This window comes from Haloarcula argentinensis DSM 12282, from assembly GCA_000336895.1.
GTDB classification, from domain to species: domain Archaea; phylum Halobacteriota; class Halobacteria; order Halobacteriales; family Haloarculaceae; genus Haloarcula; species Haloarcula argentinensis.
The window spans coordinates 343,572-396,140 of the sequence record AOLX01000005.1; the positions used below are offsets into that span (position 1 = coordinate 343,572).

The 52,569-nt window shown below is 56.7% G+C and carries 43 protein-coding genes; 18 read left to right on the forward strand and 25 right to left on the reverse strand.

Annotated elements, in window-relative coordinates; all coding sequences use genetic code 11:
* Nucleotides 1–308 precede the first annotated feature (308 nt).
* Nucleotides 309–1,151 carry a glycosyltransferase family 2 protein gene (locus C443_RS02210; protein WP_005533385.1) on the forward strand — a complete coding sequence of 281 codons (843 nt, stop codon included), beginning with the start codon at nt 309–311 and terminating at the stop codon, nt 1,149–1,151.
* A 102-nt stretch (nt 1,152–1,253) separates the two neighbouring features.
* Nucleotides 1,254–2,189: a DUF1616 domain-containing protein gene (locus C443_RS02215; RefSeq protein ID WP_005533387.1), complete on the forward strand. Its 936-nt coding sequence runs from the start codon at nt 1,254–1,256 to the stop codon at nt 2,187–2,189.
* Nucleotides 2,190–2,255: 66 nt separating this feature from the next.
* Here C443_RS02215 and C443_RS02220 read toward each other — a convergent pair whose 3' ends face one another.
* Nucleotides 2,256–3,425: a glycosyltransferase gene (locus tag C443_RS02220; protein ID WP_005533389.1), complete on the reverse strand. Its 1,170-nt coding sequence runs from the start codon at nt 3,423–3,425 to the stop codon at nt 2,256–2,258.
* A 265-nt stretch (nt 3,426–3,690) separates the two neighbouring features.
* Between C443_RS02220 and asnB the strand changes: the two genes are divergently transcribed.
* The 7 genes from asnB to C443_RS02255 all read left to right on the forward strand — a co-directional run bounded on the left by asnB (nt 3,691) and on the right by C443_RS02255 (nt 13,886).
* On the forward strand, nt 3,691–5,580 hold the full coding sequence (gene asnB / locus C443_RS02225; protein WP_311241334.1) for an asparagine synthase (glutamine-hydrolyzing): 1,890 nt from the start codon (nt 3,691–3,693) through the stop codon (nt 5,578–5,580).
* 129 nt (nt 5,581–5,709) lie between these two features.
* Nucleotides 5,710–6,900, forward strand: a complete 1,191-nt coding sequence (locus C443_RS02230) for a glycosyltransferase family 4 protein (protein WP_005533391.1) — start codon at nt 5,710–5,712, stop codon at nt 6,898–6,900.
* A gap of 234 nt (nt 6,901–7,134) precedes the next feature.
* Nucleotides 7,135–8,925, forward strand: coding sequence for a hypothetical protein (locus C443_RS02235; RefSeq protein WP_005533393.1), 1,791 nt, complete (start codon nt 7,135–7,137; stop codon nt 8,923–8,925).
* Nucleotides 8,926–8,989: 64 nt separating this feature from the next.
* On the forward strand, nt 8,990–9,946 hold the full coding sequence (locus C443_RS02240) for a glycosyltransferase family 2 protein (protein ID WP_005533395.1): 957 nt from the start codon (nt 8,990–8,992) through the stop codon (nt 9,944–9,946).
* 113 nt (nt 9,947–10,059) lie between these two features.
* Nucleotides 10,060–11,256, forward strand: coding sequence for a sulfatase-like hydrolase/transferase (locus C443_RS02245; RefSeq protein WP_005533397.1), 1,197 nt, complete (start codon nt 10,060–10,062; stop codon nt 11,254–11,256).
* Nucleotides 11,257–11,332: 76 nt separating this feature from the next.
* Nucleotides 11,333–12,514, forward strand: coding sequence for a glycosyltransferase (locus tag C443_RS02250; protein WP_005533398.1), 1,182 nt, complete (start codon nt 11,333–11,335; stop codon nt 12,512–12,514).
* Between the two features lie 70 nt (nt 12,515–12,584).
* Nucleotides 12,585–13,886 carry a hypothetical protein gene (locus C443_RS02255; RefSeq protein WP_005533399.1) on the forward strand — a complete coding sequence of 434 codons (1,302 nt, stop codon included), beginning with the start codon at nt 12,585–12,587 and terminating at the stop codon, nt 13,884–13,886.
* Between the two features lie 45 nt (nt 13,887–13,931).
* Here the strand turns inward: C443_RS02255 and C443_RS02260 are convergent, their stop codons facing one another.
* From C443_RS02260 to C443_RS02280, 5 genes are all read right to left on the reverse strand, one after another.
* Nucleotides 13,932–15,191 (reverse strand): hypothetical protein, encoded by a 1,260-nt coding sequence (locus C443_RS02260; RefSeq protein WP_005533401.1) that lies wholly within the window; start codon nt 15,189–15,191, stop codon nt 13,932–13,934.
* Between the two features lie 12 nt (nt 15,192–15,203).
* Entirely contained in the window at nt 15,204–17,324 is a 2,121-nt protein-coding gene (locus C443_RS02265; protein WP_049943829.1) for a carbohydrate-binding domain-containing protein, read from the reverse strand.
* Between the two features lie 592 nt (nt 17,325–17,916).
* Nucleotides 17,917–18,417, reverse strand: coding sequence for a hypothetical protein (locus C443_RS02270; protein WP_005533403.1), 501 nt, complete (start codon nt 18,415–18,417; stop codon nt 17,917–17,919).
* A 58-nt stretch (nt 18,418–18,475) separates the two neighbouring features.
* Nucleotides 18,476–19,981 carry a lipopolysaccharide biosynthesis protein gene (locus tag C443_RS02275; protein ID WP_005533404.1) on the reverse strand — a complete coding sequence of 502 codons (1,506 nt, stop codon included), beginning with the start codon at nt 19,979–19,981 and terminating at the stop codon, nt 18,476–18,478.
* A gap of 236 nt (nt 19,982–20,217) precedes the next feature.
* The gene (locus C443_RS02280) at nt 20,218–21,354 is read right to left on the reverse strand and encodes a Gfo/Idh/MocA family protein (RefSeq protein WP_049943830.1); all 1,137 of its coding nucleotides are present in this window, start codon (nt 21,352–21,354) and stop codon (nt 20,218–20,220) included.
* Nucleotides 21,355–21,868: 514 nt separating this feature from the next.
* On the opposite strand from C443_RS02280, the gene C443_RS21575 reads away from it, so the two are divergent.
* On the forward strand, nt 21,869–22,042 hold the full coding sequence (locus C443_RS21575; protein ID WP_167321075.1) for a hypothetical protein: 174 nt from the start codon (nt 21,869–21,871) through the stop codon (nt 22,040–22,042).
* 94 nt (nt 22,043–22,136) lie between these two features.
* Here the strand turns inward: C443_RS21575 and C443_RS02285 are convergent, their stop codons facing one another.
* From C443_RS02285 to C443_RS02305, 4 genes are all read right to left on the reverse strand, one after another.
* A complete protein-coding gene (locus C443_RS02285) occupies nt 22,137–22,943 on the reverse strand; it encodes a glycosyltransferase family 2 protein (RefSeq protein WP_005533407.1) in 807 nt (268 codons plus the stop codon).
* Between the two features lie 2,229 nt (nt 22,944–25,172).
* Nucleotides 25,173–25,715: a DUF7344 domain-containing protein gene (locus C443_RS02295; protein WP_049943848.1), complete on the reverse strand. Its 543-nt coding sequence runs from the start codon at nt 25,713–25,715 to the stop codon at nt 25,173–25,175.
* A gap of 750 nt (nt 25,716–26,465) precedes the next feature.
* Nucleotides 26,466–26,729, reverse strand: coding sequence for a HalOD1 output domain-containing protein (locus C443_RS02300; protein ID WP_005533419.1), 264 nt, complete (start codon nt 26,727–26,729; stop codon nt 26,466–26,468).
* Nucleotides 26,730–26,799: 70 nt separating this feature from the next.
* A complete protein-coding gene (locus C443_RS02305; RefSeq protein WP_005533421.1) occupies nt 26,800–29,958 on the reverse strand; it encodes a GAF domain-containing protein in 3,159 nt (1,052 codons plus the stop codon).
* Between the two features lie 547 nt (nt 29,959–30,505).
* Between C443_RS02305 and rdfA the strand changes: the two genes are divergently transcribed.
* The 6 genes from rdfA to C443_RS02335 all read left to right on the forward strand — a co-directional run bounded on the left by rdfA (nt 30,506) and on the right by C443_RS02335 (nt 36,974).
* Nucleotides 30,506–31,153 (forward strand): rod-determining factor RdfA, encoded by a 648-nt coding sequence (gene rdfA / locus C443_RS02310; RefSeq protein WP_005533423.1) that lies wholly within the window; start codon nt 30,506–30,508, stop codon nt 31,151–31,153.
* Nucleotides 31,150–32,940 (forward strand): archaea-specific SMC-related protein, encoded by a 1,791-nt coding sequence (locus C443_RS02315; RefSeq protein ID WP_005533425.1) that lies wholly within the window; start codon nt 31,150–31,152, stop codon nt 32,938–32,940. The genes rdfA and C443_RS02315 overlap by 4 nt, the downstream gene beginning before the upstream one ends.
* Before the next feature lie 157 nt (nt 32,941–33,097).
* On the forward strand, nt 33,098–33,922 hold the full coding sequence (locus C443_RS02320) for a hypothetical protein (protein ID WP_005533428.1): 825 nt from the start codon (nt 33,098–33,100) through the stop codon (nt 33,920–33,922).
* Between the two features lie 407 nt (nt 33,923–34,329).
* Nucleotides 34,330–35,178, forward strand: a complete 849-nt coding sequence (gene nadE / locus C443_RS02325; protein ID WP_049943831.1) for an NAD(+) synthase — start codon at nt 34,330–34,332, stop codon at nt 35,176–35,178.
* A 144-nt stretch (nt 35,179–35,322) separates the two neighbouring features.
* A complete protein-coding gene (locus tag C443_RS02330) occupies nt 35,323–35,520 on the forward strand; it encodes a hypothetical protein (protein ID WP_005533432.1) in 198 nt (65 codons plus the stop codon).
* 119 nt (nt 35,521–35,639) lie between these two features.
* Nucleotides 35,640–36,974, forward strand: a complete 1,335-nt coding sequence (locus C443_RS02335; protein ID WP_005533434.1) for a 5'-deoxyadenosine deaminase — start codon at nt 35,640–35,642, stop codon at nt 36,972–36,974.
* A 28-nt stretch (nt 36,975–37,002) separates the two neighbouring features.
* Here the strand turns inward: C443_RS02335 and phnE are convergent, their stop codons facing one another.
* The 6 genes from phnE to yqeC form a co-directional block, all read right to left on the reverse strand.
* The gene (gene phnE / locus C443_RS02340) at nt 37,003–37,881 is read right to left on the reverse strand and encodes a phosphonate ABC transporter, permease protein PhnE (protein ID WP_049943832.1); all 879 of its coding nucleotides are present in this window, start codon (nt 37,879–37,881) and stop codon (nt 37,003–37,005) included.
* Complete coding sequence (locus tag C443_RS02345; protein ID WP_049943833.1) at nt 37,874–38,695, reverse strand: phosphonate ABC transporter ATP-binding protein; 822 nt, start codon at nt 38,693–38,695, stop codon at nt 37,874–37,876. Before C443_RS02345 ends, phnE begins: the two co-directional genes overlap by 8 nt.
* Nucleotides 38,692–39,567: a phosphate/phosphite/phosphonate ABC transporter substrate-binding protein gene (gene phnD / locus C443_RS02350; RefSeq protein WP_005533440.1), complete on the reverse strand. Its 876-nt coding sequence runs from the start codon at nt 39,565–39,567 to the stop codon at nt 38,692–38,694. The genes C443_RS02345 and phnD overlap by 4 nt, the downstream gene beginning before the upstream one ends.
* Nucleotides 39,568–39,656: 89 nt before the next feature.
* Nucleotides 39,657–40,037, reverse strand: coding sequence for a Rid family detoxifying hydrolase (locus C443_RS02355; RefSeq protein WP_005533442.1), 381 nt, complete (start codon nt 40,035–40,037; stop codon nt 39,657–39,659).
* Nucleotides 40,038–40,069: 32 nt separating this feature from the next.
* Complete coding sequence (locus C443_RS02360; protein ID WP_005533443.1) at nt 40,070–40,687, reverse strand: nucleotidyltransferase family protein; 618 nt, start codon at nt 40,685–40,687, stop codon at nt 40,070–40,072.
* A gap of 42 nt (nt 40,688–40,729) precedes the next feature.
* Nucleotides 40,730–41,515 carry a selenium cofactor biosynthesis protein YqeC gene (gene yqeC, locus C443_RS02365; RefSeq protein WP_005533444.1) on the reverse strand — a complete coding sequence of 262 codons (786 nt, stop codon included), beginning with the start codon at nt 41,513–41,515 and terminating at the stop codon, nt 40,730–40,732.
* Nucleotides 41,516–41,609: 94 nt separating this feature from the next.
* Between yqeC and C443_RS02370 the strand changes: the two genes are divergently transcribed.
* Nucleotides 41,610–41,858, forward strand: coding sequence for a sulfurtransferase TusA family protein (locus tag C443_RS02370; protein ID WP_005533445.1), 249 nt, complete (start codon nt 41,610–41,612; stop codon nt 41,856–41,858).
* Nucleotides 41,859–41,860: 2 nt separating this feature from the next.
* The gene (gene selD / locus C443_RS02375) at nt 41,861–42,901 is read left to right on the forward strand and encodes a selenide, water dikinase SelD (protein ID WP_005533446.1); all 1,041 of its coding nucleotides are present in this window, start codon (nt 41,861–41,863) and stop codon (nt 42,899–42,901) included.
* A 17-nt stretch (nt 42,902–42,918) separates the two neighbouring features.
* Here selD and yqeB read toward each other — a convergent pair whose 3' ends face one another.
* The 9 genes from yqeB to C443_RS02420 form a co-directional block, all read right to left on the reverse strand.
* Nucleotides 42,919–44,499, reverse strand: a complete 1,581-nt coding sequence (gene yqeB, locus C443_RS02380; protein WP_005533447.1) for a selenium-dependent molybdenum cofactor biosynthesis protein YqeB — start codon at nt 44,497–44,499, stop codon at nt 42,919–42,921.
* Nucleotides 44,496–44,741, reverse strand: coding sequence for a hypothetical protein (locus C443_RS02385; RefSeq protein ID WP_005533448.1), 246 nt, complete (start codon nt 44,739–44,741; stop codon nt 44,496–44,498). Before C443_RS02385 ends, yqeB begins: the two co-directional genes overlap by 4 nt.
* 2 nt (nt 44,742–44,743) lie before the next feature.
* Nucleotides 44,744–45,097, reverse strand: coding sequence for a DsrE family protein (locus tag C443_RS02390; RefSeq protein ID WP_005533449.1), 354 nt, complete (start codon nt 45,095–45,097; stop codon nt 44,744–44,746).
* On the reverse strand, nt 45,094–45,465 hold the full coding sequence (locus C443_RS02395) for a DsrE/DsrF/TusD sulfur relay family protein (RefSeq protein ID WP_005533452.1): 372 nt from the start codon (nt 45,463–45,465) through the stop codon (nt 45,094–45,096). The genes C443_RS02390 and C443_RS02395 overlap by 4 nt, the downstream gene beginning before the upstream one ends.
* 103 nt (nt 45,466–45,568) lie before the next feature.
* On the reverse strand, nt 45,569–48,046 hold the full coding sequence (locus tag C443_RS02400) for a xanthine dehydrogenase family protein molybdopterin-binding subunit (protein WP_005533454.1): 2,478 nt from the start codon (nt 48,044–48,046) through the stop codon (nt 45,569–45,571).
* Complete coding sequence (locus C443_RS02405) at nt 48,043–48,612, reverse strand: (2Fe-2S)-binding protein (RefSeq protein ID WP_005533455.1); 570 nt, start codon at nt 48,610–48,612, stop codon at nt 48,043–48,045. The genes C443_RS02400 and C443_RS02405 overlap by 4 nt, the downstream gene beginning before the upstream one ends.
* Before the next feature lie 126 nt (nt 48,613–48,738).
* Entirely contained in the window at nt 48,739–51,189 is a 2,451-nt protein-coding gene (locus tag C443_RS02410; RefSeq protein ID WP_005533458.1) for a xanthine dehydrogenase family protein molybdopterin-binding subunit, read from the reverse strand.
* Nucleotides 51,182–51,760: a (2Fe-2S)-binding protein gene (locus C443_RS02415; protein ID WP_005533460.1), complete on the reverse strand. Its 579-nt coding sequence runs from the start codon at nt 51,758–51,760 to the stop codon at nt 51,182–51,184. Before C443_RS02415 ends, C443_RS02410 begins: the two co-directional genes overlap by 8 nt.
* Nucleotides 51,761–51,969: 209 nt before the next feature.
* The coding region (locus C443_RS02420) for a M20/M25/M40 family metallo-hydrolase (protein ID WP_005533462.1) at nt 51,970–52,569 on the reverse strand (600 nt) is incomplete at its 5' end.

The following is a 52,569-nucleotide window of genomic DNA, read 5'->3' on the forward strand; positions in this document are numbered from 1 at the left end:
TCCGACAGTTCACTGTATATGACTGCTAACCATGGAAAGTAAGGAATAACAATAGATCGATTTGTCCAACATGGCGACAGAGAGGGCCCCCATTGGTGGCCGGTGAGCGGCCCTACGACCTACCATGACTATCACTGAATCAGAGGTTGCTATTGGCGCGTGGGTCTGGCAAGAAGGCCGACCCGGGATGAGTAGCTCTCTTGTCGGTAGCTCTATGCATACCGTACCGGACTCGCTCCAGCAATGCAGTCGTGCTGTACAACTCATAGAAACGAAGCGAGACCACTTACCAACAGGGGGGACATAGAGTGTACAAAGGCTCAACTGTCGGTGTCGTCGTTCCGGCACACAACGAAGAGGGGTTCATTGGTGAAGTCATTGACTCACTTCCGGAGTATGTCGATCAGGTGTTTGTTATCGATGACTGCTCGACAGATGGCACGTGGACCGAGATCAAGGAATACGTGGATGCCGAAGTAAATCAGGCGGGTGTGACCGGTGATTCCGCAGAACAAATAGCGGTCGCCGATGGGGCCGGAACAACGGTTTCTGAAAGCCAGACGTTCCTCGACAAGCGTATCGTTCCGGTTCGTCATCAGACCAACGGCGGTCGCGGGGCCGCCATCCAAACCGGATACGATCTCGCGCTTATGAGTGGCATGGACGCGGTTGCAGTCCTTGATGGCGACGGTCAGATGGATCCGAACATCCTTAATGAAATCCTTGACCCAGTCGTTGAAGGGGAAGCGGATTACGCGAAAGGAAACCGCTTGATATCGCGACGCCACTGTACTCAGATGTCCAACTGGCGGTTTTTCGGGAATGCGCTCCTCACGTTTTTGACAAAGATCGCAAGCGGACACTGGAAAATGCGCGATCCACAGAACGGATACACCGCAATTTCCGCAACGGCGCTCGAACAACTCTCGCTGAACGACCTGTTTAACGATTACGGGTTCCTGAACGATATGCTAATCCACTTAGACGCGAACGGAATGACAGTTCAGGATGTGCCGATGGAGGCATTTTATGGCGACGAGTCAAGCGGAATCAGATACAGTTCGTTCGTTCCGAAACTATCCCTTCTGTTACTTCGTGGGTGCGTCTGGCGGTTACACGAAAAGTACCTCTCTCGAACAGAATCAGAGTAACCACATCTGGCGGGGGTACGTCGCTCTTTGACACCGCAAGCGACATCATCAAAGACGGGTATGCAGTTGTTACTTATTATGCCGTCGGCGTGAGCGGAACATATGGGTAGGTGGTCGGATGCTTTGCCAGCGACTGTCGACTTGCTTGCTGCCGTTGGGTACACCGCAGTTGTGCTCCTCGCAACATTGTCGTCTCTTGACGGAGTTTCCCTCGCGGCCATCGCGCTCCCGTTTCTGCTATTCGTTCCGGGTTATGCCGTGGTCGCGTCGCTGTTTCCGACTCGGAACCCGGAGTACGAGAACCACCGGTTGATCACCACAGAACGGATACTGTACTCAGTTGTGGCAAGTATCTGTTTGGCAATCATCGTCGGAGTCAATCTTGAGTTCACACCGTGGCCGATTCGCCCGACACCAGTCGTCACTACCCTTGCTATCGTAACTGTGGTGGCAGCTGTGATCGCGTGGTATCGGCGTCGCCAAAGGACACCGACGGGCCTCGGTCAACCCTCGATGCCCTTCGGAAACTCGCGGGCCGCCAGCGGAAGTTCCGACGGGGAGGGGATACAGCTAGGGACTATCGTTGTCGGTGTTGCGATCCTCGTCACATTCGCCAGCGTGATGTTGGTCGCGGCCCAGCCACAGCGCGGCGAGGCGTACACAGAATTCGGGCTGCTGACCCAGAATGAGACTGGCGATCTGGAGGCCGGTGGCTATCCGGAACAGATCACGATGGGCGAGTCCGAACAGATGTATTTCACTGTCACCAACCACGAGATGGAGACAACTGAGTACGTCGTCGTTGTGCAGTTGGCCAGAACTGCGCCGACAGGAGAGGTAATAGAACGTACACGTCTCGATAGTTATAACAACCGGACCGCGGCTGGAGACCGCTGGTTGCAGCGTCACACGGTTACGCCGGTACTAGAGGGGGAGCGCTTGCGGTTGACGTATTTGTTGTACAGAGGAAGGCTCCCGGATCAGCCCACAACTGAGAACGCGTACCGTGAGACTCACATCTGGGTCGACATAACGTGAACTGACAACGACAGGAGTCTGGGAGTCGGTTTCAGACTGTTCTGATGGCTAGTCTGCCAGAGCCACTCAGGAGGTGGTGAGCGGCTCGGATCGGTTACCGACACCATCAGCGACCTCCTCCGATGCGAAGTTTTGAATAAACGCTTCGTACTGGTCGATCACGGCCGTCGGAGCGAAATCGTTCGCACGCTCAACCAACACGTCGCTCGGGAGTGAATCGTCGAGCGTCGCCTGTATGGCCGCTGCGAGTCCCTCATCGTCATCGACATCCACGAGTGGGCCGTACTCACCGCCTTTGAGGATTTCCGCCGGGCCACTGGGACAATCGGTCGAGACGACCGGACATCCGCAGGCAAGTGCCTCGATAAGTACGGTCGGCAGTCCCTCGTGGATTGAAGACATTGCGAGGACGTCCGCACCCGCCATGTAGCCGTACGGATTGTCGACAAAACCGGGAAACGAAACCGCGTCGTCGATGCCTAACTCGGTCGCGAGGGTTTCGAGTTCGGTTCGCTTCGACCCGCGACCGACAATTATCGCACGCGTGTCCGGTTGAGCGGCATGGACCCGTTCGAAAGCGCGGAGGAGCGATCCAAAGTTCTTCGCTCTCTCCAGACGTCCGACACCGAGAACAACGTCAAGGTTCGCAGAGTCGATCCAGGGATGGTCCACCGATTCCCTTGCCCGCTCCTGCACCTCATTGACTGGGATCGGGTTGTGGAGAACGGACACCTTCTCACGGTCGACGCCGACGTGTTCTACGACGCTCTCAGCGACACCTTCCGAAACGGCGACGAACTGGTCTGACTGGTGTGCGAGGCGACGCTGCAGCCACTGGACGAGTTTCTCTTTCGGTTCTTCCTGCATCCCGAGTGTGTTGTGGATTGTCGAGATAGTGACCGTATCAGCGCCAGATAGAATCTGCGAAATCATGTGAATGTCGTTAGCATATGTCATTTGTGAGAAAAGTATTTGGGGCGATTGTCGCCGCAGATATCGCACGAGAGCAGGAATGCTCGCACCGATTCCTATCCCCGGTATGCGCTGTGTTCCCAGGTCGACGAGGTTTACACTTCCGGCGACATCGGTCTGGAAATCTCCCTCGTTGAACGACACGACAAGGTCTACCTCGTACCCGCGCTTGGAGAGCCCGTTCGCAACAGAAACTGTCACACGCTCGGCGCCACCGACTGTCAGAGAAGGAACGAAGAACGCTATCGGCCCAGTGTCTTCCATTAGTTTCACAGTCTGTGTGAGCGGGCTTGTTTATACTCCCCCTACGCCGGTTCTCGGGGTGCGTTTCTGACTTTCCTGCAGTGCTCTGGTCGATTCGAATGGCTCGAATCGTTCATGTAGGCCGCGTAGCGGGACAGAAATGCCCTGTGAGAGTTTTACAACGGACTGACACCCGATGTGGATAGCGTAGAGTGGATGATAGTCCATCTGACTCGTTCATGTAGGGAGGGTATAATTTTGAGCATCGCAGTAGATTACGCGGACAATGTGTGGAATCTGTGGTCAGTATATTCGATCTGGCTCACCTGCAACCGACGTTCTTGAACGTATGAACGACTGTCAGTGTCACCGAGGTCCTGACGACGACGGGATTTTCAGCGATGGAAGTATTGGACTCGCACACCGACGACTCAGTATCATCGACCCCGAGAGCGGCGGACAGCCGATCCACAACGAGAACGGTACAGTAACCGTCATCTTCAACGGAGAGATCTATAATTACGGTCATATCAAGGACCGACTCACGTCCGCTGGACACAGATTTACCACTGAGACCGACACGGAAGTGCTGGTCCACCTCTACGAAGAAGAAGGCCCCAGCTTCGTCGACGAACTCGATGGAATGTTCGCGTTCGCTCTGTGGGACAGTGAGCGAGAACGCCTGTTACTGGCCCGTGACCCGATGGGTATCAAGCCGCTCGTTCTCGCCGAAACGGACGACCAGTTCGCGTTCGCCTCCGAGCTCCCATCGCTGTTCGAGAGCGATATGGACCTCGGCGGCATTGATAGGGATGCACTGGCTCAGTACTTCGCATTCGGCTATATTCCGGCACCGAAAACGGCCTTCCGCAATGTCTCGAAGGTCCGGCCCGGCGAGCGGATACTCATATCGGACGACGGTATCGACCGCGAGAAATACCACGACCCATCGATAACGCTCCGCGACCCCGATATTGACACTGCTGCCTCACATCTCCGCTCGCTCGTCGAATCAGCGGTCGAAAAGCGCTTGATGGCTGATGTCGAACTCGGCGCGTTCCTCAGTGGGGGAATCGATTCGACGATAATCGTCGGAGCGATGGCACAGCTCCTTGACGATCCCGTCAAGACGTTTACCGTCGGTTTCAATCAGGATCGATTCGACGAATCCTGGGCGGCACGAGAGGTGGCGTCTTTCCACAACACCGACCATCACGAGATTACGCTCACGGCGAATGACGTACGCGAGTCCGTGCCGGCTGTACTGAATAAATTGGGGGAACCCTTCGCCGACCCGGCATTGATGCCGAGCTACGCTGTGTCCCGGGCCACGAGAAAGAACGTCAAGGTCGCACTTTCAGGGGATGGTGCCGACGAGCTGTTCGCTGGGTATGATAAGTACCGAGTCGAGTCTCTGTCAAAATACTATCGGGCGCTTCCATCTCAAATACGGAAATACGCCGTCGAACCGGCTGTGAACGCACTACCAGCCTCACGTGGGACTGCAGTCGGCGACGCCGTATACAAAGGACAATGGTTCATAAATCGGAGCGGAGCACGATCGGTCCCGGAACGACATTTCGATTTAATGCGCGTATCCGACGACCACGCTATTCAGTCCGTGACGAACGTCGACCCGATCGAAGCTGGGCAGACCACTCTCCGGTCACAGCACGCCGCAATATCCCCCGAACTGACTGACAGGGAGAGTTTGGCACGGATACAGGCTGTCGATACCCGCTTATCGCTCCCGGATCAGATGCTCACGAAAGTCGACCAGGCCAGTATGTACAACTCACTTGAGGTACGTGTTCCGTTCCTCGATACTGCTGTCGTTGAGTATGCACTCAGTCTCCCAACAGACCACAAACTAACTGGCCGTGATCGAAAACGTGTGCTGAAACGAGCCTTCGATGATCTACTGCCGGAGTCGATATTACAGCGAAACAAACACGGGTTCGATATGCCGATCGGTGAGTGGTTCAAACACGAACTTGCCGATGAGTTCGTCTCGACGGTCCGCTCTACCGATCTGGGCATTCTCGATACAGCGGCGACCTTAGACCTATTCGAAGAGCACGTCGATGGAAACCACGATCACTCGCGGTTCCTCTGGACTGTATACGTCTTCAAACACTGGGCGCTACGTATGCAAGAACAGGGCGTCCTCGAATAGGAATACGGAGTCAGGAGCCGGTGTGACTATACACCACGATTTGGTGTCTTGTACTGGCTATAGTGGCATATTACTCAAAAAACCGACTGTTAACTATACCCGTCTACCCGCAAGAGTCGGGCGACATAAATGCATATACTCCGGGTCGCCCAGGACATCTTCCCCGAAACCGTCGGTGGTGCGCCATATCATATACATGCGCTGAGCCGTGATCAGGCTTCGATGGGGCATGAGGTCACCGTCTTGACTGTCTCGGACGGGGTGGAAGAGCGAGAGGTCACCGATCAAGACGGGTACACCCTGATCAAACAACCGCCGAAGCTAGAGCTCCTCGGGAACCAGATCTTCGCCAACACTGTCAGTGATCTACGTGGTATGGAAGACTTCGACGTGGTTCATACCCACTCTCACCTGTTCTTCTCGAGTAACGTGGCCGCTCTGTACTGTCGCATGGCCGACATCCCAATTGCAATCACATGCCACGGCCTCAACTCACAACGAGGTCCGTTCTGGTTCTCGCGTGCACACCTTCGGACGCTGGGCAAGTGGACATATGATTCGGCCGATGTCACGCTTTGCTACACCGATGTCGAGCAATCTAAACTCCGTAATATCGGTGTCGACGCTGACATCGCGGTTGTAAACAACGGAATAGATACCAACCGCTTCTCACCTGCCGGACAGGAGCATCCCGATATTGTGAACCAGAGCGGCCAGGCAATCGTGTTTGTCGGCCGCTTAGTCGATGGGAAGCGGCCCCAGGACGTGTTAGCTGCGTTCGATTCGATACGAAAGCACTGTCCAGACGCCTCGCTGTTTTTTTGCGGCGATGGCCCGCTTCGAGACCGTCTCGAATCGACAGTCGCTGACAAGGGACTTGCAGATGCTGTGGAATTTCTGGGGCGGGTCCCATATCAACAGATGCCATCGGTATTCAGAGCTGCGGACTTGTTCGTCTTGCCGAGTCGGACTGAAGGCTTTCCACGGACAGTTATCGAAGCGTTAGCCTGTGAAACGCCAGTCGTTGCCAGCGATCTTGAACAGACCTCGAAAATAGTTAATCAAACGGGAAAAACAGTCCAAGTCGGCAATATCGAGGGATTCGCGACGGCGATTTCTGATTTGCTCAGCGATGAGCATCGGCTCTCAGAACTGGGAAAGCACGGTCGAGAAATCGTCACCACGCGCTACAACTGGGCAGAGACAGTACGAGAAACAACGGAAATACTGGGCCAAGTGGCTGAAATCGATGACTCCATGATTCGAGACAAGAAGGAGTCGATCAGCAGTCCCACACCTGTGATCAAAGACGAGATCTGAACGCATGGCGAATCGAGTACCGACTGATTCGGGTTGCACGGCTCGACAGCAATGTCGCGTTTTCGTGGCTCAATCGTCATTGCGGTTCAGGTGGGCTATTGACGCTGGTGAGAGCCTGACTGTGGTAAGGGCGATGGCCTCAGACTCGTTAGTTGCTGATTACTTAATATATACCGTACACAAGATCCGCAAAGGCGTGATCTCACACTGCGTAGCGGGTCAGAAGGGTAATAAATGAGTCACGAGACTAATCTCGATCGGGAGTCATTTGACAGCTTTGAGTTCGCCAACCGCGACATACAGGAATATCTGGTCATCCTCCTGTCCGGTATCCTTGTCATCGAGAGCGCACTCTTCCTGTCCATTCAACCGGTAACCGGATACGAAACCTCGCTGGTAGATGGGCTGTCCCAACTGTTCTGGTTCACTTTCTATTCGGTCATGATTGGCGGCATATTGACACTGATAGCAGCAGCTATCACACAAACGAGGTACTGGCGACACGGTCTTGGCCTCGTGTTTTCAAACTACGCGTTGTATTTCTTCCTCCCGAAAGCTCGCGGCTATCGGTTCTATGGACAGGGGACAGCAGATGCACTGCAACACTTCGGCGATGTCAAGGCGATCCTCGAAACGGGATCTCTTCCCGGAATCTGGTATCCGGGTGAACATGTGCTGATGGCCGAGATGGCGATGCTGGGTGTCCCGATTGACGCGATGCCATATCTGGTTGCGTTGTTGTTTACGACGATCCAGATCATCGGAATCGGAGTCCTCGTAAAAACGCTCTCGGGAAACCGGGGAAGTCTGGCGGCCGGACTAGCGGCCGGCAGCACTCTCATCTATACGACCTTCCATCTCTCAAACCACCCGGCGATGAACTCATTTATGATCGTTCCGGTCTTGCTCACGCTCACAGAACTGTATCGACGGAGTAACGACAACGAGTACCTCCTCTTGATTCTCTTGGTTGGTCTGTTCATCATCTACTCGCACCCGATGACAACCCTGTTTATGCTAGGTATATTACTGTTAACCTCTGTGTATTCCGGGCTGTTCGGATGGCTTTCTCAATCGTCCACTCCGCGACTCAGTCCGCGACTTGGTGTGGCTTTCCTTCCGCTCCTATTCGCCTGGCTCACCAACTTCGGTCAGACACGCCAAGCCATAATAAAAGTCGTTGCAGCACAGGACGATATGAACCCAGCAGCTAGAGAGGTACAGCGAGCCGGCTCAGTTCAGTTTTCACCGCTACAACTCGCCGAGAAATTCATCACGCTGTACGGGTCGACTACAATTTACTTCGCTATCGCCGGCGCATTCGCCCTTTTGACCCTGTACTGGTTTCTCTTCAGGGAGATGCGGTACGACTGGGGTTTCGGTTCGGTTCACTTCGTCGCAGGGCTCGGTGTCGCGGCGATCTTCCTTCTCAGTAATCTCATTGTGAAGGGTATAATTAGAGTAAACAGATACGCCCTCCTGTTCGCTGCAGTCCTTGTGGGGATGGCACTCATCCATAGCGCTATCAAGCGCAACTCGGTAAGCACCGTTGCTTTGACCGTACTCATCCTTCTAGGGGCCTGTCTCGCTGCAAGTGCTGCCTACGAGCCAAACCGTCACATGACCTACGCAGAGTACGATGGGTCCCAATTCATGGCAGCGAATATTGACGAAGGCGTTCCGATCCATGCAATGGATACGTCACATAAGATGGAAGCGTTCGTCTTAGGCACAAACCATCCCCGCTACTACCCACAGAGTTTCAGTATGAACAATAACTTGCCTCGGAACCTCGGCTATTTCAGCCAGGATGTGATCGCCTCTGATACGTTTGGCAGAAGTTATGTAGTCACGAAAACACACGATGTCAAACAACACACTGCCTCGTATTATACAAAGGACCAACAGGAATATTTATTCCGATACGGTGAAGACAGCCTGGCGAGGATGCACAACGATCCAACGGCAAACAAGGTTTATACCAACGGTGGGTTTACTGGGTGGTCTGTAGCGCCCCAAAATTAGCCAGCAGAGCCACGAATAGCCAGACACTAACTTTACTTCGATACCGAAAACCATCACCAGCCATATGCCAGATTCGCTCGTCAGCGTTGTCCTCCCGACATACAAGCGACCGGACAAGCTTCGGAATGCAGCACGGAGCGTCGCAGAGCAGACGTACTCAAATATCGAACTCATCGTCGTCGACGATCATTCCCCGCAGCCCGCAGCCGATACACTTGCCGGAGAGTCGCTGGAGGGTATCGAAGTCAACTGTATCCGTCACCAACAGAACAGGGGAGCGAATCAGGCACGGAACACGGGAATCCAACGGGCAGAAGGCGAGTACATCGCGTTGTTAGATGACGACGACGCCTGGGGCTCGGAAAAGATTGCTCGACAGGTTACTGAGATGGAAGAGAGCGCTGACAGCGTCGGCGTCGTCTACACCGGATGTGAGTACGATTACGGGGACTACACACGGGACGTTATCTTCACGGTGGAAGGGAATGTTACCAAAGACCTCCTCCTGGGAGAGTCGTTTGGTGAATTCTCGACGTTGATGGTCGCGGCTGATATCATCCCACAGGCTGGGCTCCCTGACGACCGGTTTCCCAGCTGGCAAGACAGAGAGTGGCTGATACGACTCTCGCTACATAGCGAGTTTCGAGTGATTACCGAGGTACTGACATATCGGAACTGTCCCGAAGAAACGGACCGAATCAGCAACAACTACGCTGAGAAGCGGGATATCTCCTACCCGTTAATGGTAGAGAAACACCGAGAACTCGCTGCGAGATACGGACGAAAATACGAGCGGGCCTTTCTCGCGTCACTGCTGTTCATTCTTGGACAGGAAGCGTTACGTTCCAGAGCATACTCTGATGCGAGAACGCAACTGCTCAAATCAGTGTATTATTGGCCATTTCGAACCGAAAGGTGGCTGTTTGCACTCGCTGCGCTCGGGGGCAGATTTAGCTACAAGCCAGCGAAAAACGCTATGCAGACACTCAACTCGGTGAAAACTGAAGCAATTACGAAATGAGCTGTTCTAGGTAGATACCCCATCCCATCACCAGGGAGTGTTTTTTTATGTGCTGTTTCATACCTCGTAGGGGTGTCTTTACTATATTGTTGTGGTAGCCACCCTCTGGTAGCATGGAGATCGACGTAGAGAACGTTCTCATATATGTTGACGACGCCGTCAGATATAACGCAATTAACGATGATCTCGCGGAAATCGGGCAGACCCACAAGACGATTGCGGCATCAACACACACGCCCACGTCGTTCGGGAGTTTGTTGACCGGGCTGTTACCACCGAACAGCAATATCCACAGCTTCAAGCATTCTGTGCCTGCGAACGTCCGTTCAGTATTCGATATTGAGAGCCACGAAGTTTCGATAGCTGCTCAAGGCGGAATGAATCACAGCATTGCGGAGATGTTTGCTAATCCTCCACGGAAATCGATCGACGATGTCGAGCCCCCTTTTGTCCACGTTGCGCGTCGGCCCGGTGGCCACGCGCCGTACGACGGATTCGACTGGGACGACTACGAATACCGCAACGAGACCGCTCTCGAATATCTCTGGCGCGTGTCGTCGGAGCCGGAAACGGCGCGAAGCGACTACTACAACGGTGTAGGCCGCTCGTTCGAAGAGTTCAAGCGTGTACTCCGGACGCTTGAACGCAAAGGGCTCAGAGAAGAGACCCTTGTCATCTATACCAGTGATCATGGCGAGGTACTCGGAGAATACGGGTACTTCGGACACACACACCTCGCGACGCCTGAAGTCGTATACGTTCCGACGTCGTTCATCCATCCGGATCTGGACCCCTCCGGCGAGAACGGGCTCTTACACCATGTGGACATCTTACCGACGATCGCCAGTGCGATGTCCTCGCAACCTGATTTCGGTAGGGTGGATGGAAACACAGAGGGAGAGGGTCGGACGACCGGCTATACGCACCTGAATCACATTCGATACGGCTCGTTACCGGGACCTGCTGAGAAGGTTGTCAGTCTCACTGGCGGGTTTGAGCGGACGATCAAGAGTCTCTGGGACGAACACGGCGGGCACACATTTGTGGACGGACACAAAACGACGTCATCGATCGTTTATTTGGCACTGCTACTGCAGAAACCCTTCGGACGGCAGCTCGTCCACAACAAGAAGGTTCGAGACTCATACCGTCGATTCATGCCGGGCCATCAGTCGTATGGAAACCCACAGTTTACTGCGGACGAAGCACGAGCGGAGATATCGGAACTCCTCTCAGGGGGGAGTGAAGAGACGGTACGTGACATTGACGAGGACACGACTGAACAACTCGAAAACATGGGTTACCTCTGAGTATGATCGCTCGCGCGAACACGGGGTCCACACTGCAACTCACATTTAGCACACAACCCAATGGAGTGATTCAAGAATGACAGCGGAGCGTACGACTCTCTGGTACTTCATCGGTGCACTCGTCGTCGGTGGTGCCGAGCGCACACTTGTTGATCTAGCGAACGAAATCAATGGCGAGGAATACGATATCACTATTTGGACAATATTCTCTACGAACCCACTCGAATCAGAACTGTCGAATGAGGTCACTGTTCGGTCGCTGACCGACGCTGGTCGTGTTTCGAACGGGGCGATAGATGGGGTCGAAAGCCCGCTCGTCTATCTGCTTGCCCCGCTCAAGTTCTGTCTCGTTGCCCGCCGCGAACAACCCGATCTCATACAGTCGTTCCTTTTTTACGACAACGTAATTGCCAGAGTCGCCGGCGTGTTCTGTTCTGCAACCATTATTACCGGCATTCGTGAGGTACCTAACGAGGAACCGGTTGTACGCCACGTTATCGATCGGGTGACGATCTCATTCTCAGACGTGATCGTTTCGAACTCCACAGCGGGACGGGACCACGCCATTGAGCGCGGTGCAGCGGAAGAAAACGTGGCGGTGGTCTACAATGGCCGGAACATCGAGCAGTACCGAACGACAGACTCGGCGGAGCTGCGATCAGAGCTAGACATCCCGACGGACACCACTGTAGTTGGAACCGTTGGCCGTCTCGTTGAGCGGAAAGGTCACTTCGATCTGCTTGATGCATGGCCAACTATTGTCTCCGAGATCCCCGATGCACATTTCGTATTCGTCGGTGACGGTGCCGATCGGGAGCATCTGACGGAACGAGTCAATTCACTCGGATGCGCCGATTCGGTTCATTTCCTCGGAACGCGACAGGATGTTCCCGCACTTCTCGGTGCGATGGATATCTTCGTCTTTCCCTCTCACTACGAGGGGCTTCCGGGTGCAGTGATCGAAGCGATGGCCGCAGAACTTCCGATCGTCGCGACACCTGTGGACGGCACCAGTGATCTGTTGGAGAATTACCGGACGGGATTGTTCGTCGACGTGCAGAAACCCGACGAAATTGCGTGGGCGACTATCCGTCTCCATCAGCACCAACCTCTCGCCGAAACGCTTGGAACTGCTGCAGGGCAGCGGGCGGCAAGTGAGTTTACGACCGAATCGATGGTTGATGGGTTCGAGCAGGTGTATCGGGAACTCGAAACTAGGTCCGAAGAGACCGCCTACGTACAGCCGCTGATCGAGTAATGGCTCTCCCGAAAGTGTATGCGGAGAGTAGCAACGGTATATTTTACTTGGTTTGTGTAAAGTGAACGATATGGCTAAAGAGACGCCGAATCACAGCTACCAGCGTCCGGATCGCGGCACGAAGGATTGGCATATTCCTTTGAACGAGAATTTCTCTCGAATCGATACGGAAGTTGAGATCAAAGATACTGCCGAAAATTTGGAGCAGTATCAACCAAAAGAGGGTGCCAAGTTTCTCGCAACAGATTCACGACGGACATATATCGGAAACGGAGAGGAGTGGCTTGAGTTCGGCAGCGTGGCAGGGCGCGCGCGCTCCGTCTCACTCGGCGAGAACGCTAAGAGAGCCACTGTAATGAGTGACGGAACGTTCATCGCTCAACCAGGACAACTTCAGGATGTCATCGATACCGCATCTACTGGGTCTGAGTTCGGCCAGGCTCCCGCACAGACTGTCAAGATGGTCTCCGGTGAGACGTACGAAGTATCCGAGACGGTCCGTCTAAAGAGAGGTGTCAGACTGGAATGTAATGGGGCGAAAGTAGTCCCGACGGGTGACTTCAACGTCTTCGAACTCGCCCGTGATACAGTTCTAATTGACCCCTTTGTCGACACTCGGGGCAAGAGTTGGAGTTCGACACAGGTCGTCATCGGGCCCCAAAACGCACAGAAGTTAGATACGGCCAACCGTGCCTGGGTAAAAGACGCATACCTTCTCGGAGACGCAGGTAAGGGTATCGGAATACAGTTCCGTGGTGGTTCGAAACCCTGCTCGATGCAGGTCGCAAACGGAACCCTCGATGGGTTTGACCGAGCAGTAGACTTCTACGCTGCTGGTGAGAACCGCGATCCGCAAGGTGACTGGTCGAACGGGAACCAGTTCTGGGGGCGGATGCAGGACTTCCGGATCGGCATTAGTATGCGGTCGGACGGTGCGGAAGTAAGCGGGAATACCGTTCGTGTCCAGGCGCAGCCCGAACCCGAAGTAAGTGAATGGCTCTGGAAAATGGAGGACGACCCACGAGAGTCCCGAGATGATGACAAATTCGTTATGAAAGGAAATACGATCATGGCCTATCCTTGGGACGTATCGTCATTCACACAGAACAACTCATATTATTCAGAGAGCGATCGAGATGCACCATTCTGGTTTCTCGGGCGTGGTCGCCGATATGGAAACTCACTTCTGGATATGAGCGGGGTACGTGGAAATCAATACGTGCTCAACAACTCAGATACACCAGACAGAAACGGTATCTTCACTGCACACGGTGGCTTCGTGGTCGGTACAACGGAGTTTGAGACAAAACCAGCGTACCAGCAAAACGATAGCCGAAATTGGCATCCGCAGTCGCGCAACGAGACGGAGTAGACAGCTACCTCGTAGGCTATAACCGCCTAAACAGTCCCAAGGCGGTTAGTTCTTCGAGTCCTCGTGCCACATCCGACTATCGCTGTTCCGCTGGTACGCAGGCGGGTGCGAGAACTGTCTGGTGCCGGTGACCTCTCCACCATGATAGGTGAAAATCCCATTTCGATCTGGGTAATCAGAATTGTTGACGATATACTGGTTCCCGAGCTTCCCGGATTGGTCAACGAGTGAATTACCGTAGTTTATGCCCTCGCCGATGTACCATATCGGCGGCTTCCGGTCGCCGCTCTCGGCAAAGGGATTGTTGTCCATGTAATTGTTGTTGTCCCACGGATACACCATCATGGTGTTCCCCGACTTCCGGTACATATTGTCGTCTCGATCGCTGTCGGACCGGGGATCGTCCTCCATGTACCAGAGCCACTCGCTCACGTCGTTGTCTGGTTGGACCATCAACTTGAAGACGTTCCCTGAGACTTCAGCGCCCTCAGAGCGTTGGTTGACGCCAACGCGGAAGGCTTCCAGTGAGCCGTAGAACTGGTTCCCGTTCGACCAGTCGCCCTGTCCGCTGTAATCGTCACCGCTGGCATAGAGATCGATCGCGATATCGAACCCGTGTATCGTTCCGCTAGCGACCTGCATCGAGCAGGGCTTCGAACCGCCCAGGAACTGGAGTCCGATGCCCTCCCCGGGTGTTCCCCAGAGATAGGCGTTTTCGACGGTTGCACGGTTCGCGAGTTCGATTTTGTCTGCGTCCGGTGCGCCGACGACGACCTGTGTCGAGTTCCAATTGACCGACCGGGTGTCAATGAACGGATCGATGAGCTGCGTCCCGCGGTACATCTCGATGACGTTAAAGTCGCCTTCTGGGATGATCCGAGCACCGTTACATTCGAGTCGGATGTTCCGCCTTAGTTTGATAGTATCCGACGGGAAGTAGTTCTCACCGGAGACGAGCTTTACAGTTCGGCTCGGGCCCTGTGCCCATGTGTGCGACTTGGACGCCTGATCGATCACGGACTGTACTTCGCCCGGCGGAGCGATGAGCGAACCGTCGTCGGCTTCAGAAACTGAATCGTCGGATGCACTGAGGCTTCCGACGCGGTTCCAGTTGCTGCCGTCGCCGATGTATACTGTGCCGGTATCGGTCGCTAAGAACTTCGACCCCGTCTTCGGTTCGTACTGGCCGATATTAGACTCGGCGTCCCGGAGCTCGACGTGGTTGTCGAGCTTTTCGAAGTTTTCATTAAGTGGTACGTGCCAATCGAGCGTGCCCTCTGCGGGCGTGTTGTATCGTTCTGCCATTGATCTATTGCGTTATTGGGTACCCCCGTACCCACCCATTCCGTAGCCTTCGCTGCCGAAGTCGTCAGTACTTGATTCGGTTGTCGTCTCAGTCTCAGTTGCCGTCTCGGTTTCAGTTGCTGTCTCCGTCTCTGCTCCCTCACTGAATTCGAACCAATTGAAGTCAATGCCGGAGCCAACTGCTTTCACCTGGATGATGTGGTTGCCACCATCCTGAACCGTTACGTCAGGCAGAGTCGCTGTCTGCCAGGTGGTCCAGCCACCGGTGTTCGGTACATCGACTGTCCCAAGCTGTTCACCGTCGAGGCTGAACTGCAGTTGCCTGTTATCGCGTGTCGTCGCAACGCGAACGTTGATGTCGTATGTTCCGGCCGGCACCTCGGCGGTGTATTCGAGCCACTCGCCGTCCTCGAAATACCCGACGTTATACTTTCCAGAGCTGTCCTGCGTTTCCCGGATATCGACGTCAGAATCCCGATAGCCGAGATCGTACTCATTACCAGCCGTGGTATCGTGATAGGACACGCCCTCGCCGCCTAAGTCGTACGCCTGAGATTGTATCCTCCCAGGAAGCGTCGGAACGTCGTCGAACGGCTGGTTCCCGGCGATCTCAAACTCTGCCCAGTTGAAATCGATACCGGACCCGACGGCTTCGACCCGAAACACCTGCTGTCCATCGGCATCGATGGTCACGCCCTCTAGCGTTGCAGTCTCCCAGGCCGTCCACCCACCCGTGTTGGGGACGTCAACAGTTCCGAGCTCCTGCTCACCCAGATGGAACCTGAGCTGTCTATTGTCTCGAGTTGTGGCAACACGGACCTTGAGGTCGTACTGTCCTGGCGAAACATCAGCCGAGTATTCGAGCCATTCGCCGTCCTCGAAGTAACCGATGTTGTACTCGCCGGAGTCGTCCTGAGTCTCGCGGATGTCGACATCAGTGTCACGATAACTGGTGTCGTATTCGTTCCCAGCTGTCGTATCAGAGTATGATACCCCTTCGCCACCCGTGTCGAAGTTTTGTGCCTCGATGTGTCCGGGAATCGTGACTAGAGTCCCGTTGTACGGTTTCTGTGCGTCGACTTTATCGAACTCGACCCAGTTTAACTCCACACCGGAATCCAGTGCTTCGACGCGAAGCGTCGATTGCTGGTCGGACTCGATTTCGACATCCTCTACCGTGACTGTCTCCCACGAGGTCCAGTCGCCCGTGTTGGGGACAGTAACGGTTGTGAGGGTACGATCCTCAAGAGACAGTTCGAGTCGCCCGTTAGAAAGTGCCGACGCCACTCGGACTCTAATATCGTACGTCCCGGCTGAGACATCGGTTGTGTACTCAAGCCACTCTCCGGCCTGGAAGTAGCCAATATTGTATTTCCCCGACTCGTCCTCCGTTGTCCGGATATCAACATCAGTATCCCGGTTTGCGGAACCATAGATATTTCCGCTAGACGTGTCGTGATACGCCTCCCCTTCGCCACCGATGTCGAAGTTCTGCGCCTGGATACGGCCGGGGATTGATCTGACTGTCCCCTCGTACGGTGACTGTGACTGTGTCGTACTGTCTGTCGAGATGTTCAGTGAGTAATCGCCACCGGTTCGACTGACATCCATGACCTGCAGATAGTGTGTGCCACTAGCTGAGAGGGATTCGGGGAGAAACACCGGCGCATTTGAACTCGCGTACGCCTGAGACAGGAGCTCACCGTCGGGGTCGAATACACCGAGCGCGGTTGCGCCCGTCTCAGAACCAGGCATGAATTTGATCGTTACGTCTTCGCCATTGGGTTTGAACGCAAAGAGATCGGACGACCCTGACGATAGTGTCGTCGAGAGCTGGGAGTCGATGCTGAGACTGCTGACCGAATTCAGCATGTTCGTGTCTCCGGCCACCTTCGAAACATCAATCGCGGTGAGTTCCGTCGTAACTGCTGGCTCACCTCCGTACCCGAATTTTGCTGCCGATCCACCTGTAGTAGGAACACCTTTACCGGTGCAACCTGCGAGGGAAGCAGCGGCGACACCTGCTAATTTCATGCACGTGCGGCGGTCTACGACGGTTGCTCCCGTCGTATCCTTATCGTCTCTCGACGCCTCGTCACTGTCGTGCGAGCGATACCGTTCTTTGTTGGTCACACTCCGGTAATCCCTATTTACTATTTTATTCGTTGTTACCGGCTGAGTTTTGTTTACATGACTTGCTACCCATGCGCCGTTTCTTGCATACCAACTTTCGACAAAATCTTACGATTGAAAATGGCATCTGAGAGATCACTTCTCGTATAGTATAATCGCATTACTGTATATTTGGAATATTAAGATGATACTACCAGCCGTCTAATTTGTGACCATCAGGTCCTTCTGTGGAAATTCAATAGGCCTATGGACTGAGTCTCGTTATAGAGGCGACGACGCCATCTGCACAAGTTCTCTTGTGAATTCAAGACCATCAGGCCATTCGCAATGGGTTTGGAGCCTCTACCGATTCTGGTCGAGGAACTACGATTCCCAGCAAAGAATAAAAGGTGGCCGTCACTCCCGAATTTAGCTGTGACCCGTTACACTCTGATCGTATATTCGGTCAGCAGTCGCACTATTGGACCATCTCAGTGGTGCTGATAGACCTTCGTACGTAAATTCTGCAGACTTCGAGATCAGTTCTTCGAAAATGAGGTCCACGGTCTACGCAATACTCTTGAATGAGTCTCAACCTTGGAGTGGTAGTTTCTCACTCCGCAGTCGGATCTTCCACTCCGACTCGACACCGACGTTGTAGAGACTCCTTTTCGTCTGCCAGACACGATAGTGAGATGATGGTATCACTGTTCAGGAGAGATGTCTGAAACGAAATGTGGTCGCCCACCGTAGTCCCGCTGTAGAGCGCTCTTGATGTTCGGTATTCCACCAATCCGGTCCGGCTGAAGACTTTGAGACTACCGTTGTGGTGATTTACTGTGACGTGGAAACGTATCGAATCGTACGTCTCCCGTAGCGAGGTTGCAGCCTCAGGTGATATCTCTGCTGGTGACTGCCCAAGCTGCTCCTCGTGTTCGGATGAAACAGTTGTCCCGTCATCGTCAATGACGGCGATCTCAGTCGTCTCTCCCTCGGCGATGCCGACGAACCGCTTTTGAACTATCTCACCTTGATTGACGAGCAGCAGCTGATCTAACCACCGCCCGCCCTGTAAAAACGGGACGACGCCAGCAAGCACTGATCGTCGCTTCATTGCGCTCCACTCCTCTGTTCGCCGGGTTGATTGGTTTGGATTGTCTGTCTCATTTTGATCACGCCAACGCGTCGAATATTGATTCGAGGTTCTGCTTGACTTCCCAATTGAAACTAAACATGAGGGCCAGAGCCAGAGCCACATACACTCCGATACCCACGAGAATTAACAGGACAAACTCCAATACCGGCGCATTAAGAGCCACTGTCTGATGGACGTAAGTCACTGCGGCTGCCATCCCAAGACTTGCCACCAGTGGATACGAGACCTCTCTGAGGACCCGAACTGGAGACGCTCCGACGGTCCGGGCAATAAGATAGGTGTCTATCGGCATCATCGGGAAGATGTAGATGCCCGTAATGAGGGCTGCGGTACCCTCGATTCCATACATCATCGTGGCTGGGTAGATGAATATCGCAATGAGGGCTACACGCACAGCAGAGAGTTTAGCGATATAGTCGGGTCGTCCGACTGCCTTCCAGACCGGTCCCATTGTCGCACCCATCGAACGCAATAGGCCGTAGATAGCTAGCAACTGCATTACTGGTATCATCGGCTGCCATTCGGGGGTAAAAAACGCCTCGACGAACGCGGGTGCGATTGCCGCGATCCCCATCGCTGCTGGGAACGAAGCTAATGTTGTCATTCTGAGCGTCTGGAAGTAGCCGGACCGTAGTTTCTCGACATCGTTCTGCACTTTTGAATACGCCGAAAAGGTCACACTCGAGATCGTCTGCGTGATTTCGGTCGCCGGTGCGTTCGAGAGCCGGTAGGCGAGCTGGTAAAACCCCAATGCACTTGCCATGAGCGCCCAGCCGACAAACGCATCGTCCCCTCGACTGTATAGGAAATATAGGATCGAGTTGGCCGTGACCCACTTCCCGAAACTGTACCGTTTCTTCGCAACGTCGAGGTCAAACGACGGCCATGGTCGGTATCCGTCTGCGATATACGAGACGAGGAATCGGGCTGCGTCGCCGGCGATGTATCCGATTGCCAGTGCATAGACAGTTGGCTCATACAGAGCTATGCCTACAGTGACGACGAAGTACGCCACTGCGCCGCTGACTCTGTAGACGAACTCTTTGTGGAAGTCTAGGCTCTTCTGGAAATAGACGACAGCAGGGTTTCGTAACCCAACAATAAACGGCGAGAGGGCAATGACCCGAAACAGATCGGTCGCCGCAGGTTCGTTGAACAACGATGCGATAAACGGGGCCCCAAGGAACAGGATCAAAGCGATTACTGTCCCCCTGGCAGTCTCGATTGTCCAGGCCGTGTTGAGCTCGCTGTCGACGTTGTCCTCCTCGGCCTGTATCAGAGCGGACTTGATGCCCAACTCGGAGAACTTCTTGAGTGATGAGAGCGTTAACAGCGCGATCCCCATCAGCCCGAACGCACGTGGAGACAACAGTGAAGCAACGATGACTAGCAATAGCAGCTCTAACCCCCGTTCAGTGACGTTCATTACGCCGACCCAAACGCCACTCTTCACAGCCTGCTCCATGACATTGTCACTGGCCGGGAGCAGTCGTTTTATCAACCGTTTCAGTTTATCTAGCATCGTTGTTCGAACTCCCCGTCACATATGTGACGAACCACAACATCAGGCGATTGAGGGACACCAGTTCGTTCTTCCGACTCAATACTCCGTATTGCTGTGCCTGCATAGACTCTCCGTTGCTACATACTTCGGATACCATCTGTTTGTTATGGGCGGGGTAACTGTGACGCAGCCGACCTATCAGGCTGTATCCCAACAGACTGTCTCAGTGTGCAACTGTTCGAGTACACTGGGATTTACTGATTGTCAGCAGCGAGTACTTGTCCGCTTTCGACCATCGACTCCAATGGGTTGTCGTCAATCTCCAGTGGGAAATCGACTCGCCCGCACCGCCGAGCGGACTCCCAGCACCCGAATATAAGCTCAGTTGCCTGCAGTGCGTTGTCAGCTGAAAGTTCAGGTTCGCGGCCTGTGGCAAGTGCGTCGACAGTGTCCGCTATTGCACGGTCAATATAACTTTCGGGTCTCGCGTTTTCTACAGTGGCTCCCGGTATTCGAGCGCTTATCTTCTGTCTTGCAGCGTCGAATATTGTTTCGTTGGGACCATGTACGTCCTCTCCACCAGTGTCGACCGTTGTCCAGTTTTTGCCAGTCCGGACCCGTAGCGGAACCTCGCCGCCGATTTCCATCATTCCGTCTGAGCCCAGCAGTCGCATATGGCAGTCGACAATGCCACCGTCCCCTGTCGATGCAAGTCCGTTGACACCGTCCGTATACCGCCATTGCGCGATGGCTTGATTCTCGTTGTGGGCCCCAAACTGTACGTTTTCTTCGCTGTATTCGATCCCAGCCATCACCCATTTCGACATCGTCTGGTCAGTGAAGTACCCGCAGAGATCAAACAGATGTGATCCGTAATCAAACAGATTTTTTCCACCGAGTTCGATTCGCTCTAACGAACCTATCTTTCCGCTTTCAAGCAGTGACTTGGCTTTCCGGAACGGCTTTCCGAACCGTCGTTGGTGGTTGAACGTAAGTTGGATTCCGGCCCGCTTACAGGCCGATGCCATTTTTTGACAGTCCTCCCATCTCGTTGCCATCGGCTTTTCACAGTGGATTGCGTCCATTACCCCACTCTCAGCACACGTCATCACGACAGGAGCGTGGATATGGGGCGGAACGCAGACGCTGACAATGTCGGGTTTGACAGCAGCGAGCATCTTCTCAGTGTCCGTATAAACATTACCGTCTGGGAGATCCCATCGTTCACCGAAGTTCTTCGCATTCTCCGGGACGACGTCGGCACAGGCGACAAGTTCGCACGAATCTAACCGTCTATACGCGCCTGCGTGTCTGTATGCCATGGCGAACCCGTCGGTATCCGGGTCGTCCGGATCTGCACCAGTCCCAATGACTGCGACAGTGTAAGTCATCGATGGAAGGTGGGATAGTAGCCTCAATAGTAGTAACCTCGTACTGGTTCACTCAGACAGTCCACAACGGCTGGCTGCTCTGCCCATCTACTGTGACAATATATCTGAAACTCTGGTCCTTTTATATCAGAGAGGGTGTACACAGCCATCTCGTGTAGTCTCAGAACACGCACAGTGTATTATATAACTTTTAAGTGATCTTGGTGGATCCAATCAAGATACCCACACCAGCAGCTAAGCATCTGTTCACTCGTGAACTGACCACGGTCGCTTCTTGATCGAATATATGAAGCCAGCTAAACCAGGCGGCGTTTAACTCCGGGGTGTCCCTATTTGTCTCGTAGTTGGGCCCCCGTCCAAACTATATCAACGACAGGCTAATGCTACAGCATGGTTGCCGGTATGGCCTGCTTACTAAAACGGCCTCCGTCGTTGGATTCTTGATACTGATGTACCAAGTTCGTCGCCGACAAAGCGTAGCTACGGTCGCGAGGAGGACTATCTCACTGTACTGATGTCTTCAGATGAAAAGACTAGGACTGTGGAGTCGGAGCAGGCGACCAGGCGGACCATTCTAGCCCTCGTTGCGACTGGACTCTCGTTCGGAATTGCAGTGCTTTTGAAGCGGGGGATATTATATCGTGGATACGGCGAGGATGGTTATGGTGAACAGGGATTCGGTGAGTAACTAGTACGGATCTTTCATAACTCTCTAAGGAAAGAGTTGGCCCAGCAGTTGCTAGTTTGTCTAAATTCAGAACAGTGAAGAGACCCAGAGACAGTTAGTCTGCCGATTCCGCGGATTCGGAGTGTCGATCAATATTCGGTATTTCGCCTCTGTCCTCTTCGTAGTGGGCGTAGTTCAGGAATCCTCGAAGACGACCAGCCGTCTTTGCAACAGTACTTCCCGCTTCTATAACGGTAGCTACTGGCGTTATTCTGACGTAATTCAGCGGGTCAAGTGCCTCACAGACAATATTCTTGAGTTGCTCTGCTTGTGAGACGTTACATTTTGACCAGTAGTACGGACTCTTTGTTTCGAGCTTATACTGTTTCTTCCAGTATTCCGTAATAGACGACGCGTACGGATGGTCAACGATGAGTTCGGGATCGTACCGAATATTAAACTCGGCTCTGATTCGCCTGGCAAGTTCCTTTTCCTCGTGACCCCATCCCATCTGTTCGTCCCATCCACCGACCGCTTTGAACACGTCCCTGTGAACGCCCATGTTACACCCCCAGAAGTGTTTGACGTAGCAAGGATCGTCCCCCCAGTCGTAATGGGCGGTGAAATGGCGAGCAAATACATCATCGACCGGGTGGATGGTTCGACCGGCGAATGCCGCCTCCGTTTCGAGGAGCTCATCGGCTTTTTGAAGATATCCTGAGCGAGGGCGGGAATCATCATCGAGAAATACGATCTTGTCAGCTGAGGCTTGTCTGATCCCTTCATTTCGTGCTCTAGTCACAGGGCTCTCATCACATACGATAACCTCAAATTCGTCGAACGCGTGCCCTTTGAGGCACTGTATTGCTTCAATTTCATCTCGTGGCTTCAATGTCGCGATAACAACGCTGACCGATACCATGTAATCTTTCTACAAAGTAGAACTCTCTTTCAAGACATTAGTATAGGCATCCTGTCATTAGTAGGTAACGCATTCACCTGGCTTACCCTGGCATGGTCGCAATGACAGCCTGTACCCACGATACAACTCCATAAATGAACACCACAAACCCGCCCATGGAAACCCAGCGTAGTCGCTTGTGATTTTTCGGACGGACACCATCTGGATTGCTGAGTTCGACCGCAAATAGAAAGCCTGCGTAGCTGAGCAGGTAATACAATAACGGGTTCCAACGGCCGATAAATATCATCCCCCCCAACGTTGCTGATAGCCAGATAATAAAGACTCCCACGAACTGTCGAACCCATCCAGCGCACATAGCCAATCAATACATGACCTTCCCGGTTTGTTATGCTACTACTAGCGCGTATATTGCGAGTGGTTTAGATCTGCTTACAGCGGCAGCCACCGTGCAGTAATATCGGTGCACAATCCCACGACGGGAACACGTGCAAGAGCAAGCTAGCGGGTTTATCAACGAGATACGGAAACAAGGAACCAATAAAAAGTGCGTACTCTCTACTGCTGTCGGAGGTTGATATCGGATTGTTCATCCTACTATTGAGTACGTTATATAGTAACTGACTGTTCAGCTATCGGCGTAGATCTCGAAGTGAATCCGAGTGAATAACAATGAACTCTTCTTCACCGAGTTGTGACTCATGTTCCGGTAAAAATATTAACTGTGAATCAGTCGAAGATTTGACAACCGTTAGTTCTTCCATCTCGTAGCCTAGGTCCGATTCCCAGTCTGGATCTGTCGGTACGTCTTCCCACTCCTCTGAGGACATCATTCAGCCGGCACTCCATTCAAACATCCCGATCTTGACAAACTCAACCGCTTGTGTGTAAACCGTGCATTCTGACCCTGGCCCCATAGCCATAACCTCACATTAATACAATCTTTAAACTCCCTCTCTACCGCGCTTACGTCGAGCATATCTCGGAAAGGTGTAATTACTATATTAAAGATTGCGCCCTTATACACAGCATCTACACATCATCTACACTCCATTTACTTACCAATCAATCCTACAACTCCCAATCCCAACAGTACCGTGAAAACAAATAAATCTCCGGTAGTAGGATAAAACTACTCGATACTCGATAGGCCAACTCTAGGCGATATCACTGTTTTGTGGTGTAGTGCGGGGAGCAAATGAATTGGGTACAGCCATAGGATTTACTATCGAATCAAATTCATTCGGAGATCTCTGAGTGTCTCCGTATCAATATCTCTCCAGTATCTAAAACATATATTACATATGTCCCTCTCTTATGGCCGTTACGCTCGAACCGCTAAACCGAAAGTATCACCCCAAATAGCACCACTACGAACTTTAATCCTGGGGTCAACACTTGAGTAAAAGACTCAGCTACAGCTATTCTCATCCAACTTTGGGGTAGTAAGCACCGCTATGTCGGAATAACACGACTATAACAATACACTCTTGAAGATAAGATACTGGTGGAGAGGGCAGTTACCCGACACCCACAACACCGGCCCAATCCTTACCACCCCCCTCAGGGACGCTCGTGCCCTGTATAGTCGCTGTCGACTCGGATCGCTCTCTCCACTTTGACAGTGAGCCGGAACGGCTTCGGTCACACCGTCCTTCCCGGCTCATTCCGATCTTGATTTTTTAGCTATGGCGTAGATCTAATCTTTTGCAAGGATTCGCCGATTCTCCTGACTACTTGTGGATTCACTGCCAGACGTCCTCAAGTTAAAATTAGGTCCTCAGAAAGTCATTGATGTCCAGCAGACACAACACAACTGCATACCAGAATTCGTGGCCGAAAACGAACGTTATGATTGCATTCAGAACCCCGGGTAAACACTTCTATAGCCGATATCTGGGTGAGTACTTCCGATAGTCGCAGCATCCGGAGGGTTTTATAATAAAATTCCGAAAGCTCAACACTGGTATACCTCGGATATCGACAACTGACAAGCGTCTAGAAGAAACCGACTACCTCAAATATGAACTCAATTACTAAACTGTAACAGTTACACGTAGCGGTGTATGCCGGAACATATCTCCGACAGCGAAATGGAACGGATTTCGGAATTCGCGAGCACTCCGATGTACAAACGGTCGCCCGATCAATTACTGCCGGACGGTGCTGCCGACGACGAAGAATAACATATACTGCTGGGGGGTATTTTCAGTCAGTTCAGCGTCCAACTCACGGCTCGCCGATATCAAACGTCTTATCATTTTTCCCTCGCCGTCCGGTGACCGCGTGAGCAATAGAAAGCACGAGAAATGAACTAATGACGACTAGCCCGATAACTAACGGACTGATCGCATTGAGCGGCGGCAGACCGGCAATTGCTGCTAGGAGTAAAATGGCGTTCAACAGGGCTACGGCCCCATAGTACTGATACCATTTAGATTCACCATCACTATTGCTGATGAATGGTTCAACCTCTGGAGCATCCTCTCGAAGAGCTATCTCACCCGTATCAGCGTCGTACGTTATTAGCCCTGCCTCTTGAAGCTTCGGAGCATGGGTCTGATACAGTGAGACGTACACCCGCTTTCGCGCCTGTGAGGAGAGCTCTTCGACGGTGGTGTCGTTCTCCCACGCAGCCAACTCCTCAGCTAAGTCGGTTAGCTGGACTGGCTCCTTTTGCTGGCGTAGATAGTAAAGCGTATATCGACGCCTCGAACTGCTGAGGATGTCGAACATTTGGTCGCGTGAGAGCTCTGGTTCTTCCTCTACCATCGGTTCGCTCATGACCTTGATTGCTGCATTGGTTTGTGTTCAGGCCGCGAGAGCCACATATATACACGAAACCCGGGGTACCGTTTTGTTACACCCCCGTTACCTTCTGATTCCTGAGTAAGAAATAGCTACTTGTCTCGCATACCGTATTCCCGTTCTTCGTTGACTGACCACAGTCTGTATATAATCCTTCAGTTTATGACCTCCGGAATTATTTGGTGTACTACATGACTCAATCACAACGACCTGCAATAAATAAAAACAAACCTGCATGTGAAAGCGCAGTACAGTGTGTTATTGTTCGGATCGGTACAGCCCTCTATTTTATTACTACGAAACTCCGAACCTTTTCGTATTATTATTGATACATATATTAGTACTACGCTATCGAATTCCAACGAGAATAGACAGAAACTGCATAGCATCCTATTAATAATACATCGTGATTCTGCGGTACTACCTCTGCTCTTTGGTTCACGAGGTTGCTGACAGTCGATCTAGTGATGATTCCTTGGAACCACATCTGCAGTCGTGATCGTAATAATATATCTGGATTATTTTGATCTGTAGCAGAAATATCGTCAACTAGTCCGGTTGAGAGCCTGACTGTTTGATGATTGCTCTACAAATTCGCTCATCCGAATCTACGGCTTCAGTATTGCTCTCCCGCATCTTCTCCGCAGCATGCTCTCTTACCGGAGGCTTCTCATCATCCGCTTACTTAGGAACTAGTAGGAAGGTTATAGCCGGTTACGTTGGCGTGATCTCGATGGTCTCGCTGTCTCGAATCCGAACGGTGTACCCACTGTATGTGAAACTAATCTGAATATCGTCGTTGGTCTGCCCTGCGACAAGTGTATCAAGGGCATCCGGGTCGATTTGGTTGTACAACGGTGGGAGACTGGTTTCCGTTACGGATTCTTTAGCTGCTATAGCGGTCACAATCGCTTCACTCGGTGATTCGTACTGGTTTGCCCAAAAGACAGTTTCTGTCTCGTTCCACTCCAGACTCATTGTTTCTTACATGAACACACTCCCGTATCAGCATATACTCTATCAGACTAGCAAACTCAGATGACAGGCGCTATCTATCTAGATGCTGGGTCGTTCCCCCTTCGCTAAACAACTGTTCTAGGAGCTTCCGGATAGCTACCCGAAGGTGGTGGCTGAACGTCGGCTGTGAAATATCGAGCGTATCGGCGATCTCTTGACCGGTCTTGTCACGGGGTGATTGGTAGAATCCGCTATAAAAGGCTGCAAGCAGGACCTCGAATTGGCGGGGGGTTAGCTGTGCTGTCAATTCTGAGTGAAATGACTCACGAGTTTGAACACCACGTTCCTGCTTGTGGCGGCCTACCAGCTCGATGTCCGGACATGAACGCCGTAATTCAGCTATGAGTTGGCGAATGTCGACCGTCTGTGGGACCTCGAGCTGAATCTCCAGAGTCTTACCGTCAGATCGGATTAATTGCGGGGCTCCTCCTTGTTCGGCGACTGTCAGTGCGAGTTGTGTACCCGATACTGTTGCTTCGAACAAGCTCGTGTCTTCTGTGTCAGTTAAACATTCTAATCGCTCGATCCGAGGGAGGGTGTCCAAACATGCTTGCAAGTCATCTGATGGAGCGTCAGTGCTGAAAAACACGATGCAACTGGTGTCCCCCTGTGGGACGATACCCTCAAATGTGACTTCTGTATCGACAACGCCCGCGATCCGATGAATGATATCGTCGGATTCCATTGCTTCTAGCTGGAGTTCGACAGCCCGATCCGCCACGAGTCCTTGCTTCGTCTCAATGCTGTTAATGGCGTATCCGACGGTCTCACTCACCTCTTCGAGCACTGACTGTGTCGGCAAATCGAAAACATCCGGCGTTTTCGCGTACACGGTCAGGATGCCGTAGGAGAGTTGCTGATAGCTGAGTGGGATGCTGACGACTGACTGGAACCCCCGTTCCAGTAGCCGCCGTTGCCACCCTTTCCCCCTGAGCCCGTCCGCGATGTTGTTGTTCAGCGTCTGTTCGTTAGTCCGGGCTGTCTGGACTGCTGGTGGAGGCGGCGTCTCATTGGAAGGTGTGCGGGATTCCTCCAGAAAGCCACGGTCGGTTCCTGCCCACGTCCGTGGCGTGACTCGGTCGGTATCGGATTCGTATTCCCCGATCCACGCAAACGAACAGATGTCGGACGCGACCAACTGGTCACACACTGTTTGCTCTATTTCTGAGCGACTATCTGCCCTGAGCACTCGCTCGTGAATTTTCTGACTCAGCTCTGTCAACTGGTTCATCTGCTCAAGCTGAACCGTCTGTTGCTCCAAGTCGCGCTGTCTGTCTTCAAGTTCTGTCTCGTAGGTCAGCCTATCGAACGCCGTTCGAATCGTCGCCCCGAGTAGTTCGGTAATTCGACGGGTCTGAGTGTCGAACTCGCCGCCGATCGTGTCGCCCGCTCGAAGCACTCCATGGTCGCCCAGCGGGACAAACACGGCCTTTCCATCAGTCATCGCGTCCTCGCCCGAGGCCGAGTTTCCGTCGCAAACGATAGTTTCCTCGGTGAAAAAGGCCGAACTCACGAAGCTATCACCGTCTGCTGGGATGGCTTGTTGCTCCTCGATCTCTGTGGCCGAAAGCGGGCGAAAGGTGTTCGTATCGCTATCGAACGCGTACAGCACGACCTCAGGGAGACCGATGATATCCCGGGTCCGCGAGACGACAATTTGAGCGGCTTCCTCCTCTGAAGTCACACCCAAGAGATCTGTCGCCGTTTCATACAACTGTGTAAAACCCATCTCAGCCCGCTGTGTCTGTAGTTCGTTTCCTATCCACTTGCTCAGAAGGTCGACGAGTGTCACGTCCCAGTCTGAGAACTTTGACCCGCCCGCCCCGGACCCATAGAAACAGAGCGTCCCGTATATGCTACCACCCACAGTGAGTGGCGTTCCGAGATATCGATTGACTTCGTCATCCCATATATGGTCTCGGTCAGATTCGCCGCATTCGGCATTGACGTCTGTCATCACGACCGTCTCCTCGTTCGCGATAGCTTTCGCACAGGGGGTTTCCGACAACGGAATCGTTCCGCCTGAAAAAATCGTTTCGTCAGGTGTCTGGAGCACTTCGAAATCGTATTCCATCCCGTTGACGTGAGAGAGTGTCGCGTACTCGGTTCCGAGCACGCTGCGACCGACTTGCATGAGATCCGCTATCTGTTCCTGTAGTGCCCCGTCCCGCGCTGTGAACACTTCGGTAATTGTTCGCAGGACTTCCTCCCGCATTTCGAGTTCGGCACGCGTTGCGGTTGAATAGAGACCATCGGCGACAATCTCCGCAAGCTCTGTCAGCACTGTCTGCTCCGCCTCGTCAAACGCGAAAGGCGTGTCCGCGTATATCGAAACCACACTCTGTACTGATCCCGTGTACTGAATCGGGAGAACAATCATCGACTGGAACCCGTACTCCGATGCGAGTTCGTGCCAGGGCTGGACAGACGATTCAGTCCGGATATCTGACGCTACCTGCTGCTCGCCGGTTTCGATCGCATGGCCAAATGGTCCGTCATCAAAAACTGAGCGGCCATAGCGAGAGAGCATCGCTTCGACGTATTCGAGTGCGTCGCCACCGCCCGCGGTGGGGACGATATCACCCGCCTCGTTTTTTTCGCCGATCCAGGCGAACTGGTAGGCATCCGAACTGGTCAGAATTTCACAGACAGCCTCCTTGATCTCCTCGGCTGTTGACGCCTTCAACACTTGGCGATTTATCTCTCTGAATAGTGAATTAATCCGCGAGAGCCGCGCTGTTTCTCGTCGGAATCGGTGTGATTCCACCGCGTTCTCTATCCTGTTTGTGAGCACCGCGTACTGCTCTGGCCCGCCGCCCTTGACGAAGTAATCGGTGACGCCGGCTGAAACCGCTTCGCTGGCGAGTTTCTCACTTCCTTGTCCTGTCAACAAGATAAATGGGAGATCACCGTTAGACTGTCGCACCGTTTCTACGAATTCAATCCCGTTAGCTTCGGGCATCTCGTAGTCACTGACGATACAGTCGATCGACTCGGAATCGAAGTAGCTGAGCGCATCCTCGACGCTTGCGGCCTCGATGACCTCGATACGGTTGTTCTCGTGTTCCAACAGTTCCGCCGTCGTCTGTCGAAACTCTCCGTAGTCATCGACTAACAGAACCTTGATTTTCGAGGCTGCCGTGCCACTATCCGTTGGTGCCGGTCCAGTCTCACCGGCCAACTTCCGCATACTACACTACTTACGCGACAGTCCGTATAAACGTTTGACTTGGTTACAATGCTGCCATGGCTCTACGTCCGTTAGCGGTAACCGTCTCTCGCGAGGAATTTGATCTGCCCCAAGTTAGTGGGTAGCTCATATTTTACAATATGTATGGATATTGTGTCCTCCGCACTAGTGATTTCACCCTTACTTCTATAGAAGGTTATATATCTAGCAGACTTGCATGTTTTAAAATATTACTTTTCACTCACATTATTTTGCAGACACATTAGCGCTGAAATGCATATTATAGAGGTATTGGCTGAAAAACCGAATTTAATTCTACGTGTGAGTATCGTATAATCGTTTCTTCTAAATATCATATTTAGACAATGCTTCAACAACCAACATAAATATGATAGTATAATAATTTTACAAATACACCCCTCTCTTCAACCGTGGTAGCCTATTTTAAAAGTACACACTAAGTGTGTATATTTTTGCAGGATACACCTATACTGCGCGTACACTGGCCGTCAAAAACTATTACTGAGAAGGCCGAAGAAATTGAACAATGGCTGCTGACTCCGGTTGCAAAGTAGACGCGGTTACCGACAAGTACGGGTTGGCATCGGCAGACCCAGTCTACGAATCCCTTGACGATGGCCTACTCGCACGCTGGACGGGCGCTGATGACCGAACCGAAATGGGGTATCGGTCGCTGACAGCGTGGTTCAACAAACGACTCCTCAAACAGGTTTACACCGAACACGGTCGTGAATCCCTTGATACCCGTATAAACAGTGACTACGAGACGTTACGGGGCGACGACGACTTACAACGGGACGAACTCATCGAGCGACTGCAAGCTACGGGTATCCCGGGAGCGTCGCTTCACGACGATATGGTGTCGTGGGGAACGATGCGAACGCACCTCAACGACTGTTTAGACGGTCAAAAAGAGGCCAGAAAGGCGACAACTAACTGGGAGCAGGAGAGCGTGGCAACGGCCAAAACAGTCGTCGAACGGAAGGCCGAAACGGCACTGTCCTCGCTCGCAAAGAAGGGTGATATCGACGGCGGTGACACCGCGGAGATAGAGGCTCAGATACAACTCGGATGTCCAGACTGTCCGACTCGCGTTCCGTTCGATGTCGCACTCGAGCGTGGGTACGTCTGCAAGCAACACCGGAGCGCCGATTTGTCAGCACACAACTCATGACCTGGAACATCGAAATCGAACGAATCGCGGGTATAATTGACGGGTCAGCGACGATAGAGCCAGGATTGAACGTCGTCCGTGGCTCGAACTGGCAAGGGAAATCGAGCTTCATCGAATCCATCAAGACGGCCCTTGGCACCTCTACTGAACTGACTGAAGGGGAAGACAGCGGTGCGGTGCATCTCGAAACGCCAACTGGTGCCTACGACGTGACACTCACCCGTGAGAACGGTACCGTAGTCGGGCATGGCGAACCGTACCTCAGCGACGAGTACGACGTGATCCGTGCTGAACTGTTCGCGTGTTTGGACGAGCGTAACGAAGTCCGCCGCGCTGTCCGGACGGGAGAGAACCTCGAGGACGCGCTGTTGCGGCCGCTCGACTTCCAGAATATCGACTCACAGATCGAGACGTTACAGCGGGAGCGCGAACAGATCGAAACGGAACTCACGCAGGCACGTGAGGCGAAAAAGCGGATTCCCAGCGTGCAAGAGAAAGTGACACGGCTGGAAGACGAGATCGAAGACCTGCGGGCCAAACGCGAGACGATCGACAGTGGGGCAGGAAGCAATGACGACTCGGAGTCGGTTCGCCGTCAACTCAGTCAAGCACGGACTGAACAGAACCAGGCCAAAAACCGCGTCGAACGACTTGAGCAGAGCATCGAGCGGACGGAACAGCGCCTCTCGGAACGTCAGGACGCTCTCGATGCTCTCGAAATTCCGGAGTATGATGCTGTTGAAGACAAGCTCTCTGAGGCACGGGAGAGACTCTCACAAGTAGAGCGAGACGCCGAAGTACTGCAGTCCGTCTACTCCGCCACCGAGATGGTACTCAGCGAGGACCGGATTGACCTGCTTACCGAGGTGAAGCGCGATATCGACGAGGACACTGTCACCTGCTGGACCTGCGGCAGTGAGACCACACGAGCAGATTTGGCCGACCAACTGGACGCACTCGGCAGCGAACTCACGACACTTCGTGCCCAGAAGGAGACCTACCGAGATACCGTAGAGGAACTTGAAACACAGCGCGAGGAAATCAGTCAGGCTCGCCGGCGCAAGACCGATTTAGAGGAAGATATCGCTGAGTTGGAGGCGACGCTGGCCGACCGGAGACAGAGCCTCGACGCAGCCAGAAACAGGCTCGAACAAGCGCAGGCCGACGTGGCGCGGCTTTCCGACCGCGTTGATGCGACCGTGGCGGAACTTTCGGACGTCGAAAGTGAGATCAAGTACCGCGAGGCCGAACTCGAAGACACCGCCGACGAACTGGCGCAACTTGAAACGAGAGCGGCCCGTGTCGACACGCTCGAAACTGACCTCGAATCCCTCCGTGACGATCTCGCCGAACTTCGGAACCGGAAAGACCGGATCAAGCGTGAGGCACGGGATGCGTTCGACACGGCGATGCAGGACATTCTCTCCCGATTCGGGACGGGGTTCGAAACGGCTCGACTCACCGCTGACTTTGATATCGTGGTCGCCCGCGACGGCCGGGAAGCAAGCTTAGATGCCCTCAGCGAGGGGGAACTCGAACTTATTGGCTTTGTGGCAGCGCTGGCCGGCCGCCAGTCGTTCGATGTTGGCGACACTGTCCCGCTCATGCTCGTCGACGGTTTAGGCGGCCTTGATGACGACAATTTGCACACCCTTATTGAGTACTTACAGCAGGGAACCGAGTATCTGGTATTTACTGCGTACCCGGAATACACTGCATTCGACGGACGCGAGATCGACCCGGCCCAGTGGACTGTTGCAAACGAGAAAGCGGCCTCGGCTGACTGACCTCTTCTCAAACCGTACTCCCAGTATCGACGGCGAGTCCTTCGTACGACTGCATATCTCTGTTGCCTGAGAGCTGAACAGAATCTCATAGGTGTAATTCCAATTTTAGGACAATTATACGAAGGTGTTATTAGTTATCTGGCTTGTTTCCAATCAGATGGCGAGCATACGGGTCAAAGACTGGACGAAAGAAAAACTGAGAAAGATACGGAATGCGGAGTCACATTCGTCGTACGATTCGGTCGTCAAAACACTATTGAAAGACCGTAAAATTGCGAAGTACGCGGACGATGCGTCCAATACCTCGATAGGTGAGTTCGTCCAGTCACAGGATCCCGATATCGACAAGGCGTTCGACGATCTGACTGTGCTGGCGGAACTGGCTGGGAGCCACGACGACGTGTTGTTCCTGTGGTGTCCAAACTGCGGGAACGAACTCGTCCATCTCACAGTCGATCAGCCGCTTGGCCTCTCCGTGTTTGAGATGGAGTGCCAGCGGTGTCTTACCCATCTTGATAGCCAAGCCATCGTCGCTATCGAACTGCGGTATCCAATCGAACAAAAGATGATCGAGGGACAGCTCCAGGCGGACCTCAAAGCCTGCGTGATGGACTACTGGGATCGAACACTGGAGGCGGCAGCTACTGAGTCGGTCGAAACAGAGCCTTCTGCTGCCCGTCTCGTGTGGCAGTTCGACCAGTACCACAAGCAGTTCGACTGGGACTGGCCGACGGATGTCCCGACTGTCAGCTTCGTCCCCGGCGTCACGTATTGCAACACGGTGACTGACGAGCGAATCGAAGCTATCGAAGCTGTCTCAGAGAACCGGAATACGATGGATTCCTATAAAATCAGACGCCACACTGCAGACGGCGATGTCATTTCGGACCAGCTTGACAGCAGTACGATCGTCGACTGGATTGTCAACCGTGAACTGGTCGTCACTGAGCAGTCCATGGGAACGACCAAACTCGCGACATAACGAATCGCGATGCCAACTGTCCTGGCTTATTGCTGGTGACGCGGTCTGAGCTTCAGAACATGATTTGCTGGGTGCCGAGATAAGCGGCCAAGTAGCTCTCTCTGAAAGTGTCTTTCCGCCCGACACCGATTCTAAAGAATGTACAATATACTGTGTATAGTGAAGCACTTCTCATATTATCGGCCCGAATTGGGTTGAAATTGCTTAAACGCTCCCGATGTAATTTTGAATAATCACTGGTAATATATAAGGTGTATCGAGGCTACCGAAGACACCCATGACGTTTGTCGACAACAGTTATACCGCACCAGTGACCTACGTAACAGTATGATTAGGCCGGTTGTATGCATGCGTTTGGTTAGTCGCATCTCCGAGCGTGCCGTGGGTAGCGGGGGAGGAGAGAAGCTGTGAGTAGAGCGACGCACCCTCACACGCTCAAACTCCCGCGTGAGGAACACGGATTGGCGACGTCGACGGCAGCGACCAGACGGATACAGGGACTCCTTCCAGTGTTTCTGGAGAACAAGATCACGGAGGCGGAGGCCAACGGACTGGTCGTTCCACTCGACGGCAGCATCGAATCGACAGTTGCGGCGGCGCTGGCTGTCGACGGCATCGGGGCCGACTACGTGACTGGATTGGTGATGCCGGTGCAGCTAAGTGACGAGGGGCCTGCTCGGACGGCTGAAACCGTTGCGTCGCTACTTGACATCGACTGCCACCGGCTCAATCTGCAGCCAGTACTGACGGCGTTCCAGCGAGTCGTCGGTGAGACCGGTGGGCCGACCGACGACCTCGTGGCGATGCAAAACGCTGGCGAACGCTTCCGGATGGCGTGTAAGTACTACGTCGCAAACACCAGGAACGAACTCGTCGTCGGGACCGTTTCCCGGACTGATCGACTGCTGGGCTCCGTTGCGAAACACGGCGAGAACGGCGTTGACCTGTCGCTGTTTGGCGACCTCTATAGAACTGAGATCAAGGCTCTAGCTGATGCACTTGCAGTTCCATTGGATCTCCTCGACCAGTCACCACATCCAATGGAGCATACTGGTGCAACTGATGCGGCGGAACTGGGTATCGACCAGCGGGACCTCGACAGCATCCTCCACTTCGCGATTGATAGGGGCTGTTCGGCGTCGACGGTGGCCGACAAAGTCGGTGTTGGCGAATCTGTCGTTGAGCGAATGATTCAATGGTGTGCCAGCACGCGCCACAAACGACACACGCCACCAAAGCCCTCGATGGACAACTGATACTGTCGGCTGTACGTCTTCGTTGTCTTTCGCCACCTCGGCGGCGCAAATCTCTCGCAACACGAACGGCTAACGGTATGAGCCAAACCGTGGTGTTTCTGTGAGCAAAGCAGTTAACAGCCAGACTCCGCGATTCTCACATCCATGCAGGCCGACCCTCAGGAGATAATCGACATCGGCGACAGGCTACTGTCGGAGTACCCCGAACTGTTTACCGAGCAGTACGAGACAAACACCCGTCTCGTTCAGCGACTTGCCAGCGTGGATTCGTTTCGTACCCAAACGCGACTCACCAGATACATCACCCGTGAAAAACGGACACGGAACGGACCGCAAAGATGAGGCTACTGCGAAGCACACGCGCCACACGGAGTGCCACACGTCTGTGGCCGGATTGTCTGTACTCGGCGGCCATCCCGAGATGAGGACCTTCTTTATGTAGAGACCGTCTTGCAGGACGTATGCTACTCACTGGGACTGTCGTTGCGGATTCCGAGACCGTCTTGCAGGACGGGGCGGTCGTCGTCTCTGGGTACCGTATCGAGGCTGTGGGTCCACGTGCCGAACTCGAATCGCAGTACGCCGACCACGAACACCAGTCCTACGACGTGCTGTTGCCGGGACTCGTCGGCGGCCATATCCACTCTGTGCAGAGCCTCGGCCGCGGCATCGCCGACGATACGGAACTACTCGATTGGCTATTCGACTACATTCTGCCGATGGAAGCCTCCCTAACGGCCGAGGAGATGGAGGTCGCGGCGAAACTGGGCTATCTGGAGATGATCGAAAGCGGGACCACGACCTGTATCGACCACCTCTCGGTCGCTCACGCGGACCGTGCCTTCGAAGCCGCGGGCGAGATCGGCATCCGCGGCGTGCTCGGGAAGGTGCTGATGGACCAGCGCTCGCCGGACGGCCTGCTGGAGGACACACAGGCCGCACTAGACGAGTCCGAGCGGCTGATTCAGCAGTATCACGGTGCCTACAATGATCGGATTCGGTACGCTGTCACCCCCCGTTTTGCTGTCTCTTGTAGTGAGGCCTGTCTCCGCGGGGTGCGCGAGCTCGTGGACAAATACGACGGTGTCCGCATCCACACCCACGCTAGTGAGAACCAGAGCGAAATCGAGACGGTGAAAGAAGACACTGGGATGCGCAACATCCACTGGCTCGACGAGGTGGGTCTCACTGGGGAGGATGTCGTCCTCGCGCACTGTGTCTGGACCGACGAGAGCGAGCGAGAGGTCCTCGCAGAAACGGGGACCCACGTCACACACTGCCCGTCCTCGAATATGAAACTTGCCAGCGGTATCGCACCGATCTGGGACTACCGCGACCGCGGTATCAACGTCGCAATCGGCAACGACGGACCGCCCTGTAACAACACGCTTGACGCCTTTACCGAGATGCGACAGGCGAGCCTCTTACAGAAGGTTGACCAGCTAGACCCGACGGTGACGCCGGCAGCCGAAATCTTTGAGATGGCGACGCGAAACGGTGCGAAAGCCGCCGGCTTCGAGGAACTCGGTGCGATCCGGGAGGGATGGCGCGCTGACATTGTCGGCCTCGATACGGACCTCACGCGGGCGACGCCACTGCACGATGTGCTCTCGCATCTGGTGTTTGCGGCCCACGGCGACGACGTTCGATTCACGATGGTTGACGGGAACGTCCTCATGGAACACGGCGAGGTAACCACCATCGACGCCGACGCCGTCCGCTCTCAGGCCTCGACGATGGGCCTTGAGATGGATCTCGAAGACGCACGCAAGTCCGCACAGGAGCAGAAGCCCTGACGCGAACCTGTTGTCTCTCGCCTGACCGTCAGCCGAGTCGCGTCCGCAACCGAGATCCGAGCCAGTCGCTCGTGACGACCAGCGCAAACACGGCGAGGATGGCGGTCGATAGTTTCCCGTACTGCAACCGCTGAATGGTGATGACGAGATAGTATCCGACGCCGCCCGCACCCACGAACCCGAGGATGGCAGCCGACCGGATGGTACACTCCCAGCGGTACAGCGTGTACGAGGCGATTGTGGGCGTCACCTGCGGGACCATCCCGTGACAGACCGCCTGCAGGCGTGTCGCGCCACTTCCGGCAACTGCCTCGGTCGTCATCGGGTCCGTGTCTTCGAGGAAGTCGGCGTACAGTTTTCCCAGGACACCGGCGTTATGAACCGCAAGCGCGAGCACACCCGCAAACGGGCCGAGACCGATAGCGGTAACGAACAGAAACCCCCAGACGATGCCGGGGACAGATCGCAGAAAGCTGAGCACAGTTCGGCTGGCGTGATAGAGACCGCGTCCGACGGTGATACGGCCGGCTGAAGCGTTTCTGTACAGCGGGCCGCGATGGGTGACAGTGGCGGCACTGGTCAGACCGAGTGGGACAGCGAGCGCGACGGCGAGTGTGGTCCCGACGACGCTGATAGCCAGGGTTTCGACGACAGCCCACAGCAGGCCGTCTCGAAGGCTTCGTCCCAGCAGGTATTCACGGCTAGTCTCCGGTGGGATGCCCTCGGCGACGAACGCGGCCATCTGCTCACGAGCACCGGCGGCGAGCAGGGCCATCGGGTCCACTTCGGCGATCCACGCCGCGGCCGCCAGGATGACACAGCCGCCGAGGAGTGTCGTGAGCTGGCGTTTCGAGAGTCCGGTCGCAGCGTGCTGGGCGGCATCTGGACCGCTATATTTCTCAGACATACCGTGGAACCGGGACATCGCTCTCTTTCTCCGTTCCCGTTCGTTCGCCGTCGGTACCCGGCGTGGATGCCCCCGCCGCAAAGAGGGCATCCAGTTGGTCGTCGGCCACCGCCTGTGCGGGCGTATCAAACCTGACTCGGCCATCCGCCATGCCGACAATCCGGTCGAAGTGCTCCAGCGCCAGGTCGACCTCGTGGAGAACGGTGACCAGCAGTTCCCCGTCGAGGGCGGCGTCGAGTACGTCGATAACGTTCCGGCGGGAGCTGGGGTCGAGGTTCGCTGTCGGCTCGTCGGCCAACATGACCTCGGCATCCTGCATGAGAGCCCGTGCGAAGGCGACCCGCTGGCGTTCGCCGGCACTCAACGACTTCACGGGGACATCGGCCCGGTCGACCAGCCCGACGGCATCGAGCCGTTCGAGGGCTGGCTCGGGATGCTTGGGCAGCAGTGGCTCGATGAAGCCACGGAGCCAGGACAGGGCTCCGAGGCGCCCAGCGAGGACGTTCGACAGTGCTGTTCGCCGGTCCACGAGTGTCTCCCCCTGATACGCAAGCGTCGCGGTCGAACCCGTAATGTTGCTCCCGTCGAAGCGCACTGTTCCGACATCAGGCTGCAACGCGCCAGCTGCCAGCCTGAGAAGCGTGGTTTTGCCGGCTCCTGACGGGCCGATGACGGCGACCCGTTCACCGGCATCCAGTTTGAGCGAGACATCCCGTACCGCGACTTTCCCGCCGAATCGCTTGGTGACACTGTCGAACACAAGTCCCTGTCCTGATTGTTTGCCCTCTGGCTGCGCCGTGTGCTTGTTCCTCACCCGTCGCCTCCCCGTTCGATGCCAGCCATCTCGACGGCCGTTTCCAACGAGGTGAACGCGTCGTGGCTCACCCCGACGTACCGGTCGACAGCCTGTTGGTCGAGAATGTCCGTTCGCCCTTTCGAATCGAGGGTCGTGAACGCCCTCTGCACAGCGTTAGCTGTCGTTGCCTCCAGCGATGGGGCGACTGCCCACGGGTAATCGGGGAAACCGGGGGTCCGCCAGATCTCTTGTACCCCATCAACAGCGTCCTCTGCGCGTAGTCTGTCGTAGATGCGGGCGTTCAGTGCCCCGACGACACCGCTCGTCCGGCCGACTGTTTCTGCCGTTGCGTCGTGGGCACCGAGGTGTGTGACCTGTGCGAACGCGTCGGTGGCTAGATCGTACTCCGTCTGAAGATGGTACGTTGGCATCACGGTCCCACTGGTCGAGAGTGGGTCGCCAAACACCAGTTCGGTCTCGCTTGCGGTCTCGACTACATCTGCCATCTCTGTCAGGTCACTGCCTGACGGGGCGATGAACGCAGAGTGCCACTCCGTCTGTCCGTTCCGTGACCCCACGGCGACTGGCTTTGCGCCTGCTCGATGATGCGCCAGAATGTACGACACACCGCCGTAGTAGGCAATATCGACCTGCCCCGCGACCATCGCCTGTACCATACCGGCATAGTCAGCCGCTGTGCGTAGCTCGGTCTCGACGTCGAGTTCGGTCGCCAGATATGTCGCGAGTTCGGTGTTCTGTTCGATGGCGGTATCCGGGTCCACATCGGGCACGACACCGACCGTCAGCGTCGCCGTCGCCGTCCTTCCGAGACAGCCCGACAGCGAGAGCGCTGCCGCTATACCCAGGAATTCACGCCTCGTAGGTCGCATTACGCTGTGATGCGAGTCGCTGGGCTTGAAAGTTGTGTGCGCCACATCCCGGCTGTGTGGCCCACGACAGCAGTGCGTGTCTGTCGGCCTCAGTCGCTCGTTGCGATTGCTTCGATTTCGACTCCCACGCCCTTTGGCAGGTTTGCGACCTCGACTGCGCTCCGGGCCGGCGGCTCTTCGTCGAAAAAGCCGGCATACGTGTCGTTCATCGACTCGAAATCGTCGATGTCGTCCAGATAGACGGTCACCTTCAATACGTCACTCATCTCCAGCCCCTCGGCTGCCAGCACCGCTTCGACGTTCGATAGCGCCTGTTCCGCCTGCGTCGCTATCGGCTCGTCGTCTAGCAGGTCGCCGTCGGGCGTCATCGGAATCTGGCCCGCGGTGAACACGAGCGAGCCGTTTGTCGTCGCCTGGCTGTACGCGCCAACCGCATCGGGTGCATCGGCCGTGCTGATGGTCCGTTTCATCAGCCGAGTGTTCCACCATCAGTGTCTTAAATTTACAGGCTGTCGTGGCGGTCCGCGAACTCGGCGAGATCAGCATCGGTATCGATATCCCAGTGGACGCCGGGGTCCTCGACCTCGATGAACGCTGTCCGCTCGGTGGTCTCAATAATCTCTCGACCGCCGCGGTCGCCGGAGACTGAGGCGAGCGCATCGAAATGGCAGTTGTCGAAAAGCACCGGATTGCCCCGTCTCCCCTCGTGCTCGGGAACAACAACGGTTGCCGTTCCTGTACGGTACGCTTCGAGAAGCTCCTCGATGGTTTCGACGCGTACAAACGGCATATCGCCCAGCAAGAACAGGGCGGCGTCCCAGCCGGCCGAACGGGCAAACTCGACGCCATGTCGAACCGACGCACTCTGGCCGGTCGCGTACTCGTCGTTATGCTGAGCCGAGAGCGAGAGATCTTCCAGCGCCTCAGCGACGGCCACGCCCTCGTATCCGAGGACGGCGACAGCGTCCGACAGCGATGACTTACAGGCGGTTTCGGCTACGTGTCGAACGACTGCCGTCCCGTCGACAGTCGCTAGCAGTTTGTTACCCGACTCGTACCGCGAACTCTGCCCAGCGGCGAGGATAACGCCGCCGATTTTAGTCCGGCGCTGGCTGCTCATGCTTCCCCTCGTCTCGCAACACTACCGGCCGTTTCCCCGGATTCAGTCATCGGTGGCCCCCTCCTGCACGTCTGCCGCTGAGACCACTTCACAGACATCTGATTTGAACGACGTGATTACGCCCCGAGAACACCGCTCTGTCTGTGAAAGTGCGTGTGTGAGAACGTCTCTGGCGGTATGCTGCTGTGTTTCGGTATCCGCTTTGTTGACCAGCGGTATCACAGATGCCTCGGCCGGCGCGTTTCGGAGGCCACCCTCCGGATGCGTGAGCACTGTTCCGACAGCCGCCGCAGTAATCGTATCGCCCACACGAAGGCCGGTGATATCCTCGACTCGTTCCGGTCGATGGACCACGTCCGTCGTCAGCGCTTCACCGACGGCGGCGGCCGAGGCGACCGGGACGACGTGGCTGGCTGTGCTCGGAACGACTGGCTCCCCATCGCCAGGCGCTTTGAACTCCCGCTTGCGTGCGCCGTCAGCCTTGACGAGGAGCCAGTCGAACAGTACGGCCTCGGATAGCTCTTCCACCAAACTCGCCTCGAATCCGCGAACCTTCCGGTCGACTCGCGCCGGATCGGCTACCTCCTCGCGAGCAACGGCAACTGGCGGGTCGTGGGATTCGAGGTCGGCCCGCCACTCGTCCGGACCCGTGAGCGTCAGCGGCAGGTCAGGCGGCGGTGGCATCGCTGTCGTTGTCGTGTAACCCACGTTGTACCCCTGGTCAGTTCCCTCGACCGTCAACTGTCCCATCGCGGTTTTCTTCCCGCCAGCCCCGACAAAGGCGACAGCGGCGCTGGAACCCAAGCCCAGCGCAGCAGCCAGATCCATACGGTCGCTCCGCGGAAGACACACAAATAGCTTCCCGGGGCAACGACGTGTGGCGGCGATAGCGTTTTTGCGACCTAGTAACACACGTACCGGTATGGCCCGTGTAGACGTTCGTGGTGAAATCTGCCCCCGGCCGGCGCTCATCGTCCGGCAGGCGCTTTCGGACCTCGATACCGGCGAGACACTCGTCGTTCGAGGCGATTACCCGCCGGCCGAAGAGAACCTTCGGCGGATGTGTACGACGCACGGTATCGACGTGACGACCGCGGAGACCGCTGGCGAGTCCGACGAATTCGAACTCGAACTTCAGGTGACTGAGATGGCGTCGCTATCGGAGGCTTGAGTGTGGGAACCGACGCGGCGACTGACGATGACGACGAGACGACTCGCCTGACGGAGTACACTGAACTCCACGGCTGTTCCTGTAAAGTCGGCCAGAGCGAGCTTGATTCGCTGCTCGCCGATGCCGGCCTCTCCAGTGAGAGGGACGCGTTGCTGTTCGGCATTGGCGAGGACGCCGCTGCGCGGAAGCTTACCGACGACCTCGCGCTGGTCTCGACGGTGGATTTCTTCACACCTATCGTCGACGACCCGTACGACTTCGGCCGTATCGCCGCCTGTAACGCGGCTAGCGATGCCTTCGCCACAGGTGCGGTCGAGAATGTCGACTGCTTGGTCGTTCTCGGGCTTCCGCGAGAGCTAACTGAGAGCGCAGCGCCGATCCTCGCCGGTATGGCCGACGCGCTGGACGCGATGGACGGCGTCATTGCCGGTGGCCACACCATCATGAGTCCGTGGCCCTTCGCCGGCGGCGCTATCTCGGCGACATCGCGTCCCGACGCTTTGCTCACTTCGCAAGGGGCTAGCGCCGGCGACCGACTCTACCTGACCAAACCGCTCGGGACACAGCCGGCGATGGGGGCGACCCGCGTGACCGACGAGCAGTTCGTCGAGACGGTCACCGACGCCACTGAACGCCCGCTCGACCAAATCGAGTCGGAGGCCATTGCGTGGATGACGACACCGAACCGGGACGCGGCGCTCGCGTGCCGCGAACACGCGACAGCCGCCACCGATATTACCGGCTTCGGCCTCGCCGGGCAGAGCCGCGTGGTGGCCGCCCGCTCCAATGTCGGCATCGAACTGACGCACCTCCCGGTTATCGCGGGAACGCCCGCCCTCTCGACGCTTTTCGGATACGGACTGACTGAGGGTGAGAGCGCAGAGACCAGCGGCGGCCTGTTCGTCTCCGTCCCGCCGGCTTCGGCTGACGCCGTCGAATCGGCATTCGACAACGCCGGCGTGTTCTATCGGGCTGTCGGCCGTGTTACGGCCGGACGCGGTGTCACGATTGACGACCAGGCCATCGAAGAAGTTCGTCGCTAACGTCGATTAGGTGCCTTCTACCGCAACCGAAGCACCGCCTCCAGCACGCCGCCGCCCAGGCACAGCGCTTTGTCGGAGATCTTCGCTGGGTCGACAGACTCACCACGGGGATCGACATCGCCGAGCTTAGTGCCCTCGCTGACGCCGAGGCCACCGTGGACTAGGCCACGAACCAGCCCGTCTATCTCGGTTTCGACCGGCCTGTCACCGACAGTGCCGACCACGTCGCCGGCTGTGACACTATCGCCGATGGCGACCGCCGGGGTCCACTCGCCATCGGTCGGGGCGCGAAGCACCCGCTCGTGGGTGTAGCCGCGCCGCTCGCCGGGCTCGCCGTCGTACTCGCTCGCTGTCCCCTCGTAGAACACCCGGCCGAGCTCGTGCCCGCGGTCGGTTTCGACGACCGCGTCCACGTCTTCGCCGGCCTCGAAACCGGGCCCCATCCCGACCACCACGTCGGCATCTCCCCGACGCGTGCCGGTGTCGAACGTCCCTTTCGCCATGATGGCGTCGACGAGGACTGCGGCGTCGAGTTCGTCGGCGACGGTCGCCTCGGGGTCGACGAGTACCGGCACGACATCGTCGGCGAGCAGTCCGAGCGCCTCGTCGATGTCCGCTGCTGACCGGCCAGTGACTCCCTCAACCGTCACCTCGTTTCTGTACAGTGCAGAGCCGAAGGCGACTGCCCGCCGGACTACCGTTGGCTGTTCAACTTCAGTGACAACGACCGGAAAGCCGGCCTGCTGAAGACGGTAGACGACGCCGCTACCGAGGTCGCCGCCGCCGCGGACGACAACGAGATCGACAAGATTTAGCCGTGTCGCCCGCTCACCGGTGGCGTCGTGACGGTCCATGGTGACCTCGGACAGAATCGAGAGCGCGACGGCGGCCGGACCGCTCCCGCCGAGGTCGAGACCAACAGGCGTCCGGACCCGGCTGAGGTCCCGGCGGGCGTAGCCCGATTCGGCGAGTGAGTCGAGGACGTGGGTGGCCTTCGTCTCGCTGGCGACGAGTCCAATGTAGCCAGCCTCACCGTCCAGCGCTGCAGCGACAGCGTCTTGATCAAACGTCCCGCTCCGCGTCGCGACGGCCACCGCTGTCTCCGTCCCCATCTGCAAATCACTGAGCACGTCGCCGTAGTCGCCGTGAATTACGTCCGTTTCGTCGGGGAACTGCGCCGGGTCGGCGTACGCCTCGCGGTCGTCGACCACGGTGACGGCATAGCCCAGTCGCTCCGCCAGTGGGGCCAGCTCGACGCTGATGTGGCCGCCGCCGGCGATGTAGAGCTGTGCCTGCCCGCGAACACGGTCGATGAACACGTCCATCTCGCCGCCACAGACCATGCCCGTGTTGCCGCCGCGTTCGAGTTCGTACGTCCGGACGCCGGGGTCGTCGGCCCCGGCGAGTACCGACCGGGCGTCCTGTGCAGCGAGGTGCTCGACCGTGCCGCCGCCGATGGTCCCGTACTCGTCGTCGTCGGTGACGATCATCTTGTCCCCCACGTCCCGCGGTGCGCTGCCGTCCTTACGGACGATTGTCAGGAGCGCTGCCGGCTCTCCCCGGCCAGCCAGCTCGTCGAGTCGTTCGAACAGGCTCATACGAAGCTCTTGACCTCCTGTTCAACGAGGCTCTCGACTACGGCGTCGTAGGATATCCGGTCGACATCCGGCGGTAGCGAGACGCCACGTACGTCGACGTCTCTGGCGACTGCCGAGACGGGTGCGTCGATATCCGGTTTGAGGTAGACGCCGTCCTGAATCAGGACGACGTGTGCCTCGGGATCGCCGGCGGCAGTACGCAGTCCGATTTCTGCCATCGGTTTGTCGATGAGATATAGCATTGTCAGAAGTCCAGTATTCGGTCGGCGTCGCGGATGCAGGCAGTGACACGGTCGTCGGACCAGACCGCCACATCGTCGGCGATTTCGCCTTCATCTACGCCGCGATCGGCCATCGATTCCCTGTCTGCGACCATCTGTCCGTCCTGTTCCTCGAGATCGTCGACGTGCCCGCTCATGTTGAGTGCCTCACGGTCGACAGCATCCCGAGCGCCGTACACACCGTCCTGCGTGAATAGCACGGTCACGTCGTGCATGTCGAAGCCGGCCGCGACGCCACGGGCGGCACGAAGCCCCTCCGGAATGTGGACTCGGCCGTAGGGCGCACGGGTGAGCAACACGACAACATCTCGTTTCATAGCGAAACCACCCGGTCGGCCTCGCCGATGATGTCCGCGAGGTCCGGAAGCAGCCCGACTTCGACGCCATCAGGGTAGTCGGCCGGTGCATCGATCCCGCGTGCGTCGACACAGAGCCCACAGCAGATGACTTCCGCGCCGTCCGCGATGAGCTCTTGGAACTTCGCGGTCGGCATCTCGTCGTACAGCCCGCTATCCGAACAGCCGGGCAGGGTCTGGTCCGCGACGGGGACGAGCGCGCCGTCGAGGTAGTGGAAGTAGCTCACCTCGTGGCCCTGATCCAGCGCCGCCCGCCCCAGCTCGTAGGCGGTGCGCCACCGCTCACTGTCGAAGGGACCCCCTGTCAGCAGAAAGCCGATGTACGCCATACTGTCGAAATTTCCCCGAACAGCTCTTAATAGTTTGCTCGCCACAATCAAAAACACTCCGTGTGTGATATTAACTGGGACAAAACTGCCCGAAACTAACCAATCAATCGTCAGCAGACTGCTCGTCCAGTGCCGTCTTCACATCCTCTGCAGTGAACGGCAACTCGGTCAGCCGAACACCGACGGCGTCGCGAATCGCGTTCGAGAGCGCCGGTGGGACCCCGTTCGTCGGGAGTTCCGCGATGGACTTCGCGCCGAATGGACCCGTTGGCTCGTGCGTCTCGACGAGAACCGTCTCCATTTCGGGGTGGTCCGTCGTCCGCGGCATCCCGTACTGGCGAAAGCCCAGTACCTCCGGGTTCCCCTCCTCGTCGAAGGTCAGGTCGCCGCTCGTGGCGTATTCGAGGCTCATGTGCTCGCCGCCCTCTATCTGGCCCTCGACCAACGCAGGATTGATCGCGACCCCGCAGTCCGCCGCAAACACCAGCTTGTTGAGTTCGTACTCGCCGGTCTCCGTATCGACAGTCACGTCGACGAACTGCGCACCGTAGGGTGGTGGGCTCTCGTCGGTCGAGTGGTTGCCGTCCCCGAGGATGTGTTCGCGCTCGTCGTCGCCGTACGTGGCCTCGTAGCCGATTTCTTCCAATGATACGCTGTTCCCGGTCTGCTCACTGTACACGCAGCCGTCGCCGGTGTCGAGCGCTTTCGGCGGCTCGTCGAGCAGTCTCGACCCCCACTCCAGCAACCGCTCTTTCGCGTCCTCGGCGGCGTTCTTTACCGCGCGGCCGCTGATGTACGTCGTCGAGGAGGCGTACGCGCCGTAGTCGAACGGCGTCAGGTCGGTGTCGGCGGCGATGACGACGACATCTTCGGGAGTACAGCCCAGCACCTCGGCGGCGATCTGGGAGAACATCGTGTCCGCGCCCGTGCCGGTGTCGACGCCGCCGACCTGCAGGTGGAAGCTCCCGTCCTCGTTCATCTGCACCTGTGCCGCGCCGAGTTCCTTCCCCGCGACCCCGCTCCCCTGGGCGATGAGCGCCATTCCGACCCCGCGCTTGTGATGGTCTTCGTCGGGTTGTTCGATGCCGTCGTAGTCGATGGCTTCCTTCCCGCGTTCGACACATTCGCGGATGCCACACGAGCGAATCGTCCGGGTGAACCGGTCACCGTCTTTCAGAATCGCGACGCTCCGGTCGAGGTCGCCCTCGCGGACCGCGTTCTGCAGGCGGAACTCGATTGGGTCGAGGCCGAGGCGACGGGCTACCTCGTCCATGTGCGATTCAACGGCGAAATGCCCCTGTGGCGCGCCGTAGCCCCGCATGGCCGCCCCCATCGGGAGATTCGTATGGACCACATCTCCGGAAAAGCGGACGTTCGGAACCCGGGGATAGAGTGGGAGCGGCTTCGTTCCGACGTTATTCGCGACGGTCATGCCGTGGGTGCCGTAGGCCCCCGAGTTCGACAGCGTGTAGAGGTCCATCGCCTCGATATCGCCGTCGTCCGTCACTGCGGTCCGCATCTGCATCTGCATCGGGTGTCGAAAGCGAAGCGCGGTGAACTCCTCCTGACGGCTCATCTCCAGTTTGACCGGCCGGTCGGCCGCTAGGTGCAGCGCGAACGTTATCGGCTCGATTGCCATCTCCTGTTTCGACCCGAACCCGGCACCGATGCGGGGCTTCTTCACCCGCACATCGCGAATAGGCACGTCGAACAGGTGCGCTATCTGGCGACGGGTGTGAAAGGGAACCTGTGTCGCCGTGATGAACGTGTGCCGGTCGTCCTCGTCCGTGTAGGCGATGGTCGTGTGCGGTTCGGGAACGCAGTGAGACTGATACGGTGTCTCCCACTCCGTCTGGATGACGTGCCGTCTCTCGTCGTCGCTCGCCTGCTCAAACGCCCCTGCTACGTCACCGAGTTCCCCCTCGAAGTGCGATTCGAGGTTTCGGCTGTAGTCCGCGCCCGACTGCTTGTTTTCTACGTCATCAGCCTCGAACAGTTGTGGCGCGTCCTCGTCGAGCGCTTCTTCGGGGTCGAACACGGCATCCAGCTCCCGGTACTCGATTTCGATTTTCCGTGCGGCTCGGTCGGCTGTCTCCGCGTCATCGGCTGCGACAGCGGCGACCGGGTCTCCGACGAAGCGGACGTGCTCGCGCAGCACTGTCAGATCCCACGGGCTTGGCTCGGGGTAGGACTGGCCCGAACTGGAGTACAGTTTGTCTGGAACCACGTCGTCGAACGGTGTGATGACAGCGTCGACACCATCCATCGCTTCGGCGGCGCTCGTGTCGACCGATTCGACGTAGCCGTGGGCGATGTTGCTGCGAACGACCCTCCCGTGGGCGAGGTCCGGGAACCGGTCGCGGTAGTCCGCCGTATAGCGGGCCTCCCCGGTGACGATTTTCCGTGCGTCGTCTTTCTCTTCGTCCACGGTAATGGCGTCACGCTCGGACTCGGGCTTCCGGTCGGGTTCGCGTGCCGCGCCTGTCTCTGACTCCCTGTTGGCTTCGGCTGGGTCCGATTCTTTCCTCTCTGTCCCCTCGGGTTGCTTGCTCGTCTCCCGTACCCGGTCGGAATCGCTCACTGATCGCCCTCCATGCAACCGCAGTCGGTGCGTGAACACTCGGTCACAGCGGCGGCCCCGCCGTCGTTATCGACTGCCGTCCCACCGTCGGCGGCGACGGCTGTGTCACTGTCCATTCGTTCGGCGGCGTCTAGCACTGCTTCGACGATTTTCTTGTAGCCGGTACACCGACAGAGGTTGTCCGACAGGGCTTCCCGGACCTCCTGTTCGGTCGGGTTCGGATTCGTCTCCAGCAGCGCCGTCGAGCGCATAATCATCCCCGGAATACAGAACCCACACTGCAGCGCGGTGTTGTCGACGAAGGCCTGTTGCACCGGATGCAGGTCGCTCTGTGTACCCAGACCTTCGATCGTCTCAATGGACGTGTCCTGATCTTTTGTCACCGGCTCGACGCAGGATTTTACCGGTTCGCCGTCGACGTGCACCGTACAGAAGCCGCACGCGCCAGTGTCGCATCCCCGCTTCGCCCCGGTGTACCCGTTCCGTCGAAGGACATCGAGAAGCGAATCGGATTTCGACGCGTCGACAGTCTGTTCCACATCGTTAATTTCCAGTTCGATTTCCATATGGCTCATCAGCTCGCTGGCTATGTCAGGTACATGACGAACAGAACGGTAAATAGCTATCGCGGATTTGGGATATGGCACGCCGACACACCGGCACTGTAGCCGTGACTGTCCACGCGCTCCGATTCAGATTTCACGCTCGTCCAGTTTTGACCTGATTTTCTCGGCGGTGATGGGCATCTCCCGGATGCGGACGCCGACGGCGTCACGGACGGCGTTTGACAGCGCCGGCGGGACTGTGTTGGTCGGAACTTCGGCGACCGATTTCGCGCCGAACGGACCGGTCGGTTCGTGGGTCTCGACCAGAATCGACTCGATGGGCGGCGTCTCGGTCGCCGACGGCAGTCCGTACTCGTCGAAGTCAGCGACCTCCGCCCGTCCCTCGTCGTCGAGCGTGATGCCGTCGCTGACGGCCATCTCGTAGCTCATGTGGTTCGCCCCCTCGATCTGCCCCTCGGCCATGCCGGGGTTGATCGCGACGCCGCAGTCGACCGCGACGACCAGTTTTTGCACCTCGAACTCGCCGGTGGTCTCGTCGACGGTCACGTCGGCGAACTGCGCGGCGAACGGCGGGGGACTCTCCTCGGTGCAGTGGGTCCCCTTCCCCAGGATGTGTTCGCGCTCGTCGTCGCCGTACGCTGCCTCGTAGCCGATGTCTTCGAGCGTGACCGAATCGTCGCTCGCTTCGCTGTACACAGTTCCGTCGCCGGTTTCCAGATCACCGACCGGCTCCCCAAGCAGTTTCGATCCCCAGTTGAGAATCCTCTCTTTCGCATCCTCTGCGGCCTTCTTGACCGCCATACCGCTGATATACGTCGTGGAAGAGGCGTACGCGCCGTAATCGAAGGGTGTCACGTCCGTATCGGACGATTTGACGATTATCTCCCCCTCGTCACAGCCCAGCACCTCGGCGGCGATCTGGAGGAACGCTGTGTCAGCGCCCGTCCCGATGTCGACGCCACCGACCTGCAGGTGGAAGCTCCCGTCCTCGTTCATCATTATCTGGGCGGCCCCGAGTTCGTCACCGGCGACGCCGGTCCCCTGTGCCGACAGCGCCATCCCGATGCCGCGGTGCAAGTGGTCTTCGTCGGGCTGTTCGAGGTCGTCGTAGCCGATAGCGTCCTTCCCGCGCTCTATGCACTCGTCGAGGCCACACGAGCGGATACGGCGGTTCGCTCCCTCTCCGCCCATCATCCCTGCGATCTCGTCGAGGTCACCGACTTCCATGTGATGTCGCCGCCGGAATTCGATGGGGTCGAGACCGAGGTCGCGAGCAACCTCGTCGAGATGCCCCTCCAGCGCGAGCGTGCCCTGTGGCGCGCCGTAGCCCCGCATCGCGCCGGTCTGTGGCGTATTCGTGTGGACGATATCGGCCTCGAAGCGAGCGTTTGGTACCTTCGAGTACAGCGGCATCGGCTTGCTCCCGACGTTGCCCGCGACGGTCATGCCGTGGCTGCCGTACGCGCCGGTGTTCGACAGCGCGTAGATGTCGATGGCCTTGATGTCGCCGTCTTCGGTGACGGCTGTCTTCGCTTTGACTTTCATCGGATGGCGTGAGCGCATCGCGTAGAACTCCTCCTCGCGGCTGGCCTCGTATAGGACCGGGCGGTCGGTGGCGAGCGAGAGCGCGAGCGGAATCGGCTCGATGACCATTGCCTGTTTCCCGCCGAAACCGCCGCCGACGCGCGGTTTCTGCACGCGGATGTCCCGAATAGGAATGTCGAACAGGTGGGCGAGCTGGCGGCGCGTGTGGTTGGGCACCTGCGTGCTGGTGATGAGAACGTGGCGGTCGTCCTCGTTCGTGTAGGCCAGCGACGTGTGTTTCTCGACGTTGGCGTGGGACTGCCGGATCGTCTCCCACTCGGTCTCGTGGACGTGAGTATCGCCGTCGAGCGCCGCGTCCACGTCGCCCAGTTCGCCCCCGATATGTGCCATCCGGTTGCGGTCGTAGTCGTGGCCGACGATCTCGTTCTCGACCTCACCGTCCTCGAACAACTGTGGTGCGTCTTCGTCGAAGGCGTCCTCCGGGTCGGTGACGTAGTCGTACTTCTCGTAGGACACCTCGATAGATTCGACAGCGGCGGTCGCGGTCGCCCGGTCCTCGGCTGCGACGGCGGCAATTGGGTCGCCGATATAGCGGACGTGCTCGTTCAGCACGTGCATGTCCCACGGGCTCGGTTCGGGATAGGACTGCCCGGCGCTGGTGTATTTTGCGTCCGGCACTGCGTCGGATTCGGGTGTCAGGACCGCGTCGACGCCGTCCATCGCCTCGGCCGCGCTCGTGTTGATGTCGGTCACGCGGCCGTGTGGGATGTCGCTCCGGACGACCGCCGCGTACGCGAGGTCGGGATATCGCTCCTCGTAGTCGGCGGTGTACTTCGCCTGCCCAGTCACGAGCTTCCGGTCGTCGTACTTCTCCGTCCGATGGGAGACGCTGTCGCGTTCGTCGGGGGCCTTGTCGTTGTTCTCTGGCTCGTCCCACTCCAGCGGGTGCTCCTCGGACCGCTCGTCTTCGGCAGTCTCTGACCGCGACGCCGTTCCTCCGTCGGCTTTGGCTGTCTCCTCGTCGTTACTCATCGCAGCCACCTCCACAGCAGCCGGTCGACTCGGCTCCACGCGGCGATGCACTGACCGACTGGCCGCCGTCTGCGGCGACCGACTGCTCGCCCCGCATTCGTTCTGCCGCGTCGAGAACGGCTTCGACCGGCTTCTGGTAGCCGGTGCAGCGACAGACGTTGTCGTCCAGCGCTTCTCGGACCTCCCGCTCGGTTGGGTCGGGATTCGAATCCAGCAGCGCCACCGCCTGGATCACCATCCCCGGGATACAGAATCCGCACTGGACGGCGAAGTTGTCCACGAACGCCTGCTGGACCGGGTGCAGGTCTGCCTGTGTCCCGAGCGCCGCAACGGTCTGTATCTCACTCCCGTCGGCGTCTGCCGCCTCCATCCCGCAGGCCATCCGTACTTCGCCGTCGACGAACACCTTCGATGCGCCACAGGTTCCGCCGTCGCAGCCACATTTCACGCCGATGTAGCCGTGCTGTCTCAATACCGTCGCTAGGTCGTCCGCCGACCCGGCTTCGACTGTCGTCCGCTCGCCGTTGATCGTGAGTTCGATATCCACAACGTTCCCTCCAGTTTTCGGCATGCGATACGCACACACGCCTCTTAGTGAACAACTGTACAGCACTCTCTGATATATGTATGCTTCACAGGTGTCTGATCGCAATGTTGCCAGCGAAAGTCACGGGCACGTCCCACTACACGACAACCGGCTGACACAGCCACGACAGACGTACCAGTCGATGTGTGGCGTGTGCCAAATCTGTGACAGATCCTCCTTGCGAACGAGCCTGGTTACTCGGCGGCTTTCTCCTGCACTGCGTTCAGCAGTACCTCAGTCCCGGTGACGATGTCGTCCCATTCAGTGAACTCGCTCTCGCGATGGCTGATCCCGTCGACGCTCGGGACGAAAATCATGCTCGTCGGGGCTATCTTGTTGAGGTAGTTGGCGTCGTGGCCCGCGCCGCTGACCAGCCGCGTGTACTCACAGCCGACCGTCTCGGCGGCCTCGACAACCGTGTCGATACAGTCCTGATCGAACGGGTCCGCGTCGACTCGCATTATTTCCTCGATCTCGTATTCAAGGCCTTCGCGCTCGGCCGCGTGGGCAATTTCCCGGCGGATCTGCTCGACGGCCGCGTCGACCACGGCGTCGTCGTACGAGCGGAAATCGAGCGTGAACTCCACCGTCTCGGGGATGACGTTGATGGCGTTTGGCCACACGTCGACGCTGCCGACCGTGCCGACGAGGTCCGCTCCTTCGGTCGCCGTGATCCGACGGACCGCACGGGTCACGTCTGCCGTCGCCACGATCGCGTCGTGGCGCATATCCATCGGCGTCGGCCCGGCGTGGTTCGCCTGACCCTCGAAGGTGACGTTCAGCCAGGAAAAGCC

Bases quoted from the DNA above. Each gene is read 5' to 3' on its own strand.
- C443_RS02330 (WP_005533432.1), top strand. From the start codon at position 35,323: ATGCAGGCCGACCCTCAGGAGATAATCGACATCGGCGACAGGCTACTG.
- C443_RS02295 (WP_049943848.1), bottom strand. From the start codon at position 25,715: ATGGTAGAGGAAGAACCAGAGCTCTCACGCGACCAAATGTTCGACATC.
- C443_RS02360 (WP_005533443.1), bottom strand. From the start codon at position 40,687: ATGAGCAGCCAGCGCCGGACTAAAATCGGCGGCGTTATCCTCGCCGCT.
- C443_RS02390 (WP_005533449.1), bottom strand. From the start codon at position 45,097: ATGAAACGAGATGTTGTCGTGTTGCTCACCCGTGCGCCCTACGGCCGA.
- C443_RS02280 (WP_049943830.1), bottom strand. From the start codon at position 21,354: ATGACTTACACTGTCGCAGTCATTGGGACTGGTGCAGATCCGGACGAC.
- C443_RS02240 (WP_005533395.1), top strand. From the start codon at position 8,990: ATGCCAGATTCGCTCGTCAGCGTTGTCCTCCCGACATACAAGCGACCG.
- C443_RS02275 (WP_005533404.1), bottom strand. From the start codon at position 19,981: ATGCTAGATAAACTGAAACGGTTGATAAAACGACTGCTCCCGGCCAGT.
- C443_RS02285 (WP_005533407.1), bottom strand. From the start codon at position 22,943: ATGGTATCGGTCAGCGTTGTTATCGCGACATTGAAGCCACGAGATGAA.
- C443_RS02250 (WP_005533398.1), top strand. From the start codon at position 11,333: ATGACAGCGGAGCGTACGACTCTCTGGTACTTCATCGGTGCACTCGTC.
- C443_RS02215 (WP_005533387.1), top strand. From the start codon at position 1,254: ATGGGTAGGTGGTCGGATGCTTTGCCAGCGACTGTCGACTTGCTTGCT.
- C443_RS21575 (WP_167321075.1), top strand. From the start codon at position 21,869: ATGTCTTCAGATGAAAAGACTAGGACTGTGGAGTCGGAGCAGGCGACC.
- C443_RS02385 (WP_005533448.1), bottom strand. From the start codon at position 44,741: ATGCTATATCTCATCGACAAACCGATGGCAGAAATCGGACTGCGTACT.
- C443_RS02320 (WP_005533428.1), top strand. From the start codon at position 33,098: ATGGCGAGCATACGGGTCAAAGACTGGACGAAAGAAAAACTGAGAAAG.
- yqeB (WP_005533447.1), bottom strand. From the start codon at position 44,499: ATGAGCCTGTTCGAACGACTCGACGAGCTGGCTGGCCGGGGAGAGCCG.
- C443_RS02260 (WP_005533401.1), bottom strand. From the start codon at position 15,191: ATGGCAGAACGATACAACACGCCCGCAGAGGGCACGCTCGATTGGCAC.
- C443_RS02370 (WP_005533445.1), top strand. From the start codon at position 41,610: ATGGCCCGTGTAGACGTTCGTGGTGAAATCTGCCCCCGGCCGGCGCTC.
- C443_RS02415 (WP_005533460.1), bottom strand. From the start codon at position 51,760: ATGCCGAAAACTGGAGGGAACGTTGTGGATATCGAACTCACGATCAAC.
- rdfA (WP_005533423.1), top strand. From the start codon at position 30,506: ATGGCTGCTGACTCCGGTTGCAAAGTAGACGCGGTTACCGACAAGTAC.
- yqeC (WP_005533444.1), bottom strand. From the start codon at position 41,515: ATGGATCTGGCTGCTGCGCTGGGCTTGGGTTCCAGCGCCGCTGTCGCC.
- C443_RS02395 (WP_005533452.1), bottom strand. From the start codon at position 45,465: ATGGCGTACATCGGCTTTCTGCTGACAGGGGGTCCCTTCGACAGTGAG.
- C443_RS02270 (WP_005533403.1), bottom strand. From the start codon at position 18,417: ATGAAGCGACGATCAGTGCTTGCTGGCGTCGTCCCGTTTTTACAGGGC.
- C443_RS02230 (WP_005533391.1), top strand. From the start codon at position 5,710: ATGCATATACTCCGGGTCGCCCAGGACATCTTCCCCGAAACCGTCGGT.
- C443_RS02245 (WP_005533397.1), top strand. From the start codon at position 10,060: ATGGAGATCGACGTAGAGAACGTTCTCATATATGTTGACGACGCCGTC.
- C443_RS02235 (WP_005533393.1), top strand. From the start codon at position 7,135: ATGAGTCACGAGACTAATCTCGATCGGGAGTCATTTGACAGCTTTGAG.
- C443_RS02300 (WP_005533419.1), bottom strand. From the start codon at position 26,729: ATGAGTCTGGAGTGGAACGAGACAGAAACTGTCTTTTGGGCAAACCAG.
- phnD (WP_005533440.1), bottom strand. From the start codon at position 39,567: ATGCGACCTACGAGGCGTGAATTCCTGGGTATAGCGGCAGCGCTCTCG.
- C443_RS02315 (WP_005533425.1), top strand. From the start codon at position 31,150: ATGACCTGGAACATCGAAATCGAACGAATCGCGGGTATAATTGACGGG.
- C443_RS02405 (WP_005533455.1), bottom strand. From the start codon at position 48,612: ATGGAAATCGAACTGGAAATTAACGATGTGGAACAGACTGTCGACGCG.
- C443_RS02220 (WP_005533389.1), bottom strand. From the start codon at position 3,425: ATGGAAGACACTGGGCCGATAGCGTTCTTCGTTCCTTCTCTGACAGTC.
- C443_RS02410 (WP_005533458.1), bottom strand. From the start codon at position 51,189: ATGAGTAACGACGAGGAGACAGCCAAAGCCGACGGAGGAACGGCGTCG.
- phnE (WP_049943832.1), bottom strand. From the start codon at position 37,881: ATGTCTGAGAAATATAGCGGTCCAGATGCCGCCCAGCACGCTGCGACC.
- asnB (WP_311241334.1), top strand. From the start codon at position 3,691: ATGTGTGGAATCTGTGGTCAGTATATTCGATCTGGCTCACCTGCAACC.
- C443_RS02335 (WP_005533434.1), top strand. From the start codon at position 35,640: ATGCTACTCACTGGGACTGTCGTTGCGGATTCCGAGACCGTCTTGCAG.
- C443_RS02305 (WP_005533421.1), bottom strand. From the start codon at position 29,958: ATGCGGAAGTTGGCCGGTGAGACTGGACCGGCACCAACGGATAGTGGC.
- C443_RS02355 (WP_005533442.1), bottom strand. From the start codon at position 40,037: ATGAAACGGACCATCAGCACGGCCGATGCACCCGATGCGGTTGGCGCG.
- C443_RS02255 (WP_005533399.1), top strand. From the start codon at position 12,585: ATGGCTAAAGAGACGCCGAATCACAGCTACCAGCGTCCGGATCGCGGC.